The organism is Halomonas alkalisoli (genome assembly GCF_021412585.1).
GTDB classification, from domain to species: Bacteria; Pseudomonadota; Gammaproteobacteria; order Pseudomonadales; family Halomonadaceae; genus Halomonas; species Halomonas alkalisoli.
Window position 1 is genome coordinate 57,672 of record NZ_JAKCMI010000040.1, and the last position, 47,503, is coordinate 105,174.

Genomic DNA, 47,503 nt, shown 5'->3' on the forward strand with positions numbered 1-47,503 from the left:
CTTGATGGTGACTTCCCATATGCTTGCCGAACTGAACCAGAGTTCGTTGGATTCGTCGAGAAGCCGTGCACGTGCCGCTTCGGAGAGCTGTTCGGGTTGTGAGGCCGCCCACAGCAGCAGGTGGGTATCCAACAGCAGGATCATGTGGTGGGCTCGCCTCCGAACTCGTCGGCGATGGTGTCGCCTCCCATGGTGTCGAAGTCCTCGGGGATCTCGAAAGCGCCTTTCAGGAAGCCCAGGCGCTGACTCTGACCGCTTGCCGGGGCATCCATGGGCATCAGCTTGGCGATGGGATGGCCTGCCTTGGCGATCACCACTGTTTCTCCCTGGGCGGCGCGAGCCAGCAGACGTGAGAGATGGGTCTTGGCTTCGTGGATATTCACGATATCCATGTTTGGCTCCTGAGGCTCATAAACTAAACTAAGTTGGTCTAGTTTAGTTTGTCTGTCCAGAATCCGCCAACTTCCGTTCTGCCCCTTCCGCATGGTTGGTCGACATGTTGTGCGACGAGCAGACCGGTTATCCGAGGCACTTGGCCACGGCGAAGATCAGTCCCGAGGCCTTCTCGAGGCCAGGAAAGTCGCATAGACCGGTGTCTACGAATACAGGGTAAGATCAGCTCCCACCTAACGCCACTCCAGGTCCACCGCGATCGGGTCGTGGTCCGAGGAGCGGAAGGGATCGGGGCTGAAGTGGGGCGTTGCATTGTCCGGTCCGTCGTAGCCGAGGAAAGGCGGCTCGTCGGCATTGATGGGCCACGGGCGGACCTCCGCGGTTGCTGCGGCCAGTTCGTGGCTGGCCAGGGCATGATCCAGGTAGCCCGACTCACCGCGGAACACATAGCTATAGCGGCGCTCCGGCGGCAGCTTGCGGGCCATCAGGTTGACCAGTCCTGCGTGGGTCAGGGTGCGGATCGGGTCCTCGGCGCCGTAGGCGTTGAGGTCGCCGATCAGCAGCAGGCGCTCGTGTCCCTCGGCGGCAGCGAGGCGGTCCAGGAAGTCGTTCATGGCCTGTGCCTGTTCCACCCGGCGCTGGTTCCAGCAGCCCTGGCCGTGGTCGATATCGCCCCGGGGCGGGCAGCCGGTCTTGGACTTGAAGTGGGCGGTGACGACGCCGAAGGCGGGGCCGCCGTCCAGGCTGCGGAAGAAGGCCGCCAGCGGAGGGCGGTGATGGGTGGGGTCGTCGTCGGCATAGAGCTCGCTCACGGCTTCTACCCGGTCCGGCCGGTAGATCAGGGCGAGCTTGATGGCATCGCTGCCGCGGTTGGCATCCCCACCGACCGCACGATAGCGGACCCCGGTTCGCTCGCTCAGCTGCTCGACAAGGTCGGCCAGGGCGCGCGAGTCGTTCTCGACTTCCACCAGGGCCAGGATGTCGGCCTGCAGGCCCTCAACCGCAGCGGCGAGCTTGGCTCGCTGGCGTTCCAGCTCTTCGGCGTTGGCGGCGCCGCGCTGGCCGAGTGTGGTGAAGTAGTTCTCGACGTTGAAGGTCGCCACCCGCAGGCGCTCTTCAGGGGCCGGCAGCGGCCCCGGGCGCGGGTTGGCGTCTTCGAAGTATGGCTCCAGGGTCGGGTGTAGGCGGTAGGCGTCGAAGGCGTAGGTAAGTATCCCGGTCAGCCCCTCGACGCTGCTGCCGACGCGACGGCTGCCGTCCGCATCCAGGTAGGGAATGGGGGTCGGAAAGGCGCGGTAGCTGCCGTCGTCCAGCACGAGGATATCCCGCTGCTGGGTCTCGCCGGGGGTATTGGTGGGGCGGAACAGGCGTTCGGCGGCCAGCGCGAGGCTGCCATAGCGGGCGAGTTCGTAGTTGCCGGTGACGGTCAGGGCCTGCGGAAACGCCAGCAGCAGTCCCTCCTTCCGTGACAGCTGCTCCTCGCTGAGTGGCCAGTTCACCGTCAACGGTTCAGGCAGTTGGTCGCGGGCGCAGGGCTCGATCCGCTCGACCCGCTGCAACTGGATCTGGCCGCGGTACTCGCCGGTGCTGGCGTGGAGCTGCAGGTGTGTGCCGGGAGCGATAAGCGCCGCGTCGCTCGGCGTTGCGCTGGGCATATAGACGAACAGGCCGACAGGGCCATGCTCGGTCGCCTGTTGCAGATAGAAACCGCCCAGCCGTTCGCGGCCGAGGAACTCCCCGGTCACCACGCCGTCGGCGATCACCTCGTGGCCGGAAGGCAGGGCCGGACGTTCGCCATGGCCCTTGATGGCGGCCAGGTCGGTGCTGGACGGCTCGGGGCAGCTGGCCGCCACCGGTGCGGCCCCCAGCAGCAGGGCAAGCAGCAGAGGTAGTGGCCCTATGCACCGGGCCACGGCATGGCGGCGGCGCTTGTCGGTGGCAGGGGGCTGGTCGATGTCGGTCATGGTGCTCTCCATGGCGAAGGCGGACAGATGGCGCGCGACTCGGGCTCGTCCAACGGCCGGATACTCTCACGATCCCGCTAGGACGCCAGGCCCGCCAGCATCACCACCACACCATAGGCCGTTACCCCGGCTGCGACGATCCCGCTAGGACGCCAGGCCCGCCAGCATCACCACCACACCATAGGCCGTTACCCCGGCTGCGACCGGCCAGCCCAGTGTACGCTTGTGCCACCAGACAGCCAGGGTCGCCAAGACACCGATGACGGTGGCCAGCCAGGAGAGGGCGCCAGGCGCCACCGGCATCAGCGATACCCCGAAGACGGCGGCAATCATCAACGGGCCTAGCAGGCTTAGCCACTGGGGCATCGCTTCCAGGCTGTCGTCGTTGGCTTGCCGCTCCAGGCGACGCTGCATCCACACCAGAGGCAGTAGCCGCATCAGCAGGGTACCCAGCGCCGAAGCGAGGACGGCGACCCAGAGGGCGCTACTCATGGCGTTCTCCTTTCCCTGTGGTGACGAACTTCACGCTATAGAAGCACAGCGCGCCGCAGACGGCGGCAAGCGGAATCGCCACGTTGGTGAGCCCGCTCATCGTCAGCAGCAGGGCGATGCCGATGGTGATGGCCAGGGCCAGGGCCAGGCTCCAGCGCCGCGAGGTGAAGCGGGGCGCTATCAGCACCAGGAAGAGGGCGGGCAGGGCGAAGGGCAGGATCTCACCCATCAGGGCCCAGCGGGCGACCAGTTCGCCGCCGGCCACCGCGCCCAGCGCCGTGCCACCGATCCAGCTCAACCAGGCCAGCAGGGCGGCACCGGTGAACCAGCCGAGGCGCTGGGAGGCTGGCAGCTGGGGCAGGCGGGCGTGGGCCACGGCGAACACCTGGTCGGTAAGGCCGTGCATCAGCCACGGCCACCATCGGCTGGACGTCAGCCAGGGGGCCAGGTTGGGGGCGTAGACCACGTGGCGCACGTTGATCAGCAGGGTCATGGCCACCACCAGCCACAGCGGCGCCCCGGCGGCGACCATGCCGACGAACAGGAACTGGGAGGCGCCGGCATAGATCAGCGTCGAGATGAGCACGGCTTCCCAGGCACTGAAGCCGGCCTGGGTGGCGATCAGTCCGAAGGAGATGGCCACCGGCACATAGCCGCCGAGCAGCGGAATGGCCTCGCGCATGCCCGTCAACCAGGCGCGGGACGGCGAGGACGTGGCTTGCAGGCTCATGAGGTGGTCTCCTCGTGATAGACGACGCTGAGCAGCAGCGTGGCCCAGGTGTCCCGGGTGCGATAGAGGTGCGGGCAATCGGCGGCGAAGGTGAGGGTGTCGCCGGCCGAGAGGCGCTTGGTGGCGCCTTCCGGCCCGGCCTCCAGTGTGCCGCTGATAAGCGTGAGGGATTCCCGGGCACCCGGGGTATGGGGCTCGGCTCGGCGCGTGGTGTGGGGCGCGCAGCGCATCCAGTAGGCATCCACCTGGGGGTGATCCTTGCCCTGGTCGAGCAGGCGCACCTCCACGCCGTCCTCGCCAAGCGGCACGGCAATGGGGGCCACAAGAGTGCCGAAGGGTACCTTCAACTGCACCGCCAGGCGCCAGATGGTGTCCAGGGTGGGGTTGCCATTGCCCTGCTCGAGGCGTGACAGGTTCGACTTGGCGATGCCGGCGGCGGCGGCCAGCTGCGAGAGCGACCAGCCTTGCGCCAGGCGCAGGGTCTGCAGGTGCTGGCCCAGGGTGCCGAGTGAGAGCTTGTCCATGGTGGTAGTGGGTTCCGAACTGTTCCTTTTAACGAACGTTCTATTAAAGGAACAAATCTGTCAACCCTTACCGCTCAGCCTCATGTCGTGCTGGCAGGTGCCTCAAACGAACTCCGAATCATCGGTTCTGACCGTCACACCACCCTCCTCGCCCGGCACCATGACCATGAACTCGCCGTTGCCGAGGTAGGTCACGTCGTGGCCATCGTGAGTTCGGAAGGCGGAGGTGCCGCTAACCGCGCCCGTATGCTGCATTTCGCTGAGTTCGTGGGCGCTGGTGAACATGTCGATCATGTACTCGCGGCCTTGGTCGTCGAAGGCCATTATGGTCCTTTCATGCTGGGTCACTGTATTGCCCTCCCGATGATGTCTTCCCCCTGATGTATAGCAGCATACATAGCAACGCTGCGACGGCTGGCGAGCCGCAGCCTGCAATGGCACCCAGGTGGACTCCTTCCGCTGACGTGTCGCCGTCTGACCTCGGATCAACGACGCTCGACCTCCTTTTCGTTTGGGCATTCCGCTTAGGCATGGATAACCATCGCCCATCAGTCAAGCGGGATAGCGGTGCAGGGAGCGCGAGGCGATACATGGCAGGGCACGGCCAGACCCGGCTGCTCGCAGCTGCGTGCGATCAGGTCAGTCGGGCTTTTTCCTGATCACCGCCGGTGGCGGTCAAGCAGCCACGGACTGGGCGGTTCAACCGCTTTACGATTGACGTCTGCCTTAGCCAGCCTGGGGGCGTCGGCCGCGGCATCATCTTGGGCAATGCGCGAGTCTGAAACCACCAGGTCGATGGGCTCCTCGTGCATGAGCGCTAGCGCCTCATCCCCGTTACTGGCGGTGAGCAGGCGGTAGCCCTCTTGTCGCAGCACGCGACGGAGGGCACGAAGGATGTTTGGCTCATCATCGACCAGAAGAATGTTGGCGACAGGGGCATCGGTGATTAAGGTATCAGCAGTCATACCAACCTTCGTTACGTTCACAGTTCAGTGGGGTTGGATAATAGGCAGCCAGACACGAAAGCGGGTGCCGCGGCCCTCTTCGCTTTCCACTTCGATATGCCCGCCGTGCTTCTGCACAATGCTCGATGAGAGGGACAGGCCCAGTCCCGTGCCTTCTCCTACCGCCTTGGTGGAGAAGAAGGGTTCGAACAAACGATCGATGTGTTCGGCCTTGATGCCGCGTCCAGTATCATGCACTTCGAACCAGGCCATGCCGGCTTCACAGCCGGTGCTCAAGGTGATGACGCCACGCTCTTCGATGGCGTGGGCGGCATTGGTCAGCAGGTTGAGCGCGACCTGATTGAGCTGGGAAGGGAGGCATTCGATTTCCGGCAGGTCGCCGTAGGCTTTTATCACCTCAGCCTTGTACTTCAGTTCGTTGCTGACCAGGTTCAAGGTGGAATCGAGCCCACGATGCAAGTCGGAGGGGCGAAAGTCCTCCTCGTCGATATGCGAAAAATCCTTGAGGGCAGTAATGATTGTCTTTACCCGGCCGATCCCCTCTTCCGATTCGCTGATCAGGGCTTGGACGTCATCGCGTATATAGCTGTACTCGAGTGTTTCGATCAGACTCTTGAGCTCTTCTAAACTGCTTACCGTCTCGGTGGCATCGATGATCTTGACCAGATCGTCGACGTAGCCGGCGAGGGCCTTGAGATTGGAGAAGACATAACCGATGGGATTATTGATTTCATGGGCAACGCCTGCGGCGAGCTGGCCAATGGCGGCCATCTTCTCGGACTGGAGCAACTGGGCGTCGACCTCCGCGAGGTCTCGAAGCAGGTGTTTCTTGTGGATCATGGTGGGTTCCAGTATGGCTCGCCGCGACGCTCGACAGGATGAAAGAGAAGGCTCTACCTCTCTTATCGGCTTGCCGAAGGCGGCCTTTAGGCGCACCGAAGAAAAGTTGGACGAAAAGCCTGCATGTGCTGACCGCCGAGAGTATTCAGCCCTGGCTCTGCACGGCTTCGGGCTGGGGACCCAAGACGCGTAGCACTTCCTCCGTGGTGGTCAAGCCTTGCGACACCTTGGCGTGGGCATCGTCGAGCAGGGTGAGGTGTTGCCCGCTTCTGGCCAGGGCCTGGAGCTGCCAGGGGTCGTGTCCGCTGGCGATGGCACTGCGTAACGCATCCGTCAGCAGAATGACCTCATGGAGAGCAGTGCGTCCCCGGTATCCGCGATGACAATGGTTGCATCCCACGGCCTGCCAGGTGGATTTCGGCGCCTGGGTGAAGGAGCCGCCGAGAGTGTCGCTGGCTGCCGCATCCGTGTTTGACGGCCTGCGACACTGGGTACAAAGCCGTCTTACCAGGCGCTGCATCACCAAGGCTTCCAATCCAGAAGCGATCTCCAGGGCGTTGGCCTGGGAGACGAGTAGCCGCGTGAACACATCGGCAATGGAGGTGGCGCTCATCGCCGTGAGGACCTTTCCCTCGTAGACGGCAGTCCGCAGCGCCTTGGCAATGATCCGGGCATCTCGATGGTCATCGATCAGTACCACTTCGGGACTCTGAGCCAGCACCGCATCGAGCATGTCAGAGGTGCTGTCGTTGAGTTCGCGCAGCAGACGCGATTGACTCACTGCCTCGTTGACGTATTGCATGGGTTGTTCGAGTGCGATGTGATGACGGGAGACCCCGCCGCTCTTAAGCAGTGCGTGGAGCAGCATCGTCTTGCCGCTGTCGGCGGGGCCTGCGGCCAGGATCATGCCTCGGGGTTGGGCGAAGGCGTGTTCCAGTCGCTGCAGGTTAGCCTGTGACAGGCCGAGTTCGTGCAGTGGGATCACGCTTGAGTTGCGCGGGGCGAGCGTGATATAGACCTGCTCACCATGTGCTGTGGGGAGCGTGGAAACTGTCATTTCCACGATGTTCATGGGGGTCTTGACGATAATATGGCCTTCCTGAGGCGACTGCTGTTCGGCGACGTCCAGCTCGGCCATGACCTTGAGGCGTGACACCACGGCAACGAGCAGGGTGGTGGGTACCTGGATGGTGTCCTGCATCAGGCCGTTGAGGCGATATCTCACCGACACCGCATCGAGTCTCGGCTGGATGAGGATGCCTCGGGCGCCCAGCTTGACTGCCTCGAGCAGGATGCCATTGACCAGGCGTATGGCGGGGGGATCTACCGAACTGGTTAGGATCTCCTGAAGGCTCTCGGTGCTGCCCCAGTCGTCGAGTACGATCTCGATTTCCTCGTAGGGTGGCTCCTCCTCATCGGCAGCGGTATCGCACAGCCAGCCATATCGCTCGGCGGTCTCCTCCAGTTTGGCCGTCAGCTGGTCGATGCGGCACAGCAGCGGTCGAATCGTATAGCCGGTGATAACCGCCAGGGCATCAATCAGTCCGGTATCGAGAGGGTCGGCCATGGCCAAGTCCAGCCGGCCTCCCTCGAGGCGGGAAGGAAACACCCATTGTCGTTCACACGTGGAGAAAGGCAGGGCCGGGAGCAAGCTCGGATTCGGCTGCACCTCGCGCAAGTCGATCTCTTCGCACAACTGGTCGTCCCTCAGAAAGGCGTATAGCCTATTGGCATCCAGCCATTCGTTGCTCAGGATGCCCTGGATGGCGGTCAGTCGGGCATTTTGCATCTGGCCGTGGAGCCGCTGCAGTTGCCGGGCATTGATCATGCCTCGGGAATGCAGCAAGTGAGCAAGCTGGCTGCGCGTTGCCACCCCGATCTCATCCAGGTCGAATGTTGGCTGCGGGTCCGCAGCGGTTTTGCTGACGGCCCCCCTGCGCTTGCGCGTCTCATACTGCTCGAGTGCCAGGGCCACTGTCAGTCTGAGATCGTCATCGTTCCAGGGTTTGAGATTGAAATGGTAGACGGCTCCCTCTTTCATGGAACCCAGCACGACATCGGAATTGGCATAGCCTGTGAGCATGATTCTCAGGATGCGAGGCCAGCGCTTGCGGACGATCTGCAGCAGCGCATTGCCATCCATGCCGGGCATCTTGAAGTCGCTGATGACGACTTCCACTGCTTCGCCCTCCAGTATATCCAGTGCTGCTTCCGCACTCTCCGCGAAACGCAGCTCATAATTCTCGCGGTGAAACACACGGCGTAGCGCTGAGAGGATATGCGGATCGTCATCGACGAAGAGCAACCGGTATGGCCGGCCTGGTTCAGCGGGCTCCGGCAAGGCTGATGTGCTGCCCGTGAACAGGGCTCCGTAACGGTGGGTCATATGGAAGCCCTGGCTATGGGTAGCAGCAGGACCAGGCGGCTCCCTTGCCCCTCCTGGCTGGTAAGCAGCACTTGCCCTTGGTGGTCCATGGCGACATCGCGAACCACGGAGAGGCCAAGACCGGCGCCCACGCCGACGTCTCGCGTAGTAAAGAAGGGCTCGAAGGCACGACTGAGGATCTCTTCCCCCATGCCATGGCCGTTGTCGGAGATGGTGATCTCTACCATTTCATCGACCAGGCGTGTGGTCACTACTACTTCGCCGTCATCGCTCAGGGCGCGCAAGGCGTTGTTCACGGCATTGTAGATGGCCTGGCCAACCCTGGCTGGATGGCCGGGTAGCTTCGGCAGAGGCGCCAGTTCGAGGGTAATTGGCGAGCAGGGCTGCAGTTCTGATGTCACCAGCTGGACCGAGGTCCGGACCAGGTCGTTGAGATCGAAGACACGATAATCGGTTTGATCAATATTGGCGAAGGCGCGTATATCTTTGATGATATTGGTGATTCTGGCGGCGCCATCGAGACATTCCGTCAGCAGGCACTGAAAATCCTCGAGCACTTCATGAGGTGAGGGTTCACCCTTTATGGCCTCCTCGATCTCGGAAAGATACTCCTGCGCGGTTCTAAGGTTGCTCGCAATGAAGCCGACGGGAGTGTTGATCTCGTGAGCCATGCCAGCGGCCAGTTGCCCGACGGCCCTCAGCCTGGCGCTTTCATACAGCTTCTGCTGTGAGTCGCGTATAACCGCTATCTGGCTGTCGACCCGCTCCTGCAATGATTCCGAGAGTGCGCGATACCGGGCTTCCGAGGCTTGTAGTGCCGCATGCTGCTGTTTCAGCTGCTCGTAGTTCGCTTCAGTGGCATTGTGGTGGAGATTGGCCGCCAGACGATATTTCCCCGCGTGAAAGAGCAGCGTTTCCATCAGTTTGGCGGCCGCCATGCGCTGCTGTTCAGGAAGGTCGCCCCCTAACCAGGCCACTATTTCAAGATTGAACTCCACTGCAGTGGCTTTCGAATTCGGCTCGTGCAGCAGCTTCACATCGGTGCCGCACAGGCGGGAAAGCAGCGCTATGGCACTATCCACCTGGGACGGGAGTAGCAGCTCTTCCAGTGTCAGGTCATCTCTGGCATCGAACATGTCAGTAGTCACTGCTCTGGGTCAGGTGTTCCAGGAAGGTTTTCTGGGTGATGCCGTGCCGGCTCGACAGTGCATGCTCTCGGTCGACGGCGGGATACAGTCGTTGCAGCAGCTGCTCGAAGGTTTCGGCGGTACCTTGGCCCTTGAGAGCACTGGAAAGTGTCAAGGGCCACCAGGGCGTGTTGAGCCAGCGCCCCTCCAGTGTTTCCTCGCTGACGATCCTGCCGAGATCGCGCTTGTTGAACTGGATGGTCAGGGGGATTTTCTCGATATCTAGCCCCACCTTGAGCAGGTTGTCGGCCAGGTTCTCGAAGGAGATGGCGTTGTTCTCCTGTTGGCTCAGCTGCGAATCGGCAACAAAGATGATCCCATCGGCTCGAGACAGCACGGCTTTGCGCGTGCTGTCATGCTCTACCTGGCCGGGCACGGTATACAGCTTGATACGAAGGTCGATTTCCTGTTCCCGCTTGAAGCCGATGGGCAGCATGTCGAAGAAGAGCGTCCGATCATCACGGGTCTCCATGATCATCACTTCGCCCTTGCGTTGAGGGTTCAACTGGCCGTGGAGCTGCAGCAGATTGGTCGTCTTGCCGCTCATGGCAGGGCCGTAGTAAACGACTTTCAGGGAGATCTTGGACATGGAGACTGCCTGTGCCATGCGTTGCTGGATATCGCAATCGCTTCGTGTCGGCAATACCGATCAGTATTGATTCTTATTTGACCTATCGGCCGATTCTGGAGAATCTTTAACCGCTTGGATGCTTCCCGGTTAGCACCGCTCCCCACCAGCTTCCATAACTAGTAGCAGCAAGTACGCATTGTCCTGAATGTTGCCCTGACGAAGGGAGTCGTTATGGAGACGACATGGAAGCACTGGATTGCCAGTCTGAGGCCCGCTGGGCAGGCCGAAAGCTCCTGTCTGGCCCAGGCTTGAGCTGATCTGTACGCCGAGCGAATCTTCCACCAAGGCCTTGGTGTTACGAGCCGGTGTCGTTAAGCTGCACGCTGTTTCGATATCCGTTTCGACACCCAACGCAAAGGAAGCCCCGGCATGTTCGTGATGATTCTTGGCCTATTGCTCTTTCTTGGTGTGCACTCCGTGCGCATCTTTGCCGACGATTGGCGCAGTGCACAGGTCCAGCGTATGGGGGAACTGGGCTGGAAGGCGGGCTATGCCGTGGTGTCGGTCATCGGCCTGGCCATCGCCATCTGGGGTTACGGCCAGATGCGGCTCGATCCCATCTGGATCTGGTTTCCGCCCACGGGCTTGCGCCATGCCGTTGCGTTGCTGATGATCCCGGCCTTCATCCTGCTGGTGGCGGCCTATGTCCCCGGCAACCATATCAAGGCCAAGTTGGGCCATCCCATGGTGCTGGCGGTCAAGGTATGGGCCCTGGCTCACCTGCTGGCCAACGGCCGCCTGGGCGACATCGTCTTCTTCGGTGCCTTCCTGGCCTGGGCGGTGCTGGACTTCCGCTCCGCGCGTCGCCGCCAGCCGGCTCCGCCGACGACGCCCCGCATGGCCGGCACGGCCATTACCGTGGTCGGCGGCCTGATCGCCTATTACCTCTTCGCCTTCCATCTGCACGTCTGGGTGACCGGTGTGCCGGTGATGTGAAGTCGCCGAGGCCGAAAGCCAAGCCCGTGCCGCACCTCCCCCGTGCACGGCGGGGGAGGTGCCGTCTTCGACACACGCGCAGGGTCGAATCTCAGGGTTCGAGATCGAACAGCGCCTTGCCACTCTCCATCTCGAAGGGGACGGAGAAGTGCTCGTGCACCACCTTCCACTGGCCCTCGATGCGCCGGTAGCCGCTGGTCATGCGCATCCAGCTCACCTCTGTCTCGCCCTTGTCGTTGGTGCTGCCGCAGCGATGCAGGACATGGCAAAAGCCCACGTGGCCGTCGGCGTAGATCGCGATTTCGTGGAGCTCGAAGACCATTGGCCCCGGGCACATCTCCAGGCACGCCAGCCAGTGGTCACGGTAGGCCGCCACACCCTTGAACTGCAGCTTCGTCACCGCATCGAAGGCGACGATATCCTGGGCATAGTGGGCGACGATGGCATCGATGTCCTGGGCACGTACCGCGGCAGCCCAGCTTTCCAGCTGTTCCAGCACCGCGGCCTCGGCGGACAGGCCGGTATGGGTCGTCATGGGGCACCTCCTCGGTTTGAATCGTCGGGTCAATCGTCAGTCTGGCATCTTCCTGTCGTTCGGGCGGCGATGGAATCGACCTCCGGCTGCCAGGTGGCGGCAATCCGCCTACCTTGAGAGGTGGCGCCGTACGATCTGTCACTGCATGTCGGTTGTCTGGGCTATCTTGACTTGCATCAAGGTGATGTCTGCCATCCTTGGCGGATAGTGTAGTGGTGGCCATCGCACTTTTCTTCGCCAACGACCAGTCGACCACAGGGGAACCACCACCATGCCAGCCATGATGAAAGCCGCCATCTTCGTCGAGCCGGGACGCATCGAGATCGATGACAAGCCGATTCCGAAGATCGGGCCCAACGATGCTCTGCTTCGTGTTACCACGACCACCATCTGCGGCACCGATGTGCATATCCTCAAGGGCGAGTATCCGGTGGAGAAGGGATTGACCATTGGTCATGAGCCGGTGGGGGTGATCGAGAAACTGGGGGCCAACGTGCAGGGGTATATCGAAGGCCAGCGGGTCATTGCCGGTGCCATCTGCCCGAGCTTTACCTCCTACGCCTGCCAGGATGGCTGTAGTGCCCAGGATGGCGGCCACCACGCCCATGGCTACAAGCCCATGGGTGGCTGGCGCTTCGGCAATACCATCGATGGCGCCCAGGCGGAGTACCTGCTGGTGCCGGACGCCCAGGCCAATCTCTCGCCGGTGCCGGACGGCCTCACTGATGAGCAGGTGTTGATGTGCCCCGATATCATGTCGACCGGCTTCGCCGGGGCGGAATCGGCCGGCATCAAGATTGGCGACACGGTGGCGGTCTTTGCCCAGGGGCCCATCGGGTTGTGCGCCACCGCCGGGGCTCGGCTGCGCGGGGCAGGCTTGATCATTGCCGTGGATGGCGTCGACGAGCGGCTCGAGATGGCGCGGCAGATGGGGGCCGATATCACCCTCGACTTCCGCAAGGTCGACGTGGTGTCGGAAATCCTCAAGCTCACCGGCGGTCGTGGGGTCGACGCCTCCATCGAGGCGCTCGGTCTACAGTCCACCTTCGAATCGGCGCTGAAGGTGCTCAAGCCTGGCGGCACGCTCTCGAGCCTCGGCGTCTATTCCGGCGATCTGACCATCCCGCTGGGTGCCTTTTGTGCCGGGCTTGGCGACCACAAGATCGTCACCTCGCTCTGCCCGGGCGGCAAGGAGCGCATGCGTCGGCTGATGCAGGTGATCGAAACCGGCCGGCTGGACCTGGGTCCCATGGTCACGCATCGCTACCCACTGGAGCAGATCGTCGATGCCTACGATCTCTTTTCTCACCAGCGCGACGGCGTGCTGAAGGTGGCCATCCAGGCGAGTTGAGTGAGAGGGAAACTAGCGTTGAAACGATATACGTAGCTTTCTTCACAGGGTGCTAACCTAGATTAACGGTATTGAACGGTCATTCAATGATCATCCAGCCGTCATGAATTAGCGCGATAGTTTCGTTGGCGCATTGCGAGGCCGGTGGCAACGTTGCCCATCGGTCTCGATACCCCTGTGTCAGAGCCCTCATGGAGAGACCCGTCATGTCGTTCACTCGTCGCCGTTTCCTGCAAGGCACCCTGGCCGCTGGCGCGGTCGCTACCGTGCCGTCGTTCTACATCAACAAGGTGCTGGCCCAGGATCAGACCCTGCGTATCTACGCCTGGGCCGGCTATTTCACCGATGAAATGCTGGCCGACTTCACCGAGAAGACCGGCATACGCGCCACCTTCACGCCCTATGGCACCAACGACGAGCTGATGAACTCGCTGCGGGCCACCGATGGCAGCGGCTTCGACGTGATCATGCCCACGGTGGACCGGGTGCCGGGCTATCTCGACTATGACCTGGTGCAGCCGCTGGACGAGTCGCGGATCAACTGGGACGGTGCCCTGGACAGTGCCATCGAGGGCTCCGAGGTCGGCGGCGTGGTGGATGGCAAGCGCTTCTTCGCTCCCAGCGACTGGGGCACCGAGGCGATCACCTGGCATCGCCGATATGCCGACGTGGACCGCGCCAACCTCAGCTATGCCGACCTGTGGAACCCCGATCACGGGCAGGGCGTAACGGTTCGCGGCCACTCGGCGCTGGTGGGTATCGGGCTGTGGCTGGAGCGAGAGGGCCGGCTGCCGTTCCCGATGCTCGACTCCTACAAGTCCGAAGAGGCGATGCGCGCCAACTTCGACGTCATCGTCGAGGAGGCGGCCAAGCACAAGCACATGCTGGCCCAGTTCTGGGATACCGAGAACGAGGCCCAGGCCGCTTTCCGTACCAATGGCGCCATCATCGGCCAGACCTGGGACTCCACCGCCTTCCGCCTGCAGCAGGAGGGTGAGGACATCGCCTACGGCGCACCGAAGGAGGGGGCCCTGGCCTGGATGGAAGGCTTCGTGATTCCCAAGAACGCCCAGAACCCCGATGCCGTCTACGAGCTGATCAACTGGTACTACACCCCCGAAGCCGGCGCCATGTTCGTCAAGGCGACCGGTTACAACTCCACCTCCAAGGGCGCCACCGAGCTGCTGCCCGAGGAGACGCGTCAGTTCTTCACCGACTCCTACACCGAAGAGGATCTGGCCAACCTCTGGTGGTGGCCGATCCAGGAGCCCTGGTATGTGGCGCTGCGCAATGAGTATCAGGATCGCTATTTGAGCGCGTGAGTTGGGTCATAAGCATAGAGGCACGTAGCGCAATAAGCTGACATCGCAAAGGCGCTGGCACTGAATGCAGCGGCGCGCGGCGATCGACAGGGATGTCGATCGAGGATAGGCAACAGGGATGTTGTTCCTATCCGACGCGCAGGCCGCAAATGAAGTGCCAGGTCCACGCCTTTGTGGTCAGCGGTTGCGCTGACGTGCCGTTTTGCCGAGGGGAGAGTCAGCAGCTGTCACTTCGGCATTCAGTTCAAGAAGGCAACGATTGAATGGACGGTAGCGTTAGATTGGATGAGGTGGTGATGCGTTTCGGCGACTTCACCGCCATCGAGAAGACATCGCTTACGATCGGCTCGGGGGAGTTCTTCAGTTTTCTCGGCCCTTCGGGGTGTGGCAAGACGACCCTGCTCAATATTGTCAGTGGCTTCCTCGTGCCGAGCCAAGGGCAGGTCTTCATCGGCGAGGAGCCGGTCGCCGGGGTTCCGGTCAACCGTCGCCCCACGGCGATGATCTTCCAGAACCTGGCGCTCTTTCCGTTGATGACGGTATTCGAGAACATCGAGTTCGGCCTGGAGGTGCGTGGTGTCGGCAAGAAGCAGCGTCGTGAGACGTCCGAGCGATTGCTGGCGCTGGTCGCCCTCGAGGGCAGCGGCCCCAAGCAGGTGACCGAGCTCTCCGGCGGCCAGAAGCAGCGGGTGGCCATTGCACGGGCGCTGGCGGTGGAGCCCCGGGTGCTGCTGCTCGACGAACCCCTCTCGGCGCTGGACCTGAAGCTGCGCCAGCATATGCGGGCCGAGCTCAAGACGATTCAGCGCAAGACCGGCATCACCTTCATCTATATCACCCACGACCAGGGCGAGGCATTGACCATGTCCGACCGGGTCGCGGTGATGTCGGCGGGGCGGATCCAGCAGGTCGCCGACCCCATGACGCTCTATCGCAGCCCGGCAACCGGCTTCGTCGCGGCCTTCGTCGGCGAGAACAACCGCCTCGAGAGCAGGCTCGTGGACCGGGAAGGGCAGCGGGTTCGCCTGGACGGCGGTGCGCTGGGCGAACTCGTCGGCAGCGCGGGGGAGGGCGTTAGCCTGGGGAACGGCGACCGGGTGGCGCTCTACGTTCGACCCGAGCATCTCAAGCCGGTGGCCGCCGATGCCGCCGGGCCGCGGCTCGAGGGGGAAATCGAAGCGGTGCATTTCGAGGGCGCCTCGGTGATGCTGGAGACGCGACTGACGGCCTCCGGGGAGAAGCTGCGGGTACAGCTTGGCCATGAGGTGTCACGCCAGTATGCGGACTCGCTCAGCGTGGGCCAGCGAATGACATTCGGCTATGACCCGGCGGATGCGGTGGTGCTGCCCGATGACGGTAGCGCCGTGGTCGACGAAACCACCGGCGAGATGGTGGAAAGCCGTACCGCGGCGGGAGGCGCTCATGTTTCGTCAGCTTAGTGCCCGTTTCGGCGGACCGCTGGCGGTTGCGATCCTCACGCTGCTCGGCATCTGGTTGATCGTGATGGTGACCCTGCCGCAGCTGCAGATGATCGAGTACTCGCTCAAGCCCAACCTGCTGCCGGCCCAGGTCGGGGGGCCGGAGGATCGGTTGACCATCGCCAACTACGCGACGCTGTTCAACAACGACATCCATCGCTCCATCTTCTTCAAGACCCTCTGGTCGAGCGTGCTGGTCACGGTGTTGACCTTGATCGTGAGCTATCCGCTGGCCTGGTACCTGGCCAAGGTCGCCACCCCGCGCCAGGCGGCGCTTTGCATCCTGTTGCTGATCATTCCCTTCTGGATCAACGAGATCCTGCGCACCTACTCCTGGTTCATCATCCTGGCGTTTCGCGGGCCGCTCAACGAGGTCTTGATGATGCTGGGCCTGATCGACCGCCCGATCCGCTTCCTCAGCGGCGATGCCGGAGTGATGGTGGGGATGGTCTACGCCTACATCCTGTTCATGGTCTTTCCGGTCTACAACGCCATCGAGAGCCTCGACGACAACCAGGTGCGCGCGGCGCGGGACCTGGGGGCCGGCACCGTGCGCACCCACCGGCGCATCGTGATTCCCCATGCCAAGCCGGGCATCGCCACCGGCTGCATCATGACCTTCATGCTCGCCGCCGGCAGCTACGCGGTGCCGGCGCTGCTGGGCTCGCCCGGCAGCCGCTGGTTTACCCAGATCATCTACAACTGGTTCTTCGAAGGCGGCAACTGGAACCAGGGGGCGGCCTACGCCTTCCTGCTGCTGGTGCTGTGTATCGGCTTCATGTCGCTGGTCATGAAGATCTTCAAGGTAGGTTTGGGGGACATTGCCAAATGAGTTCGCAGCGATTGATGGCCTTCGGCCTGCGCTTCTACGTGGTGGTCTTCTTCGTCTACCTGTTCCTGCCACTGCTGATCATGGCGGCGGCCACCTTCAACGACAGCCGCTTCCCCACGGTGACCCCCTGGGATGGCACCACCCTGCGCTGGTTCGGTGAGCTGGCGGCCGATGGCGGCATGTGGCAGGCGCTGGGCAACAGCGCGATCGTGGCCGTCGGGGTACTCTGCCTGGCCGTGCCCATCGGCATCGCCACGGCGCTGTTCCTCAATACGGTCTCGAGCCGCGCCAAGCCGTTCCTCTATGCCCTGATCCTCTCGCCCCTGCTCACGCCCGGCGTGATCATCGGCATCTCGACGCTGATCTTCTGGCGCCAGTTCGGGGTGAGCGGCGGCATCTTCCTCACCGTGCTGGGTCAGGCCACCTTCATCGCCGCCTATGTGATGCTGATGGTCACCGCCCGGCTGCAGCGTTTCGACCGCACCATGGAGCGGGCCGCGCTGGACCTGGGGGCGAGCCAGTGGCAGATGTTCCGGCGAATCCTGCTGCCGTACCTCAAGCCGGCGATCTACTCGGCTGGGGTGATCGCCTTCCTGCAATCCTTCGAGAACTACAACACCACCCTGTTCGTGGTCGGCTACGACACGACCCTTACCGTCTATATCGCCTCCAAGGTACGCACCGGCCTCACCCCCGCAGTCAACGCCCTGGGGCTGATACTGATCCTCGTCACCGTGCTACTGGCCATCGCCTACGAGGTGAAGCGCCGGCGCGAGGAAGCGGTTCGGATTCGGGCGCAAGCCGGTGTCTAGGTTGGCCATACCTCCTCTAGCACTTCCCGCGCCGCGGCGATGGCGGGCTCATCGCCGCGCTGGCGCTGCCAGACGAAGTTCAGCGAGCAGGGCAGGCGCACCCCTTCGACGACCACCAGGCCCCGCTCCTGGCGCTCGGCCATGGCCAGGGCGTCACGGGCGAGACTGAGCCCCACCCCGGCTCGCACCAGGTCCAGCATGCAGGCCTCCTGATCCACCTGGGCCACGCCATTGGGGGCAAGTCCCTGGGGTTCCATCACGCCCTGCAGCAGGCGGTGATGGACGGATTCCTGCGGGGTCACGATCCACGGCAGGGCGGCCAGGTTCGGCCAGTCGGTGCGGGTAAGTCGCCCGCTCCAGCCGGCGGGGGCGATCACGTGGTAGTGAAACTGGGTCAGCTCCCGGTGCGCCACATCCTGCGAATCGTCTCCCGGCCCCTCGCCCGGTGGCGCCAGATAGAACCCCACATCCAGCTCGCCGCGTCGGATCCAGTTCAGCACGCTGCCACTCATGCCGTGCTGCAGGGCGGTCTCCAGCTGTGGCGCCCGGCCCACCAGGCGATGCAGGAAGGCGCCCAGGCGGATGAACTCCGGGTCGACGATGGTGCCGATCTTCAGTCGCCCGCGCAGGGTGCTGTGCAGTGCATGGGCGCTCTGTTCGAAGGCGGCCATGGCCGCCAGGGTTCTTTCGGCGGCGGGCAGCAGGGCGTAGCCATCGGCGGTCAGCTTCAAGCCCTGGGGGCGGCGGTGGAACAGGGCCAGCCCGAGGCCTTCCTGCAGCTGCTTGAGCTTGAGGCTGACCGCCGGCTGGGTCAGGTGGAGCTTTTCGGCGGCGCGGGACACGCTGCCTTCCCGTGCCACGGTGATGAAGGCGCGAAGGGTCTGCAGGTCCTGCATGGCGCGCTCCAGGAAGAAGAAGGAAGAGAGGGGAGATGGGCTTTCCAGCATTATAAGTAAAGCTTATATCCTGGTTAGGAATTACTCAATTGATTGAGGTGAATAGCGCGCTACCCTAGTAGCCAGCACAGATTTCCTGGCAGAACGCATCGAACTGAGGCAACCATTATGACAACGACCAATATCGATCACTATATCGACGGCCAGCGTGTCGCGGCCGAGGCCACCCAGCGCCAGGCGGTGACCAACCCCGCCAGCGGCCAGGTGACCGGTCAAGTGGCCCTGGCCGGTCCGGGCGACGTCGACCGCGCCGTGGCAGCGGCGAAGGCCGCCTTCCCGAGCTGGGCCGATACCCCGCCGATTCGCCGCGCCCGGGTGATGTTTCGTTTCCTGGAGCTGCTCAACGCCCACAAGGATGAGCTGGCCCAGGCCATTACCGCCGAGCACGGCAAGGTATTCACCGACGCCCAGGGCGAGGTGGCCCGCGGCATCGATATCGTCGAATTCGCCTGCGGCATCCCGCAGCTGCTCAAGGGTGATTACACCGAGCAGGTCAGCACCGGCATCGACAACTGGACGATGCGCCAGCCGCTGGGCGTGGTGGCGGGCATTACCCCGTTCAACTTCCCGGTGATGGTGCCGATGTGGATGTTCCCGCTGGCCATCGCCGCCGGCAACACCTTCATCCTCAAGCCGAGCCCGCTCGATCCCAGCCCCTCGCTGTTGATCGCCGACCTTCTCAAGCAGGCGGGGCTCCCCGATGGCGTGTTCAACGTGGTCCAGGGCGATAAGGCCTCCGTCGAGGCGCTGATCGAACACCCGGACGTCAAGGCGCTCTCCTTCGTCGGTTCCACCCCCATCGCCAACCTGATCTATGAGCGCGGTGCGCATCACGGCAAGCGCGTCCAGGCCCTGGGCGGCGCCAAGAACCACATGGTGGTGATGCCCGACGCCGACCTGGACAAGGCCGTCGACGCCTTGATCGGTGCCGCCTACGGCAGCGCCGGCGAGCGCTGCATGGCGATCAGTGTGGCGGTGCTGGTGGGCGACGTGGCCGACCAGATCGTGCCGCGGCTGGCCGAGCGGGCGAAGTCGCTCAAGGTCAAGAACGGCCTCGAGCTCGACGCCGAGATGGGCCCCATCGTCACCGCGGCGGCCCACCAGCGCATCACCGGCTATATCGACAAGGGCGTGGAAGAGGGCGCCGAGCTGGTGGTCGACGGCCGCGACATCGACGCCGCCGCCACCGGCGAGGGCTGCGCCGAGGGCTTCTGGATGGGCGGCTCGCTGTTCGACCACGTCACCCCGGAGATGACCATCTACCGCGAGGAGATCTTCGGCCCGGTGCTGGCCTGCGTGCGGGTGCCCGATATCGCCACGGCGATCCAGTTGATCAACGACCACGAGTTCGGCAACGGCGTGAGCTGCTTCACCGAAAGCGGCAGCGTGGCGCGCGAATTCGGTCGCCGCATCCAGGTGGGCATGGTGGGGATCAACGTGCCGATCCCGGTACCCATGGCCTGGCACGGCTTCGGCGGCTGGAAGCGCTCCATGTTCGGCGATACCCACGCCTACGGCGAAGAGGGCGTGCGCTTCTACACCAAGCAGAAGTCGATCATGCAGCGCTGGTCGGACTCGATCAACGCCGGCGCCGAGTTCGCCATGCCGACCCATAAGTAGTCCCTGCCGACTAGGCTTCAGCATGGGCAAAGACGCTAGTGAGAGGCGCCGAGGGGAGACCGAAGAGGAGGTCATTTGCCAGGGATGGCAAATGTAGCGCCCAGGGATGGGTTTACAGCGCCTCCTCGCAGGTCTGCCCCTCGGAGCAGCCTCGAACGGGCATCAACTGCCGTACTACAAGAGACGCTTTGCTGTTGGCTCAGATTGCCGGCGGCATGTCGAGAGAGAGCACGTCATGGCAGAGCAGGAATTCGACTATATCGTGGTGGGCGCCGGTACCGCCGGCTGCCTGCTGGCCAACCGCCTGAGTGCAGACCCGAATAACCGGGTGCTGCTGATCGAGGCCGGGGGGCGCGACAACTACCACTGGATCCACGTGCCGGTGGGCTACCTCTACTGCATCAACAACCCGCGTACCGACTGGTGCTTTCGCACCGAGCCGGACAAGGGGCTGAACGGACGCTCGCTGATCTACCCCCGGGGCAAGACCCTGGGCGGCTGTTCCAGCATCAACGGCATGCTCTACATCCGCGGCCAGGCCCGTGACTACGACGGCTGGGCCGAAGCCACCGGCGACGACGCCTGGCGCTGGGAGAACTGCCTGCCGGACTTCATGAAGCACGAGCATCACCATCGCCTCGACGAGGGCGGCGATGCGGACGCCGCACACCGCGACTACCACGGCCATGGCGGCGAATGGCGGGTGGAGAAGCAGCGGCTCAAGTGGGAGGTGCTGGACGACTTCGCCGAGGCGGCGGTGCAGGCCGGCATCCCCCGTACCCGCGACTTCAACCGCGGCGACAACGAGGGGGTCGACTACTTCGAGGTCAATCAGCGTAGCGGCTGGCGCTGGAACGCGGCCAAGGCCTTTCTGCGACCGACGTGCGCGAAGCGCGATAACTTCTTCCTCTGGCACTCCACCCAGGTGCACCGGCTGTTGTTCGAGAGCGGCAGCGAGGGCAAGCCTCGTGCTACCGGCGTCGAGCTCGAGCGCGACGGTGTCATCAGCCAGGTGAAGGCTACCCGTGAAGTGATCCTGGCCGCCGGCGCCATCGGCTCGCCGCAGCTGCTGCAGCTCTCGGGTATCGGGCCGGCCTCGCTGCTGGCCGAGCACGATATTCCCCTGGTGCACGAGCTGCCCGGCGTGGGAGAGAACCTGCAGGACCACCTGCAGATCCGCTCTGTTTACAAGGTCACGGGAGCCAAGACGCTCAATACCCTGGCCGCCTCCTGGCTGGGCAAGGCCAAGATCGGCATGGAGTACCTGCTCAAGCGTACCGGCCCCATGAGCATGGCGCCTTCCCAGCTCTGCGCCTTCACCCGCAGCAGCGAAGCGTACGAGCACCCCAATATCGAATACCACGTCCAGCCGCTGAGCCTGGAGGCCTTCGGCCAGCCGCTGCACGACTATCCGGCGATTACCGCCAGCGTGTGCAACCTCAATCCCACCAGCCGTGGCAGCGTGCGCATCAAGAGCCGCGACCCACGTCAGCCCCCGGCCATCGCGCCCAACTACCTGAGCACCGAGGAGGATCGCAAGGTGGCCGCGGACTCGCTGCGGGTCACCCGGCGCATCGCCGAGCAGCCGGCCTTCGCCAAGTACCATCCCGAGGAGGTAAAGCCGGGGCTGGAATACCAGACCGACGAGGAGCTGGCGAAGCTGGCCGGGGACATCGGCACCACCATCTTCCATCCGGTGGGCACGGCGAAGATGGGGCGGGCGGACGATGCCACGGCGGTGGTGGACCCGCGCTTGCGCGTTCACGGCGTCGAGGGCCTGCGGGTGGTGGATGCCAGCATCATGCCGACCATCACCAGCGGCAACACCAATTCACCGACACTGATGATTGCCGAGAAGGCGGCGGGCTGGATCCTGGCGGAGCGGCCGTAAGGCCGCCACCCTGCGGCCTGCCCATGAGGCGTCGCCTTGCGCCTCTTTTCAGGCTTGCGATGAAATAGTATTTGACGCGGGGCTGCCAAAGGCGCATTCTTGCTGCCAGTTGGTTAGCAAGTGGAACATCGCAAGTGGTCATCGAAGGCTCATAGCATCGATCTCCCGGTGAAAGTTTCTTGTTTTACCCAGCATAACTCGGGTATTTCCCGGTAAAAATCTAACGCTATTCGAGGAATTCGATAATGGCTACTGGCACAGTTAAGTGGTTCAACGACACTAAAGGTTTTGGCTTCATTTCTCCGGACGAAGGCGGTGACGACCTGTTCGCTCACTTCTCCGAGATCCAGGTTGACGGCTTCAAGACCCTGCAAGACGGCCAGAAGGTTTCCTTCGACGTCACCCAGGGCAAGAAAGGCCTTCAGGCTTCCAACATCAAGTCCGTCGACTAATCGACAGATCTGATGTCGCTACCGTCAGGTAGCACAGGTCAGGGCTCGCTTCGGCGGGCCCTTTCTGCGTTCGGCATTTGCAAAATTAGCATTTGACGTCTGCTTGTGTAAGAGCCAAGCTAGGCCCAGTTGGTAGCAAGACGAACATCGCAAGTGGTCATCGAAGGCTCATGGCATCGATTTCCCGGTGAAAAGTTTCTTGTCTTACCCACTGCAACTCGGGTATTTCCCGGTAAATCAAAACGCTATTCGAGGAATTCGACAATGGCTACTGGTACTGTCAAGTGGTTCAACGACACCAAGGGCTTCGGCTTCATCTCTCCGGACGACAGCGGTGACGACCTGTTCGCCCACTTCTCCGAGATTCAGGCTGACGGCTTCAAGACCCTGCAAGACGGCCAGAAGGTCTCCTTCGACGTCACCCAGGGCAAGAAAGGCCTCCAGGCTTCCAACATCAAGGTCGTCGACTGAGTCTTCACCGACCCGGTTTGATCTGATGTGCGCTGCCGCAGGCAGCGCTGAGCAGGGTCCGCGAAAGCGGACCCTGTTTTTTGATAGAACGTAACAATCGTCATATTCCTTTATCGAATAGACAAATCTCCACAAATATCTTTATGGAATAAGCGTCGTTAGGCACAATGGGGTCTTTATTTTCGACGGAATCACCCAATGCCCTTCGACGCCTGGATCGCACTCAGTGTTGTCATCGCGGTCTTCCCGCTGATGGCCTTCACGCGTCTCGGGCCTGACATGGTGCTGCTCGGCGCCCTGATTCTGCTGCTGACGCTGGGTGTCATCGATAGCGGCGAGGCGCTGGCCGGTTTTTCCAACAGCGGCCTGTTCACCGTGGCCTTTCTCTATGTGCTGGTGGCGAGCATTCGCGATACCGGCGGCATCGACCTGATCATTCGCTTCGTGCTGGGGCGTCCACGCACCCAGGCTGGTGCCCGGGCAAGGCTGCTGCTGCCGGTCGCCGCCCTCAGCGGCTTCCTCAACAACACCCCGGTGGTCGCCACCTATATCCCCGCCGTACTCAGCTGGAGCCGACGGCTTCAGATCCCCTCGCACCGGCTGCTGATGCCGCTCAGCTTTGCGTCGATCCTGGGCGGTACCATCACCCTGTTCGGTACCAGTACCAATCTGGTGGTGCACGGCCTGCTGGTAGAGCGCTACCCGACTCTCGCCATGGGCGTGTTCGATATCGCCCTGGTGGGCGTGCCGGTCGCCGTGGTCGGCCTGGCCTATCTGCTCTTCATCGGACACCGCCTGTTGCCCCATCGGCGCGACGCGGCCCAGGCCTTCGAGAACCCCCGGGAATACACCATCGAGATGGAGGTGGACCCCGGCGGCCCTCTGGTGGACAAGACGGTGGAGGAGGCTGGGCTGCGTCACCTGCAGGAGCTTTTCCTGGTGGAGATCGAACGCGAAGGCAATATCGTCAGCGTGGTGGGGCCAGGCGAACGGCTCAAGGCCGGCGACCGGCTGGTCTTCGCCGGCACTTCGGCGGCGGCGGTGGAGCTACAGCAGATTCGCGGGCTGGTGCCGTCGCACCACGGCGGGTCGAGCCTGGAGAAGGACTTCAAGGAGCGCCGGCTGGTGGAGGCGGTGGTCTCCGACCAGTGCCAGTTCGTGGGCCAGCGCATTCGCGACGGGCATTTCCGCACGCTCTATGGGGCCGCGGTGCTGGCCGTATGCCGCGGCGGCGAGCGGGTCGCCGGCAACCTGGGGCAGGTGCGGCTGCAGCCCTCCGACGTCCTGCTGCTGGAGGCGCGCCCCCCCTTCATCGAACGCCACCGGCAGTCCCGCGACTTCCTGTTGATCAGCCAGCTCAATGGTGCGGCGCGGCCGATACACGAGAAGGCCTGGCTGGCCTGGAGCATCCTGCTGGGGGTGGTGGGGCTTGCCACCTTCGGCGTGATGAGCATGATGAACGCCGCCATGCTGGGTGCCCTGCTGGTGCTGGTCACCGGTTGCTGCACGGTGGGAGCGGCCAAGCGGGGCCTGGACACTCAGGTACTGCTGACCATCGCCGCCTCCTTCGGCCTGGGGGCGGCGCTGGAGAGCTCCGGTGCCGCCGGCACGCTGGCAGGAATGGCACTGGAGCTTGCCGGCGGCAATCCCTGGCTGCTGCTGCTCGGCACCTACGTGCTGGTGGCGCTGCTTACCGAACTGGTGACCAACAACGCGGCGGCGGTCATCGTCTTTCCCGTGGTCATGGCCAGTGCCGAAAGCCTGGGGGTGAGCCCCATGCCCTACGTGGTGGCGGTCATGTTCGCCGCCTCGGCGAGCTTCCTCACCCCCATCGGCTACCAGACCAACCTGATGGTCTACGGACCCGGTGGCTACCGTTTCGGCGATTACCTGCGCGTGGGCGGGCTGCTCAACCTGCTGGTGGCGGCCACGGCGCTGACGCTGATCCCCCTGTTCTGGGCCTTTTGATCGGGCCCTTTTGAGCAGTGCTTGCTCGCGGTAACCCCGGCTTTACGTTAGGGTGTCGCTTTTCGCCCATTCCTTAGATTGGAACCAAGCTCATGAGTAGCCACGATGAACTGATCATCGAGCCGAAGAGCGGCAAGCCCGCCGATGCCTGCGTCTTCATCCTTCACGGCCTGGGCGCCGACGGCCGCGACTTCGAGCCGCTGGTCCCGGCCTTGCCGCTGCCGGCCGATGCCAACGTCCGCTTCATCCTGCCCCATGCGCCGCGTCTTCCGGTGACCATCAACGGTGGCATGGTGATGCCCGCCTGGTACGACATCCTGGAGATGAGCCTCGATCGGCGCGTCGACGAAAAACAGCTGGTGGCCTCCGCCGAGCGTATCCAGGCATTGATCAGGGAGCAGATCGCCCACGGTATCGAGAGCCGGCGGATCATCCTGGCCGGCTTCTCCCAGGGTGGCGCGGTGGCCTATCACGCGGCGCTCTCGTTCCCCGAGCCACTGGGCGGCCTGCTGGCACTCTCCACCTATTTCGCCACCGCCGACAGCGTCCCCCTGGCCGAGGCCAACCGTGACCTGCCGGCCGAAGTACACCACGGCTCCTTCGATCCGGTGGTACCCGAGCAGCTGGGCAAGGCGGGCTACGAGAAGCTGCTGTCGCTGGGCCACCCGGCGAACTATCGCAGCTATCCCATGGCCCATGCGGTCTGCCCCCAGCAGATCGGCGATATCGGCAAGTGGCTGAGCCAGCGGCTGGCCCGCTAGGCATGCGCAGGGTAGGAGCCCCATGAAAGCGCTGGCGCCGGGCTCCGCCCTGTTCGCCTGTTTCCGCAGCAGTCGGCCCAACTTCCTGGTGCTGGCGCCGCTGTGCGCCGGCCTGGCGGTAACCGCCGCCTGGCACGACGGCCATTCGCCGGCGGGGCTCGATATCCTGCTGGTCATGATCGCGGCGCTGCTGGCCCATGCTGCGGTCAACCTGTTCAACGAGCATCACGACTACCATAGCGGGCTGGACGGCCTCACCACCCGAACGCCGTTCTCGGGGGGAAGCGGCTCGCTGCCGGAGAATCCCGCGGCCGCCGGTGCCGTGCGGGTGGCGGCCTGGACCTGCCTGGCCGGCGTAGTGGCGATCGGCGCCGGCTTCCTGTGGCAGGTGGGGGCGGTGATGCTGGCCTATGGGCTGCTGGGCCTGCTGCTGGTCGTCGCCTATACCGGCTGGCTGACCCGGCGGCCCTGGCTCTGCCTGCTGGCGCCCGGAGTGGGCTTCGGCATCCTGATGGTGGCAGGGGCCTACCAGGCGCTCACCGGCACGCTCTCGCACACGGCCCTGGCTTCCTCACTGGTACCGACGCTGCTGGTCAGTGCGCTGCTGCTGGTCAACCAGCTCCCCGATATCGAGCCGGACCGTCGTGTGGGGCGCGACCATCTGGCCATCCGGCTGGGGGTTCGTCGTGGGGCCCGGCTGGCAGCGGCCTTGGTGCTTGCCGGCTTCGGCGTGATTCCGCTCGCCTGGCTCTTCGGGGCGCTGCCCACCGGCGCCTGGCTGATGTGGCTGGCGGCACCGGTCGCCGCCTGGCTGGCCCGTGGGCTCTGGTGTCTGCCGGCCGATGTGGAGCGGGGAGAGCTCGCTCCACTGCTGCCGCTGATGGGTCTCAATGTGGCGGTATTGCTGGGAAGCTTGACCCTGCTCAATGCGGGACTATTGCTGGCCGGCTGAGGGCCGTTTCATCCAAGGTCTGCCTCGACAGCCATGGCCGGGCTGGGCAAGATGAGCGGATACTTCGGATGCCGTCAGGATTACGCCATGAGCACTTCCCCCTTCGCCAATCTTCCCGACTCCCGGGGCTTTTTCGGCCGCTTCGGCGGCCAGTTCATTCCGCCCGAACTGAAGCGGGTCATGGACGAGATCGATGCCGCCTATGAAGAGATCCGCGTGCGCGAGGATTTCCAGCAGGAGCTCGCCGAGCTCTTCTCCGACTATGTCGGCCGGCCCAGCCCGATCTTCCATGCCCGTCGGCTCTCCGAGAAGCTCGGTGGGGCGCAGATCCACCTCAAGCGCGAAGACCTCAACCATACCGGCGCCCACAAGATCAATCACTGCCTGGGCGAGGCCCTGCTGGCCAAGTTCATGGGCAAGACCAAGGTGATCGCCGAGACCGGTGCCGGCCAGCACGGTGTGGCGCTGGCCACGGCCTGCGCCCTGGTGGGCATCCCCTGCGAGATCCACATGGGGCAGGTGGATATCGAGAAGGAGCACCCCAACGTCACCAAGATGAAGATCCTGGGCTGCAGGCTGGTGCCGGTGACCCGCGGCACGGCGACGCTGAAGGATGCCGTCGACAGTGCCTTCGAGGAGTACCTCAAGGACCCGCAGAACTATATCTATGCCATCGGCTCGGTGGTGGGGCCGCACCCTTTTCCCAAGATGGTCCGCGACTTCCAGTCGGTGATCGGAAGAGAGGCGCGCGAGCAGTTCCTGGCGCGCCACGGCCGCCTTCCCGACCACGTCACCGCCTGCGTCGGTGGCGGTTCCAACGCCATTGGCATGTTCACCGCCTTTCTTGAAGACGAGTCGGTGCATCTGGTGGGCGTGGAGCCCGCCGGCGAGGGACTCGACACCCAGCGCCACTCCGCCACCCTGACCCTGGGCAAGCCCGGCGAGATCCACGGCATGGCCTGCTACGTACTGGAGGACGAGGCGGGCAACCCGATGCCGGTCCACTCCATCGCCTCCGGCCTCGATTATCCCGGTGTCGGGCCGCAGCACAGCCACCTGAAGGAGCTGGGTCGGGTCGACTACGAGACGGCCAGTGACGATGAGTGCCTGGAAGCCTTCCTGACACTGTCTCGTGTCGAAGGGATCATCCCTGCCCTGGAGAGCGCCCATGCGGTGGCCTGGGCGCTGCGTGTCGCCCCCACGCTGCCGAGGGACCAGCATATCCTGATCAATCTCTCCGGCCGTGGCGACAAGGACGCCGACTACGTGGCGGAAAAGCTCGGCCTGTAGGCGACAGGCGGGGCGGAATTGGCCCTTCGGGGTTGTGTCAGGCAGGATGAACCCCAAGGTGTCACTATTGATACCCTCGTAATCAAGCACAAGGAGACTGTGACGATGCCCGATCTATCCGAGGATTTACGCCTGCCCGAGGCCTGCCCCAATTGCGGCAGCCACCACTACCGCGTGTCGGAAGCTCATAATCCCGACGACAAGGTGGTCTGTGCTTCCTGCAACCACCACCTCTGTTCCTATGAGGAAGCTGCCAAAATGCTCAAGGAGGGCTCAAGCAGCGAGAGCGAAGCCTTGATCGAGAAGGTCGTCAACCGCAACGGTAAATAAGGCGTCGCGCTGCCTATGCCGCCACTTGACGATGTGCTGTTGGTAACGCTGCCTGTATTGCTGGCGGCCTTTGTCCTTCTCGATCGCCACCTGGTTCGCGCCTGTTCGCTATTCGTGCTGTTTGCCCTCGCCGTGGCGCTGACCTGGTGGAAGCTGGGTTTCCTCTGGCTGGCGATGCTGGAAACCCTGTTGGGAGCCGCCTTGACCGGCGGCTTCCTGTTCCACGCCCTTGGCGTTGGCCTCGCCGGTCGAGCGCCGACGGCTCGGCTGGCCCATGCCAGGGACCCTGTCCCGCTGATCTGGCGGCGGGGGCTCGTCCACCTGTTACCCGTTCTGGCCCTACTGGGCATGCTCGCGGCCGCCCTGGGCAGCTTGCCGGCCAGCGATGGCAGCCTGGCGGCGCGCTGGAGCGGGCTGGTGCTGATCGGCCTGGGGCTATGGGCCTTCGCCCTGCATACCCATCTCCTGCGCCGGCTGCTGGCATTCAATATCACCGGTACCGGTATCTTCCTGCTGTTGATGTCGCTGGTGGGCAAGACGGCGCCCGCCGCGGGCCAGGGGCTGGTGATTACCGGCCTGGTCGTGGCCTTGCTCGGCACGGCGCTAGGCGCGCTGCTGGTTCGCCGCCTGGGTGCCCTGGTGCCGAGCCGGGAGCCGGCTTCGGCCAGCGACGGGCAGGCGTCATGATCGAGCGCCTGGGGCTGGTGACGACCCAGCTACCCACGACGGGTAGCAGCGTGATGGCGCTGCTGGTCGTCGTTCTGCCATTGCTGCTGGGTGTGCTGGGCGCTGCCTGTCGGCCCAAGCGCGGCTGGCCTGCGGTTCTGGCGTCGCTGCTTGCCCTGCTGCCCCTCTTGACCTTGACGCCGCTGGTCGTGTCCCAGGGCACCCAGGCCTGGGTGCTTGAGCTCGACGGCCTGACGCTGCATTGGCGTGCCAATGGCCTGACGCTGCTGTTGCTGCTGCTCACCCAACTGCTGGTGCTGGCAAGCGCCGCCTATGCCCCGGCCTATCTGCGTGTTGCGGTGCAGGCCCAGGGCAGGGGGCCGGCCTGGCTCTGGCCGCTGATGGGGCTGCTGGCGGCTAGCCTGTCGCTGATCTGGCTGGCCGCCGACCTGTTGACGCTCTACATCGGCCTGGAGCTGATGGGGCTGAGCGCGGTGGGCCTGATGCTGCTGCCGGGGCGGGAGGATGCGCTGGCGGCGGGCATGCGCTATCTGCTGCTCGCCCTGATCGGCTCGCTCGCCTTCCTGCTGGGCTTGGCGCTGCTGCTGGGGGCCTGGGGGCGCCTGGACCTGGCGGGGCTGGCCGAGGCGGTCGAGGCGGGTCCGGTGCTGTGGGTGGCCATGGCGCTGCTGAGCGCCGGGCTGCTGCTGAAGGCGGCGGCCTTTCCCCTGCATGCCTGGCTGGCGCCGGTGCATGGCTCGGCCTGGACGCCGGTCAGCGCACTGCATGCCGCCCTGGTGATCAAGGCCTCGTTCTTCATCGCCCTGCAGCTGTGGCTGGTATTCGCACCCCAGGCGGCTGTGGCGGCCTGGGTGGTGGGTGGCATGGGGGCGGCGGCCGTGGTGTGGGGCGGCCTGCTGGCCTGGCGGGCCGACAAGCTCAAGGACGTGGTGGCCTGGTCCACGGTGTCGCAGCTAGGCTACCTGCTGATCGGCTTCCCGCTGCTCATCGGCACGGCGCCGGCGGTGGCCAGCATCGCCTGGGACGGCGTCTGGCTGCAGCTGCTGGCCCATAGCCTGGCCAAGGCCGCCATGTTCCTGGCCGTCGGCAACCTGATGCTGGCCACTGGCGAGTCGCGGGTGTCGGGCCTGGCCGGTGCCAGCCGGCGCTTCCCGCTGGCGTTGCTAAGCTTCGGGATCGCCGCCATCAGCCTGGTGGGCCTGCCGCCCAGCGCCGGCTTCACCGCCAAGTGGCTGTTGCTCCACGCGGCACTGGCCGCCGGGCAGTGGCCCTGGCTCCTGGTGCTGGCGGTGGGCACCCTGCTCAGCGCCGCCTATGTGTTCCGCGTGTTCCGCTACTCCTTCGTCGAGGATGTGGAGCTTGAGGACTACCGGCCGGTTCCCCTGAGGATGGACCTGATCGCCCTGATCCTGGCCCTTGCCTCGCTGCTGCTGGGCCTGGCGGCGACGTGGCCGCTGGCGCTGCTGGAGATCGCGGGAGGTGGGCCATGAGCCAGGCATGGCTGCCGCTGATCACCCTTGCCACCTCGCTGCTGGTGGCGCCGCTGATCCTGCTGCTGCCGGAACGGGCCTGGCGGGCACGGGCGGCGCTCAACCTCTCGGCGGCACTGCTCAAGCTGCTGCTGGTGGGGCTGATGGTGGTGGGGCTCTATCAGGGACGAGAGTTCGCGTTCGGCTTCACCGTGGTGCCGGGGGTCGAGTTCCTGCTCAGGGTCGATGCCTTGGGGATGATGTTTGCCGGTCTATCGTCGCTGCTGTGGTTGGCCACGACGGTGTACGCCATCGGCTACCTGGAGGACTCCCCCAACCGCAAGCGCTTCTTCGCCTTCTTCAGCCTCTGTGTGGCCAGCACCATTGGCATCTCCCTGGCCGGTAATCTATTCACCTTCCTGCTGTTCTATGAACTGCTGACGCTCTCCACCTACCCGCTGGTGGTGCATCGGGGGCATCCGGCGGGGCTGGCTGCCGGCACCGTCTATCTGCGCTACACACTGTCCGGCGGCCTGGTGTTGCTGCTTGGGGTCGTGGGGCTGCATGCGCTGGTGGGGGACGTCACCTTCGGTGAGCGCGAGATGCTGCGCGACCTGGACCCGTCGTATCATCCGCTGCTGATCGGGCTGTTCCTGGTAATGCTGCTGGGGCTGGGGGTGAAGGCCGCCCTGGTGCCGCTGCACGGCTGGCTGCCGCGGGCCATGGTGGCACCGGCACCGGTCAGCGCCTTGTTGCATGCGGTGGCGGTGGTCAAGGCGGGCGCCTTCGGCATCGTACGCCTGGTGTACGACGTCTACGGCATCCAGCTGACCTTCGAGCTGGGGCTGCTCACGGTGCTGACGGTGCTGTCTGTCTTCACCATACTCTACGGCTCGATACGTGCCCTGGCCCAGCAGGAGCTGAAGCCGCGGCTGGCCTACTCCACCATCAGCCAGGTCTCCTACATTGTGCTCGGCATCAGCCTGTTCGGCCCCTTCGGCACCATTGCCGGGCTGGCTCACCTCATGCACCAGGGCCTGATGAAGGTGACGCTGTTCTACTGCGCCGGGAACTACGCCGAGGAGCTCGGCATTCACCGCATCGACGAACTCGACGGGGCAGGCCGGCGAATGCCGTTGACCAGCCTGGCCTTCACCGTCGGCGCGCTGGGGATGATCGGCCTGCCGCCGGTGGCCGGCTTCATCAGCAAGTGGTATCTGGGCCTGGGAGCCGTGCAGGCCGGCATGCCCTGGGTCATTGGCGTGCTGGTGGCCAGCAGCCTGCTCAATGCCGCCTACTTCCTGCCGATCCTGCACCGGCTATGGTTTCGTGCCGGGCCAGCACACGGCAAGGGGCAGTGGCCCGAAGAGCGCTGCCTGGGGCGCTTCGAGACCAGCGGCTGGCTGCTGTGGCCGTCCCTGGCCACGGCGCTGTTCAGTCTGCTGGCGGGGCTGCTGGCCGGGCTGCCCTTCAGCCCGCTGGACCTGGCAACGCTCGTGGCCACGGAGGAGTACCTGCCATGACCGCGACGCTGCTGCTGATACTGGCCATTCTCTGGCCCCTGGTGCTGATGCTGCGAAGCCCGCTGCGGCTGATGATGGAGCAGGAAGCGCTGTGGCGACCGGGCCCCCGGCCGAAGCTGCTGGATGCCTGGTGGGCCTCGGCCCCGCTGCCGGCCCTGGCGCTGGCGCTTTGGCCCGGTGAAACGACCCTGCTGCTGGAGGGGTGGTTGCTTGGCGGCGTGTGGCAGCTCGACGAGGCCCGCCGCCCCTGGCTGCTGTTCAGCACCCTGCTGTGGGGGCTGGCCGGTGTCTATGCCCGGGGGTACCTGATTGCCGAGCAGCAGGCCGGCGAAGCGGGAGATGGCGAGACCTTTCGCCGCCTGACGGGCCTGGCCCTGCTCTGGCCGCTGACGCTTGCCGGCAATCTGCTGCTGTTGCTGGCCGAGGACATTCCCAGCTTCTACCTGGGCTTCGCGGTGATGACCTTCGCCGCCTATGGCCTGGTGGTCCACGCCGATAACCGCGACGCCCACCTTGGGGGGCGGGCCTACCTGATCATGGCCCTGTTCGGCGAGGCGCTGATCCTCGGCGGCTTGCTCTGGGCGGCGGGCAGTGCGGAAACGCTGACCCTTACCGGCCTGCGTGAGAGCATCGTCGACGCCGAACAGGGGGCCTGGATGGCGGCCATCTTGTGGCTGGGATTCGGCGTCAAGGCCGGGGTGGTGGGGCTGCACGTCTGGTTGCCGCTGGCCCATCCGGTGGCCCCGACGCCGGCCAGTGCGGTACTCAGTGGGGTCATGATCAAGGCCGGCCTGGTGGGCTGGCTCAGCGTGCTGCCGCTGGGCGACCCGGCTGCCGGGCTCGAGCCCCTGGGGCGGCTGGTTGTCGTGCTGGGCCTGGTGGGGGCACTGGGCGCGGCACTGTTCGGCATCACCCAGCGCCATCCCAAGGCGGTGCTGGCCTACTCCAGCGTCAGCCAGATGGGCATGCTCACCGCCCTGGTGGGCATCGGCCTGACCGACCCGGCGCTATGGCCGGCGCTGTCGGTGGCGGTGGTGCTGTTCGCCGCTCACCACGGCATGACCAAGGGAGCGCTGTTCCTTGGCATCGGCATCAGCGAACACCCGCCGAGGCTGCCGGCCTGGCTGCTGTGGCCGCTGCTGGTGCTGCCGGCGCTCTCGCTGGCGGGGGCGCTGGCGTCCGGCCTGGCCAGCAAGTGGGCGTTCAAGGGCGTGCTCTACGAGGGTGGCCATGGCGCTCTGGTCATCTGGTTGAGCCTGGCCGCCGTGGGCACCACGCTGTTGATGGCCCGGGCACTGTGGCGACAGTGGCGCGAGCGGGGACACCATGCCATACCCTTGCTCGGAACCATGCCGCTGGCCTGGCTGTTCGCGATCGTGGCCGCCACCAGTTTGCCACTCTGGCTACCCGTTGCCGGGGGCGTCGTCGACTCCCCGTGGCCACCGCCCGACGAGCTGCCTGGCCTGCTGTGGCCGGTGGGGGCTGGCCTGGCGCTGGCTGGCCTGGGTTTCTACGGGCTGGCGGATATCACCCGGCGGCGGCGTGTCGTCTGGCGGCTGATGCCGGGGGACCTCTGGTGGCCCTATGCGTCGCTGGCGCGACACCTGGGCGCCGGACTGAAGGCGTTCGGTGATGGCCTCGAAACACGCGGCTCACGCCTGCGAGCCTGGCTGGTGGCGCAGGAAAAAGGGGCGATGGCGTGGATCGATGGACTGACACGCTACGAGCGGCGCTTCCGGCAGCTGGCCGTGCCGCTGATGATCGGGGTGGCGGTGTTGCTGTTGCTGGGTTTCTGGCTGGAGTAGGGCGGCATGCCCGCTCCAGCCAGAGTGTCATGGTGTCAGAGCAGCTCTTCGCCGGCGAGTGCCAGGCGTGAGCGCTCCACGCTTCTCAGGGTGACATGGCTGGCATGGGCCCAGTTGCTGAAGCGCTGGACCACCGCCGCCATGCCGCAGGTATTGGCGGTGAGGTAGGGCGTGTCGATCTGGCCGACGTTGCCCAGGCAGACGATCTTGGTGTTGCGCCCGGCGCGGGTCACCAGGGCCTTGAGCTGCTTGGGGGTGAAGTTCTGGGCCTCGTCGATGATCAGGAAGGTATCGTTGAGCGTGCGGCCGCGCATGAAGCCCGGCGCGCGAATCTGCACGCGGGAGCCGATCAGCGTGCGGGTGGCATCCTGGCTCCAGCTGGTGCTGCCGTCATGCTCGTCGCGCAGCAGGTTGTCCATGTTGTCGTGGAAGGCGCCCATCCAGGGCGACATCTTCTCCTCCTCGGTGCCGGGCAGAAAGCCGATGTCCTCGCTCATCGTGATGGGTGCCCGGGTGAAGACGATGCGCTCGAAGCGCTTGGCGTCCAGGGTCTGCTGGAACGCCGCCGCCAGGGTCATGAAGGTCTTGCCGGTACCGGCGCTGCCGGCGATGGTCACCAGGTCGATGTCGTCGTCCATCAGCAGGTTGAGGGCGAAGTTCTGGCGGCTGTCGTGGGCATGGACCCCCCAGACACCGGCCTTGTGGCGATAGTTGGTGAGCAACTGCAGCCGGGCGTGGTTGGGGCCCAGTTCGCGAACGATGGCCTCGAAGCCGGCGCCGTTCTCACTGTCCGATACCAGCATGCCCAGGTGCCAGTCGGCGGGCATGCTCCCCTCCAGGCGGTAGAAGGTGTGGTGGTCGACCCGCTCGACGGTGACGTCCACTTCGAGCTGGTCCCAGGGACCGTTGTCGCCTTCCGAGTCGGGATAGATGCGTACGCCTTCGAGCATGGCGTCGCTGTCGCTGAAGGCGCGGTCGGTCAGGTAGTCCTCGACCGGTACCCGCAGGGCGGCGGCCTTGACCCGGAGGTTGATATCCTTGGAAACCAGGATGACCGAGGCGTCGGGACGTTCGTCGCGCAGCCGGCAGGTCTCCGCCAGCAGCCGGTTGTCGGGGCTCTCTTCCAGGTGCTCGAGGGACTTCAGTTCGGGGTAGCAGAGAAACCGCAGCCGCCCCATCGGGGTGCCACCGGCGCGGGGAATGGGAATGCCTTGCTGGATTTCGTCGAAGGAGACCTGGTTGGTCAGGTCGGAGAGGGTGCGACTGACCTGGCGGGCGGTGCGAGCGATCTCGCGCAGGCCGTTCTTGTGCTTGTCGAGCTCCTCGAGCACGGTCATGGGGATGACCACCTCGTGTTCCTCGAACTGATACAGGGCAGCGGGGTCGTGGATCAGGACATTGGTGTCCAGCACATAGAGCCGCTTGGCTTTCTTGTCGAGTCGAACCATCGGGCAACGCTCCTGAGTAGAGGGCACCTCCGACACTGACCCGCTTGCCTTTCCATCGTCTGACAGTCCGGCATCCTCACTGGCCAGTGCCACTACGAAAGGCTGGTTCCTCCTCTTCAACCGTCTTTCAGACGTTTGACTCTAGCATGACGCCTTCGTCACCGGCCTGCCATCGAAAGGCTTCAACGATCAGCGCCGTTCCACCAGAGCCAACCCTGTCGGCGTGAGCCGCTAGCGTTGATAGCCGGCATGGTTCGATGTGCCATATCGGCATATTATTGAATGATCGTTGAACCGGCCCGAGCCCACGGCACATAACGCTTTCAGGCTAACCGGGGAGCCGGCACACGCCGACGGGAATAGAGCGACTGTGCCGATAGCGGCGTCTGTCCTCCCGGCGATTGGCGAAAGGATCGGCTTGATACGCAGAAGCAGGGCGCACCCTGCCGAAAACATGACATGACAACGTAGGGAGAAGTGAATGGATCCGGCTATCGTGGTGTTGCTATTGGCCGGCGCGGCGCTGTTGCTGGCCATGGTCTGCATGGTGATGTTTTTCTCGGGCCGCGCCCGGCGCAGCGCCACTCCACCAGTCGCCCCAACGGAAGCGCCGCCGGCCAAGCCGGCTGCCCCTGTCGAGCCCGAAAGCCCGGCTCGGGAAGCCGTCGCTGAGCCCGCGGAACCGCCACCCACCCATCGCTTTCAGGCGGTATCGGGCAACGATATCAAGCAGTGCCTCTTCGTGGTGCTCGACTGGCCGGGTCTCGACACCAATCGGCGCCTGGCCAAGCTGTTCCGGGAGGTGAATGCCCACTACGACACCAAGCTCGGCGTCTACGTGCTCCGCGACCCCCAGGCCGGCTACAAGCTCACCATCGCCAACTCCTCGCCCCCCGGCACACTGCCGCCCATTCACGAGGGTGACGACCAGCCCATCGTCAACGGCGTATCGATCCTGATTCACTTCGTCAACAAACGCAGCGTGGCGCGCAACCCCGAGACGCTGATTCGCATCACCCAATCCATCGTCGCCATCGGCGGCCATATCCTCGATGCCGATCGCAACGAAGTCAGCAAGGAAGAGTTCGAGCGACTGAGGCAGCAGGCAATATAAGGCTGGTGGCGGTATTCCCTGATGGTCAGCCCTTGCGACGCAGTGGATTGAGCAGCTCACCCAGGCCGTTGTGGTCGATCTCGTGCATCAGGTGCAACAGCCGGCCGATCTCGCCCGGCGGGAAACCCTCACGGGCAAACCAGTTCAGGTAGGGGCCGGGCAGGTCGGCGATCAGCCAGCCTTCATACTTGCCGAACGGCATCCTCAATGTAACCAGCGTCTCCAGATCCTCGGGATTCACGCCTGTCGCTCCTTTGCCGTTTGCAGTGGACACTCTGACAGCACGACACTCTACGGCGTCGCGCCGTCGCCCGCCAGCCGTCTCCTTGACGGAAAATACCGCTGTTGGAGCGCCCGGTTCGGCGTTCCGACTCCGCGTCGCGACTGGCACCGATAGGCGCCCTGGCTTAGGCCGCTGCATTCAGCGGGTCGTGGGCACCCGATCCCACACGCGGCGGGCGTTGAATTCACCCTGCACACGGAATTCGCGGGTGTCGCTCAAATTGTTCAGCGGGGTGACGTGGCCTTCCACATCGAGCTCGCCATACATGATTTCCTCCCCGATGCTTTTCAGGCGGACTTCGCCGCTTACTCCACGGCCGACGGCCACGTGCATGATCTCGCCCGGTTCGCTGACATCCCCGACCAGGTAATAGGCTATGAGGCTGCCTTCGACGGCTGCGTTTCCAGCGCCCACCTGCAGGGTCCCGGGCTCAGGTATGCCTGCGCCGACTCGCAGCAGGATCAGACAAGCGGCGCGGTCCAGCGAGGGCAGATAGGTTTCTGCTGTCAGGGCGAAACCATGGCCGAAAAAGTCATCCTCCTGACTACCGAACGAGGCTTCGCCCAGCACGCTCCCTTGCGGAAAGCCCTCCACACGGCCGCGAAACGAGGCGTGTTCTTGCATGGTTTCCGACAGGGCCTCTCGCGCGATTCCCTCAGGCAGCGGTGGGCAGGCGCCAAGCATTCTGGCCATCATCGGTGGGCTTTCGAGATATTCCAGAGTGGCGGCATCCACTCGATGTGGATTCCCCAGCACCGCGTAGTCCAGCGGCTCTGCACCATCAGTGAACTCGGTCATTGTCAGGCGGAAGCTGGAGCCCTGGGCTTGACCGACGGGCTCACCCTCCTCCAGCTCCCAGCCCTGAGCTTCGAGCGACGCCAGTTGCTCCGGGTCGATGCTGAAGGACTGGAACTGAAGCTCGGCGATCATGCCCTTGGGTTCGAGGGCGTCGACCAGGCGATCCAGGTAATAGCCTTCCAGGCCGTCCGGAGCCGCCGGGGCGATAGCCATCCGGAACAGGCCCGGACTCGGCTGAAGGGCGGCAGGGGAGAAGGGGAGGTCCTCGAAGAACCAGGCCATGCCATAATTCATCATGGCATAGGGCTCGTTGGCATCGTCCTCCAAGTACGTGTGTTCAGTGACCGTGGCGACGCGGTAGCCATGTGCCTCGCGTCCGGCGATCTCCCGCGTATCGCCGGTTTCTGCTACATGCACATGCACTTCATCCACCCGGCGCTGTTTGCCAAGGACGTCCTTGTACGTCAGCGGCGGTTCGGTTTGCTCGGCGTCGAAAACCGGCACCAGCAGATCGTTCTGCGGGTCAATACGGTAGCTGCGATTATCCAGGGATGAACCGACGTAGAGGTCTTCCGAGCCACCTAACCCCGTTTCTTCTTCGGGATGGATACGGGTGAGTTCCGGTCCTTGGGTCAACGTCCAGTACAATTCCTCGCCCTGGATCTCCATGAAAAAGCGATAGCGATAGTGTTCGCCTTCCGCCTCGATGCTCACCGGCAGGGTGTGTACCGGAAGCTCGCCGGCATGGAGTGCTGCCACGGGTGTCAGCAGTAGAGGAATTCCAAACGCCAGCGGCTGCAGGCCGTTTCTTAGTGGTGTGCCAGAGCGCATCTTGCACCTCCTTCTCGAAGCAGAATCCTTTTGCACGGTGTAGTTACAAGATGACGCAATTCGTGACAGTCCGCCTCCTTTAAAATAAGGGGTGTCTTGCTGTGCTGCACGCAGCCCTGACACTGCCGTTTGACGCCCCGAACGAGCCTGTCGATGACAGTTGCAGGAACGAGGTGGAGCTGGAGCCCTGGGTGATCGAGCCGCCGCAATAGCGGGGCCGACTGCTTTGCGGACAGCGACTGCCGGTCTGGAGCCAATGCCAGGCCGGCGGGCGCTATCTGGCGGCCGTGTTTGATAGAAGAAGCCAGCAACACTCAAGGGTAGCGGGTAAGTAAGCACTCGCGGGGGGCGTCGGGAAGGGTATCGAAGACCGCGTCGAAATCCCCGAGGATGGCGCTACGATCAGCTTCTAACTAGCTTGAAGGCTGCCTGTCGCCACAGGCAGCTATTAATTCAGGTCCTCTGAATAGACGGTTACTCCGAAACGATTTTACGAGTAACTTAGAAACCCAATACCCTCAATACCGGTTGATTGATTGGGATAGCCATCATGGACCTGACGACGCTATTGCTGTTCATACCGGCCTGCTTCGCGCTCAACCTGGCGCCGGGCCCCAACAACCTGCTCTCCATGAGCAACGCCAAGCGCTACGGCGTCAACGTTGCCTGCCTGGCGGGGATCGGCCGCCTGGTCGCGTTCGTGGCGATGATTGCACTGGCGGCCTCCGGGCTTGCCACGCTGCTGTATGCCTCGGAAAAGCTGTTCCTTGCCATCAAGCTGCTGGGGGCGGCCTACCTGTTCTGGCTGGCCTACCAGCTGTGGTTCGCCGAACCTGGTGAGGAGCGGGAGTTGGAAGGGCGGCAGCGCAGCCTGTTGGGGTTGGCTCGCCAGGAGTTCCTGCTGGCGGCGGGCAACCCCAAGGCGATCCTGATCTTCACCGCCTTCCTACCGCAGTTCGTCGACCCTGCCGGCCCCGTTGCGCTGCAGTTCACGGTCCTCGGTGCGCTCTTCCTGCTGCTCGAGTGGGTGGCCATCGCCGGCTATGCCTATGTCGGGGCTTTCCTGCGCCAGTGGTTCTCCCGCCCCGCCATGCGGCGGCTGTTCAATCGTGGCTGTGCGGCGCTGCTTGGCAGTGCCGGGGTAGGTTTGCTGGTGGCTCGTCGGTAATGCCTGCGATGGCAGGAAAAATCAGCTGTTGGAGCGCCCGGTTCGGCGTTCCGACTCCGCGTCGCGACTGGCGCCGTCAGGCGTCTTGGCGGAGGCTGAAAGGTTGCTTGTCGTCGCGAATGCCGGCAACACCGCCGGGAGGCCTGCGGCCTCCAGTCGTGATCTGAAGATACTCCAACAACGACGTGGCACCGTCGGTGGAGAAGGCAGCTGTTGGAGCGCTGGTTCCCATCGCGACTGGCGCCGTCAGGCGCCTCGGCAGCAGCATCCCATCTCCTTGATAGAAAATACCGCTGTTGGAGCGCCGCTCCGCGTCGCGACTGGTGCCGATAGGCGCGAATGGAATGTGCTGCTGAGTATCTGGAGGCGGAAGAGCCGAGGAGTGAGCATGACGGAAAAGGAAAAAATGCTGGCCGGCGAGCTCTACGATCCTCGCGATGCCCAACTTCAACGCGAGCGCCGCCGTGCCCGCCTGTTGATAAAGGCCTTCAACGACTCGAGCGACGATCAGGGCCAGGAGCGCAAGCGGCTGCTGCTCGAACTGTTCGGCGCCATGGGCAAGGGTACTTTTATCGAGCCGCCGTTCTACTGCGACTACGGCGGCAATATCAGCCTGGGCGAGCGGGTCTTCTTCAACTTCAACTGCGTGATCCTCGATGTGGCGGTCGTTACCATCGGCAATCACGTGATGTTCGGCCCCAACGTGCAGGTCTACACAGCCACCCATCCGCTCGATGCCGAGCAGCGCCGCAGCGGACTGGAAGCCGCCAAGCCCATCACCATCGGCGACGACGTCTGGATCGGCGGCGGGGCGATACTCTGCCCCGGCGTCACCATCGGTGCCCGCTCGGTCATCGGAGCCGGCAGCGTGGTGACGAAGGATATCCCAGAGGATGTGTTTGCCGGGGGCAATCCCTGCCGGATGATACGTTCTCTCGTGAATGAAACATCCCGCTGAAAGGAGCGAGGCATGGTCACCGGCATCAACCATCTGACGCTTGCGGTGCGTGATCTCGAACGCTCATTCGACTTCTACACTCGCGTAGTGGGCTTTGAGCCGATCGCCTCTACTTCCTCGATCCGGATGGCCACAAGCTCGAAATCCACTCGGGCAATCTCGAAAGCCGGCTGGCGGAACTGCGCAAAAGCCCCTATGAAGGATTGGAGTGGTACGTTTGAGAGGGTTAGAGGGTAAGTAAGCGCTGACTGGTGGGCTATCATTCCTTTTTCGCGGGCAAGGGACTGAACGACCGCTGAGGTAGCCGGAAGAGCGCCTGATCAATCGGAGCCGAATACCATGAAGACGCAGTACTACACGGCCACGAGCCTCGACGGCTTCATCGCCACCGAAGACGATTCCCTGGACTGGCTCTTTCCGCTGGCAGACATCAACGATACGAGCTACTCCGCCTTCTTCGCGGAGGTCGGGGCGCTGGCCATGGGCTCTACGACCTATGAGTGGATACTGCGTCATTCGGAAAAAGTCGCCGAGGAAACCGGCTCGTCATGGCCCTATGCGCAGCCAACCTGGGTCTTCTCGAGCCGCAAGCTACCGAGCATCGAAGGTGCGGATATTCGCTTCGTGCAGGGTAGCGTCTCGCCCATTCATGCCGAGATGGTACAAGCGGCAGGCGGAAAGAACCTCTGGATCGTGGGCGGTGGCGATCTGGCCGGCCAATTCCATGATGCCGGCTTGCTGGACGAAATCCTCGTGCAGGTGGGCTCGGTCACCCTGGGCAACGGCAAGCCGCTGTTTCCACGCCGCATCACGAACCCGCCGCTGGAACTGGTCTCCGTCCGTCAGGTGGGCACGGGTTTCGCGGAGCTGTGCTATAGGGTGCCGTGAGCCAGAGGAAACGCTGATTCTCAGGTCATCGAATCCGGCTGTGCTCCAACTGTCGCTGGGCTTCGGCCAGCGTGTGGGTTTTGCCACTCCAGGGCAGACGCTCGCCTGCGTAGTGGAGGTGGTACTCGATCTGGCATCGGCCCTCGTCGTCCAGAATCTCGTAGCGGTGGATCTGGTCGCCGAACTCGTTGCACCACCAGTTGTCAGGGAGTTTGGTCCAGTTCATGGCGTCACCTCCACTGGCGCATCAGCGCCAGGATTCACCAGTTCACCACAGAGCGCTTGCGCTCGGCTTCGATCTCGTCGGCTCGGCGGGCCTCTTGCGATGCCACAGCGCCTTGCTGACGAGGGGCGGCGCCGCCTTGAGCCTGTCGATCATGCTGATACCCCTGTTGGCAACCGCCCGACAGTACCGGCTGGCTCTGCTTCTGCCTCTTTAGCTATGAGACACTGTCGATGTCGCCATTCGGATACATAGAGATTCTGTTTAGTGACATTAGATTACATTTAGTCTAGTAAAAGCCTATTGGCTTGCCCACACCAATCTTGAGCTTTTTTTACGAGGCCTTGGAAGCGCGCAGCGGCGCTGGTGTGGGGCCACGACCGTAGCCTTTGCCTGTTATGTGGTCGGCATCCTGCCGGTGTTGTTGGGGCACAATGGGCTAGCCGAGCGGGTGGAGTGCAAGTCCTTGATAAATATTGGCACTCGGCTTTCTTCAGCGCAGCTATATCTTTCGCTACAGAACACTCACGCAGCGTATGCTGACTGGAGGGGGTGGTCTCGCTTCGCTATGCTGAGGCGAAATCGGCGCCAGGGAATCGGCCATGCTCTTCGAGATAATAAGAAACACACCGCGCTGGGTATTCCTGCTCTTCATCGTGCTGCTCGTCACCGGCTATCGGCAAAGCCGAGAACGCACCGCCAGCCGACGCAGTACCACCATCCTGCCGGCGGTCTTCCTCGTCCTGGCGTTATACGGCGTCGTTTCCGCATTCGGCACCGACCCCGTCGGTCTTGCCCTATGGGCGCTTGGCGTCACGCTCTCCGTGGCGCTTCACCTCAAGCTCGCCATCCCCAGGGCAGTACGCTTCTCTCCCGAACGCCAAGCCTTCCACCTGCCGGGTAGCTGGCAACCGCTGATCATCATGCTGGCGATCTTCTTCGCCAAGTACACGGTGGAAGTGATACGCGCACGACAGCTCCCCATCGCCGACACGGCGGTGTTCACAGCCACCGTCAGCCTGCTCTATGGCCTGTTCAGCGGCGTGTTCCTGGGGCGGGCGATGGTAATGTGGCGGGCTGCGCAGGTTAGTCAGGTTCGGACCTGAAGTGAGTGATACTGACATTGGGGATGCATTGGCCCGCGGGTTAACTTCAGCGTTAAAGGGTAAAGTATGACCACGAAAGAAATCACGGCAATAGCACTACGGTTATTCTCACTATGGCTTTTGGTCCAAGTGATCCTCAATGTACCCAGCTTGGTCATGTATCTCACAAGCATGGAACAGTACCAAGAGCAGATCATTCCAGGGTACGTCTACATTGTAATGATAGGCAGTTTTATCGTTGTTGGGCTGATGGCTGTATATTTGATATGGCTCGCGGCAAAATCCGTTTTGGCTTACGAAGCTGGCGGAAGCGGTTCTGCTACGGATGACCAAAGCCAGAAGTTCCTGCTGCAGCTAGGAGGAGTGTATTTCATTGTGACTTCGTTGGCCTATTTGCCTCGATCACTTGGCTTCTTTCTGTCCTCGATGGAAGTGTCGTATGTGCATGTCTTGTCGCCGCTGGGTCTTCTGTTTCAGCTTTTTATTGGGTTGGCGCTGGTATTTAACGCCTCGTGGTGGGTGCATTTTCTTGCAAGGCTGAGGGGCCGCCCGTAATGGCTTTAACAAAGCCATTAAATCGCAGCCCTGCGGTCGCTGAAAGCGACGGCCGAGTTTCGTCGTCAGCAGGCGTGTGATTCGCAGATCTGGAGGTTGTGAGGGCTATGGCGTACGAGCGAGCGATGGCAGCCATGTTCTGGATGAACGAGCAGACGTGGGCACGACACGCCAACCCCTGGAGCGTCTGGACGCGTAACACAGCCCTCCCTCTTCTCGTGGTCGCGATCTGGAGTCGCGTGTGGCTGGGCTGGTGGGCACTGGTACCGCTCCTTCTTGCGCTGCTCTGGACGTGGCTCAACCCGCGTCTCTTTCCCGTTCCCGCATCTACGAAGAACTGGGCTTCGAAAGCCGTTCTCGGCGAGCGTGTATGGCTGAACCGCGGGCAGGTTCCCATACCGGCGCATCACAGCCGTGCTTTACACTTGTTGAGCGCCATCGCAGTCGTTGGCCTGCCCTTCCTCGTGTGGGGGCTGTACAACCTCCAGCTTTGGCCTACGCTGGTGGGCTCGGTACTGATTTATGCGGGCAAGCTCTGGTTCCTGGATCGGATGGTCTGGCTCTATCAGGATATGCGTGAACTCCACCCCGAGTACCGACGTTGGCTCTACTGAGTCGCTTATCAACCGTCAAACAACAACCAAGGCGCCTGGCGGCAACGCAGCCGGGGTTTCTGGGTATAGAGTCCGCCAGGGAGAACCTGGGCATTACCGTGTCCTACTGGGAAAGCCTGGAAGCCATACGGCAGTGGAAGAGCAATGCTGAGCACCAGGAGGCGCAACGGCTGGGGCGCGAGCAATGGTACTCCAGCTTTCGGGTGCGAGTCGCCAGGGTGGAGCGCGAGTACGGCGTTTGATCGGTACCGGCGGCTGTTCAACCGAAACTCACGCCTCGATTCATATCCCATCGCCCTTGAAGCCCACCTTCCAGGTACGCCGGGGATGCAGTGGGTGATGACCTGAAGGCGCTGACCTAGAGCGAAATCGATGAAAAACGCCAGAGCGTTCCGGAACAGAAGTGCTGCCCGCTGCGCCTGGTGATTCCACCCATGCAGATACTGGGGGTTCGCTCCCTATGTGAATCGCTTCGGCAAGCAGACGCTGGCTAACAAGCTGATCGATGCCGAGCTCTCCATCGAGCGGGAGTGGCAGCCCGGAAAAGGGACGGTTTTCATCGTTGCCAGGAAGGGTGAGTAGACGAGTCAGCCGGCTTAGCGATCTGAAGGGCCCCGCCGCGGGCAGCGGCTGTTGAACGCTTATCCTGCTAATCCGGCCTTGTATAGCCCATGGCGGCTTCTTTCCGGCTGGCCTATCTTTTCCTGACCGAGGAAAGCATCAACCAGGCAGCGATGAGCCATGCCGCTAGGGGACCATCATGACGAAGATCTCAAAGAACACAGTTTGCCTTTGGTACGAACACGATGCTGAGGAAGCGGCATTGTTCTACGCCAAGACCTTTCCCGATTCGTCCGTCGGCGCGGTGCATCGCGCACCGGGCGACTCTCCTTCGGGCAAGCAAGGGGACGTATTGACCGTCGAGTTCACCGTGATGGGTATTCCCTGCTTGGGGCTGAACGGTGGGCCGGCGTTTAAGCACAATGAAGCGTTCTCTTTCCAGGTTGCCACGGAAGACCAGGCCGAGACTGATCGGTATTGGAATGCAATCGTCGGCAACGGTGGCCAGGAGAGCGAGTGCGGTTGGTGCAAAGACAAGTGGGGCATCTCTTGGCAAATCATTCCAATCGCGCTCACCAAGGCGTATACCGGCTCCGACCGCTCCGCCGCCAAGCGGGCGTTTGATGCAATGATGACGATGAAAAAAATAGACGTCGCCGCGATCGAAGCGGCAGTTCGTGGTTAGAAGCCGGGGGCTAGCAACAGCATGCAGCGACGGCGCTGCGTCTGCCTTCATTCCGCCTCTGGCCTGGCATAAGACGGTCAATCCCGGGCCCACGGCGCTGCGCTTTCTGTTTACCCTTGCTGAAAACCGGCCCATGTAAGAGATGGCTTACATGGCGTAAGCATTTACCCTCATCGTCACGACCAAGGTCAAAAATCAGGCGCGTTACGTAGATTTACATGTATGAAAACGTTAGCTTGGGGCTAAGCGGGCTGAAGCAAAGGCCTGATGCCGTTCCCCACAGCTGAGATGACATCTTGGATTACGCGATCATATTTGAAGCCGCAAGGCCGCTGTGGTGGGTGCTTCCCATCGTGGTGCTTCTCGGCATCATCAAGTCTCGCTGGTTCAAGGGCATCTTCGGCGAAGCCTTCGTCAAGCTGATCGCCAGGCTACGGCTGCCGGCGGAGGAGTACCGGGGAGTTCACAACGTCACGCTTCCCACGCCCGATGGCACCACCCAGATCGACCACGCACTCGTCTCCCGCTACGGCATTTTCGTCATCGAAACCAAGCACATGACGGGCTGGATATTCGGCAGCGAAAGACAGGCCCAATGGACCCAGAAGATCTACCGCAAGACCTTCAAGTTCCAGAACCCGCTGCGTCAGAACTACAAGCATGTGAAGGCGCTGGAAGCCCTGCTCGACGTGCCGGCGGACACCATTTACTCGTTGGTGGTTTTCTCCGGTAGCGCCGTCTTCAAGACCAGGATGCCGGACAACGTCACTATCGGCGGCGGCTATGTGCGCTACATCAAGTCGTTCCAGGAGCCTGTGCTGTCGGACGCTCAGGTTCAGGAAGTATTGGAAAGCATCACAACCGGCCGGTTGGCGCCTAATCGCGAAACGCACCGTCAGCACGTGAAACACCTCAAGGCACGTTTCGAATCCATCGCTGAACGGACATGCCCGAAGTGTGGCAGCGGCATGGTGCTGCGCACATCCAAGCGAGGCGCAAACGCCGGCAACCGGTTCTGGGGCTGCTCGGCCTATCCCAAGTGCCGGGAGATGCAGGATGTGGCGTAGGGCTGGGTATCAGGCGAGGGAGAATCAATACGGGCCTGCATCGTAGGACTCTTTTCCTCAAGATGCGGCTACGCATGGCGATGCGTTCATTTAGTTAGCTGCATGTAATCACATGCTTCGAAGCGGGGTCTCATCCCGATGGAGGCATGCCGGCGGCCAATAACCGCCAGGGAGGGGGCTGGTAGCAGCATCCCCTGGCGGTAGCGTGCCTGAATGTTTCGATCATCTCTTATCCCAGAGGGCTACGTACGCCGGCAAAGCCCTTTCCCAGCACATGCGTATATGCTGCAAGAAGGGAATGCAGATCGCAGGGAGCAGGGTGGTTCTGTCCTTGTCGCCCTTGCCAGCTCTCACCGTAATAACCTGACGTTCAAAATCGATATCCCGGACACGTAGGCGGCATGTTTCGATGAGCCGCAGCCCTGAGCCGTACATCAATGTCCCCATCAGATACATGGAGCCAGATAGGTGGCTCAGCACGCCCATCACTTCCTCGTGGGATAGCACCACTGGCAGCCGGCGTGGGCGCCTGGCGCGCGAGAATTCACCGATGTCTCCCAAGGGCTGCTCAAGGACATGGCGATAGAGGAACACGATGGCATTCAGCGCCTGGTTCTGTGTGGAGGCTGCCACATGGCGTTCCACCGCAAGGTGCTCTAGGAAGGTGCGTACCTCGGAGCTTCCCATGCTGGAAGGATGGCGCACGCCATGGAAGCGGATGAAGTAGCGTATCCAGTAGCAGTAGGTTTTCTCGGTACGTGGGCTGTAGCGCTTCACCCGCATGGTAGCCTTCACCCGGTCCATCAGCTTCGGCGGTCTGTTGTGCGTATCCATAGAGCAGCTCCCTCATGATATGGATATACATACAGTATTATTGGTCCCGGCAAAACGCGCAAGCGCGTGAATTCTGCATAGGTGGCCGAGCTATACTTAGGTTCGAGAAAAATCAACGCGTTGGGATAAATGAGGCGCGTCAGATAATATTGATGAATGCGCAAGATGTTCATTCAATATCAGGACGTGCGGTCCAATCACTGTTAGGCCCGAAAGGAAGGTGATATGAGCGAGCTAGATCTAGCCTTGGCGGATATTGCGGCAGGACGTTTTGTCACGCTCGAATACAAGTGGGAGCTTGATTGCGAGCTAAATGAAATCTGGGGTCCAGGGAATGACGAAAATGCAATCCTCAAGTCCAGCGCCTCCTACAGTGTAAGAGAGCCGGATGTTCCGTTTTCGCTTTCCGAACCAAAACCAATGGCTTGGTTTCTTGCATTCACCGACACATTCAGAAAGGCAATCTCAGCTGTAGATAGGAAGTTGCAGGGGAGGGTCATGTCAGCTATTTCGGAATTGTCTGAAAACCCAGTCACGCCCCAAGGAAACACACGCAAGCCACTCTCCGGGAATATGAAGGGGCGCTGGCGTTATCGCCTCGGTGACTACCGTCTTGTATACGAGCCCGAAAAGACCAAGCGAATCATTTTTCTGCTCGATTTCGCTTCGAGGGGTGGTGTTTATGACTAGCGTTTGGCCTAACAATCGGTTTCACCCCGACGTGGACTTCCCCCACCCCAGTGGACACGCATCGATAACTCCCCAGCAGGAGAGAACCGATGCCCGAGATGATCACGGGGAAGAAAACGCAACGCTA

Annotated in this window: 48 protein-coding genes and 3 pseudogenes (1 of these 51 running past the window's edge); 32 read left to right on the top strand and 19 right to left on the bottom strand. The window is 63.1% G+C overall.

Annotated features, from left to right (window positions below):
* From LY622_RS17750 to LY622_RS17805, 12 genes are all read right to left on the bottom strand, one after another.
* Positions 1 to 144: the 5' portion of a type II toxin-antitoxin system VapC family toxin gene (locus LY622_RS17750; protein WP_223136375.1), read on the bottom strand. Its footprint begins 243 nt before the window's first position; only the first 144 of its 387 coding nucleotides appear in the window; it begins with the start codon at positions 142 to 144; the stop codon falls past the left edge of the window.
* Complete coding sequence (locus LY622_RS17755) at positions 141 to 392, bottom strand: type II toxin-antitoxin system Phd/YefM family antitoxin (RefSeq protein WP_234292106.1); 252 nt, start codon at positions 390 to 392, stop codon at positions 141 to 143. Before LY622_RS17755 ends, LY622_RS17750 begins: the two co-directional genes overlap by 4 nt.
* A 234-nt stretch (positions 393 to 626) precedes the next feature.
* A complete protein-coding gene (locus tag LY622_RS17760; RefSeq protein ID WP_234292107.1) occupies positions 627 to 2,357 on the bottom strand; it encodes an ExeM/NucH family extracellular endonuclease in 1,731 nt (576 codons plus the stop codon).
* Positions 2,358 to 2,501: 144 nt separating this feature from the next.
* Positions 2,502 to 2,849 carry an AzlD domain-containing protein gene (locus LY622_RS17765; protein WP_234292108.1) on the bottom strand — a complete coding sequence of 116 codons (348 nt, stop codon included), beginning with the start codon at positions 2,847 to 2,849 and terminating at the stop codon, positions 2,502 to 2,504.
* On the bottom strand, positions 2,842 to 3,579 hold the full coding sequence (locus LY622_RS17770; protein ID WP_234292109.1) for an AzlC family ABC transporter permease: 738 nt from the start codon (positions 3,577 to 3,579) through the stop codon (positions 2,842 to 2,844). The genes LY622_RS17765 and LY622_RS17770 overlap by 8 nt, the downstream gene beginning before the upstream one ends.
* On the bottom strand, positions 3,576 to 4,103 hold the full coding sequence (locus LY622_RS17775; RefSeq protein ID WP_234292110.1) for a helix-turn-helix domain-containing protein: 528 nt from the start codon (positions 4,101 to 4,103) through the stop codon (positions 3,576 to 3,578). The genes LY622_RS17770 and LY622_RS17775 overlap by 4 nt, the downstream gene beginning before the upstream one ends.
* 102 nt (positions 4,104 to 4,205) lie before the next feature.
* Complete coding sequence (locus LY622_RS17780) at positions 4,206 to 4,427, bottom strand: hypothetical protein (protein ID WP_234292111.1); 222 nt, start codon at positions 4,425 to 4,427, stop codon at positions 4,206 to 4,208.
* A gap of 335 nt (positions 4,428 to 4,762) precedes the next feature.
* A complete protein-coding gene (locus tag LY622_RS17785) occupies positions 4,763 to 5,068 on the bottom strand; it encodes a response regulator (protein ID WP_234292112.1) in 306 nt (101 codons plus the stop codon).
* Between the two features lie 24 nt (positions 5,069 to 5,092).
* Positions 5,093 to 5,908 carry an ATP-binding protein gene (locus LY622_RS17790; protein WP_234292113.1) on the bottom strand — a complete coding sequence of 272 codons (816 nt, stop codon included), beginning with the start codon at positions 5,906 to 5,908 and terminating at the stop codon, positions 5,093 to 5,095.
* A 145-nt stretch (positions 5,909 to 6,053) separates the two neighbouring features.
* Positions 6,054 to 8,294, bottom strand: coding sequence for an ATPase, T2SS/T4P/T4SS family (locus tag LY622_RS17795; protein WP_234292114.1), 2,241 nt, complete (start codon positions 8,292 to 8,294; stop codon positions 6,054 to 6,056).
* Entirely contained in the window at positions 8,291 to 9,430 is a 1,140-nt protein-coding gene (locus LY622_RS17800) for a sensor histidine kinase (RefSeq protein WP_234292115.1), read from the bottom strand. Before LY622_RS17800 ends, LY622_RS17795 begins: the two co-directional genes overlap by 4 nt.
* Position 9,431: 1 nt before the next feature.
* Positions 9,432 to 10,070: a GTP-binding protein gene (locus LY622_RS17805; protein ID WP_234292116.1), complete on the bottom strand. Its 639-nt coding sequence runs from the start codon at positions 10,068 to 10,070 to the stop codon at positions 9,432 to 9,434.
* Positions 10,071 to 10,481: 411 nt separating this feature from the next.
* Here LY622_RS17805 and LY622_RS17810 point away from each other — a divergent pair, with 411 nt between their 5' ends.
* Positions 10,482 to 11,048: an NnrU family protein gene (locus LY622_RS17810; protein WP_234292117.1), complete on the top strand. Its 567-nt coding sequence runs from the start codon at positions 10,482 to 10,484 to the stop codon at positions 11,046 to 11,048.
* Between the two features lie 91 nt (positions 11,049 to 11,139).
* Here the strand turns inward: LY622_RS17810 and LY622_RS17815 are convergent, their stop codons facing one another.
* Complete coding sequence (locus LY622_RS17815) at positions 11,140 to 11,583, bottom strand: YybH family protein (RefSeq protein ID WP_234292118.1); 444 nt, start codon at positions 11,581 to 11,583, stop codon at positions 11,140 to 11,142.
* A gap of 271 nt (positions 11,584 to 11,854) precedes the next feature.
* Between LY622_RS17815 and LY622_RS17820 the strand changes: the two genes are divergently transcribed.
* The 5 genes from LY622_RS17820 (at position 11,855) to LY622_RS17840 (ending at position 17,378) form a co-directional block, all read left to right on the top strand.
* The gene (locus LY622_RS17820) at positions 11,855 to 12,934 is read left to right on the top strand and encodes an NAD(P)-dependent alcohol dehydrogenase (protein WP_234292119.1); all 1,080 of its coding nucleotides are present in this window, start codon (positions 11,855 to 11,857) and stop codon (positions 12,932 to 12,934) included.
* 206 nt (positions 12,935 to 13,140) lie between these two features.
* A complete protein-coding gene (locus LY622_RS17825) occupies positions 13,141 to 14,256 on the top strand; it encodes an extracellular solute-binding protein (protein ID WP_234281916.1) in 1,116 nt (371 codons plus the stop codon).
* A gap of 263 nt (positions 14,257 to 14,519) precedes the next feature.
* Complete coding sequence (locus tag LY622_RS17830) at positions 14,520 to 15,695, top strand: ABC transporter ATP-binding protein (RefSeq protein WP_234292120.1); 1,176 nt, start codon at positions 14,520 to 14,522, stop codon at positions 15,693 to 15,695.
* Entirely contained in the window at positions 15,679 to 16,566 is an 888-nt protein-coding gene (locus tag LY622_RS17835; protein WP_234292121.1) for an ABC transporter permease, read from the top strand. Before LY622_RS17830 ends, LY622_RS17835 begins: the two co-directional genes overlap by 17 nt.
* A complete protein-coding gene (locus tag LY622_RS17840) occupies positions 16,563 to 17,378 on the top strand; it encodes an ABC transporter permease (RefSeq protein WP_234292122.1) in 816 nt (271 codons plus the stop codon). The genes LY622_RS17835 and LY622_RS17840 overlap by 4 nt, the downstream gene beginning before the upstream one ends.
* Here the strand turns inward: LY622_RS17840 and LY622_RS17845 are convergent.
* Positions 17,375 to 18,274: a LysR family transcriptional regulator gene (locus LY622_RS17845; protein WP_234292123.1), complete on the bottom strand. Its 900-nt coding sequence runs from the start codon at positions 18,272 to 18,274 to the stop codon at positions 17,375 to 17,377. The genes LY622_RS17840 and LY622_RS17845 overlap by 4 nt on opposite strands.
* Before the next feature lie 168 nt (positions 18,275 to 18,442).
* Between LY622_RS17845 and LY622_RS17850 the strand changes: the two genes are divergently transcribed.
* From LY622_RS17850 to LY622_RS17910, 13 genes are all read left to right on the top strand, one after another.
* Positions 18,443 to 19,954 (top strand): CoA-acylating methylmalonate-semialdehyde dehydrogenase, encoded by a 1,512-nt coding sequence (locus LY622_RS17850; protein ID WP_234292124.1) that lies wholly within the window; start codon positions 18,443 to 18,445, stop codon positions 19,952 to 19,954.
* A gap of 235 nt (positions 19,955 to 20,189) precedes the next feature.
* The gene (locus LY622_RS17855) at positions 20,190 to 21,845 is read left to right on the top strand and encodes a GMC family oxidoreductase (protein ID WP_234292125.1); all 1,656 of its coding nucleotides are present in this window, start codon (positions 20,190 to 20,192) and stop codon (positions 21,843 to 21,845) included.
* Positions 21,846 to 22,090: 245 nt separating this feature from the next.
* Positions 22,091 to 22,297 (top strand): cold-shock protein, encoded by a 207-nt coding sequence (locus LY622_RS17860; RefSeq protein WP_043517745.1) that lies wholly within the window; start codon positions 22,091 to 22,093, stop codon positions 22,295 to 22,297.
* A 264-nt stretch (positions 22,298 to 22,561) separates the two neighbouring features.
* Entirely contained in the window at positions 22,562 to 22,768 is a 207-nt protein-coding gene (locus tag LY622_RS17865; protein WP_043517747.1) for a cold-shock protein, read from the top strand.
* A 198-nt stretch (positions 22,769 to 22,966) separates the two neighbouring features.
* Entirely contained in the window at positions 22,967 to 24,736 is a 1,770-nt protein-coding gene (locus tag LY622_RS17870; protein ID WP_234292126.1) for an SLC13 family permease, read from the top strand.
* Positions 24,737 to 24,828: 92 nt separating this feature from the next.
* Entirely contained in the window at positions 24,829 to 25,497 is a 669-nt protein-coding gene (locus tag LY622_RS17875) for an alpha/beta hydrolase (protein WP_234292127.1), read from the top strand.
* Between the two features lie 22 nt (positions 25,498 to 25,519).
* A complete protein-coding gene (locus LY622_RS17880) occupies positions 25,520 to 26,449 on the top strand; it encodes a prenyltransferase (protein ID WP_234292128.1) in 930 nt (309 codons plus the stop codon).
* Positions 26,450 to 26,536: 87 nt separating this feature from the next.
* Complete coding sequence (trpB, locus tag LY622_RS17885) at positions 26,537 to 27,739, top strand: tryptophan synthase subunit beta (RefSeq protein WP_234292129.1); 1,203 nt, start codon at positions 26,537 to 26,539, stop codon at positions 27,737 to 27,739.
* 105 nt (positions 27,740 to 27,844) lie between these two features.
* The gene (locus LY622_RS17890; protein WP_234292130.1) at positions 27,845 to 28,069 is read left to right on the top strand and encodes a hypothetical protein; all 225 of its coding nucleotides are present in this window, start codon (positions 27,845 to 27,847) and stop codon (positions 28,067 to 28,069) included.
* A 15-nt stretch (positions 28,070 to 28,084) separates the two neighbouring features.
* On the top strand, positions 28,085 to 28,756 hold the full coding sequence (locus tag LY622_RS17895) for an NADH-quinone oxidoreductase subunit K (RefSeq protein ID WP_234292131.1): 672 nt from the start codon (positions 28,085 to 28,087) through the stop codon (positions 28,754 to 28,756).
* Positions 28,753 to 30,246 carry a complex I subunit 5 family protein gene (locus tag LY622_RS17900; RefSeq protein ID WP_234292132.1) on the top strand — a complete coding sequence of 498 codons (1,494 nt, stop codon included), beginning with the start codon at positions 28,753 to 28,755 and terminating at the stop codon, positions 30,244 to 30,246. The genes LY622_RS17895 and LY622_RS17900 overlap by 4 nt, the downstream gene beginning before the upstream one ends.
* The gene (locus LY622_RS17905; protein ID WP_234292133.1) at positions 30,243 to 31,748 is read left to right on the top strand and encodes a complex I subunit 5 family protein; all 1,506 of its coding nucleotides are present in this window, start codon (positions 30,243 to 30,245) and stop codon (positions 31,746 to 31,748) included. Before LY622_RS17900 ends, LY622_RS17905 begins: the two co-directional genes overlap by 4 nt.
* Positions 31,745 to 33,553 carry a complex I subunit 5 family protein gene (locus LY622_RS17910; protein WP_234292134.1) on the top strand — a complete coding sequence of 603 codons (1,809 nt, stop codon included), beginning with the start codon at positions 31,745 to 31,747 and terminating at the stop codon, positions 33,551 to 33,553. The genes LY622_RS17905 and LY622_RS17910 overlap by 4 nt, the downstream gene beginning before the upstream one ends.
* Positions 33,554 to 33,588: 35 nt before the next feature.
* Here the strand turns inward: LY622_RS17910 and LY622_RS17915 are convergent, their stop codons facing one another.
* The gene (locus tag LY622_RS17915) at positions 33,589 to 35,001 is read right to left on the bottom strand and encodes a PhoH family protein (protein ID WP_234292135.1); all 1,413 of its coding nucleotides are present in this window, start codon (positions 34,999 to 35,001) and stop codon (positions 33,589 to 33,591) included.
* Between the two features lie 481 nt (positions 35,002 to 35,482).
* On the opposite strand from LY622_RS17915, the gene LY622_RS17920 reads away from it, so the two are divergent.
* The gene (locus LY622_RS17920; RefSeq protein ID WP_234292136.1) at positions 35,483 to 36,115 is read left to right on the top strand and encodes a cell division protein ZipA C-terminal FtsZ-binding domain-containing protein; all 633 of its coding nucleotides are present in this window, start codon (positions 35,483 to 35,485) and stop codon (positions 36,113 to 36,115) included.
* 25 nt (positions 36,116 to 36,140) lie between these two features.
* On the opposite strand, the gene LY622_RS17925 is transcribed toward LY622_RS17920, so the two are convergent.
* Entirely contained in the window at positions 36,141 to 36,356 is a 216-nt protein-coding gene (locus tag LY622_RS17925) for a DUF3820 family protein (protein WP_234292137.1), read from the bottom strand.
* 180 nt (positions 36,357 to 36,536) lie between these two features.
* Positions 36,537 to 38,027 carry a hypothetical protein gene (locus tag LY622_RS17930; protein WP_234292138.1) on the bottom strand — a complete coding sequence of 497 codons (1,491 nt, stop codon included), beginning with the start codon at positions 38,025 to 38,027 and terminating at the stop codon, positions 36,537 to 36,539.
* Between the two features lie 550 nt (positions 38,028 to 38,577).
* Between LY622_RS17930 and LY622_RS17935 the strand changes: the two genes are divergently transcribed.
* The 5 genes and pseudogenes from LY622_RS17935 (at position 38,578) to LY622_RS17955 (ending at position 41,041) form a co-directional block, all read left to right on the top strand.
* Positions 38,578 to 39,195 carry a LysE family translocator gene (locus LY622_RS17935; protein WP_234292139.1) on the top strand — a complete coding sequence of 206 codons (618 nt, stop codon included), beginning with the start codon at positions 38,578 to 38,580 and terminating at the stop codon, positions 39,193 to 39,195.
* A 388-nt stretch (positions 39,196 to 39,583) separates the two neighbouring features.
* The gene (locus LY622_RS17940; RefSeq protein ID WP_234292140.1) at positions 39,584 to 40,153 is read left to right on the top strand and encodes a sugar O-acetyltransferase; all 570 of its coding nucleotides are present in this window, start codon (positions 39,584 to 39,586) and stop codon (positions 40,151 to 40,153) included.
* A gap of 12 nt (positions 40,154 to 40,165) precedes the next feature.
* A pseudogene (locus LY622_RS22740) lies at positions 40,166 to 40,246 on the top strand (VOC family protein); the annotation flags it as partial.
* 14 nt (positions 40,247 to 40,260) lie between these two features.
* Positions 40,261 to 40,374: pseudogene (locus LY622_RS22745) on the top strand (glutathione transferase); the annotation flags it as partial.
* A 118-nt stretch (positions 40,375 to 40,492) separates the two neighbouring features.
* A complete protein-coding gene (locus tag LY622_RS17955) occupies positions 40,493 to 41,041 on the top strand; it encodes a dihydrofolate reductase family protein (protein ID WP_234292141.1) in 549 nt (182 codons plus the stop codon).
* Positions 41,042 to 41,066: 25 nt separating this feature from the next.
* Here the strand turns inward: LY622_RS17955 and LY622_RS17960 are convergent, their stop codons facing one another.
* Entirely contained in the window at positions 41,067 to 41,267 is a 201-nt protein-coding gene (locus tag LY622_RS17960; RefSeq protein WP_234292142.1) for a hypothetical protein, read from the bottom strand.
* Positions 41,268 to 41,866: 599 nt separating this feature from the next.
* Between LY622_RS17960 and LY622_RS17965 the strand changes: the two genes are divergently transcribed.
* The 6 genes and pseudogenes from LY622_RS17965 to LY622_RS17990 all read left to right on the top strand — a co-directional run bounded on the left by LY622_RS17965 (position 41,867) and on the right by LY622_RS17990 (position 45,852).
* The gene (locus tag LY622_RS17965; RefSeq protein ID WP_234292143.1) at positions 41,867 to 42,370 is read left to right on the top strand and encodes a DUF6622 family protein; all 504 of its coding nucleotides are present in this window, start codon (positions 41,867 to 41,869) and stop codon (positions 42,368 to 42,370) included.
* A gap of 66 nt (positions 42,371 to 42,436) precedes the next feature.
* Entirely contained in the window at positions 42,437 to 42,925 is a 489-nt protein-coding gene (locus LY622_RS17970) for a hypothetical protein (protein WP_234292144.1), read from the top strand.
* 125 nt (positions 42,926 to 43,050) lie between these two features.
* Positions 43,051 to 43,539, top strand: coding sequence for a DUF6653 family protein (locus tag LY622_RS17975; RefSeq protein WP_234292145.1), 489 nt, complete (start codon positions 43,051 to 43,053; stop codon positions 43,537 to 43,539).
* A 35-nt stretch (positions 43,540 to 43,574) separates the two neighbouring features.
* Positions 43,575 to 43,781 (top strand): annotated as a pseudogene (locus LY622_RS17980) (antibiotic biosynthesis monooxygenase family protein); the annotation flags it as partial.
* Positions 43,782 to 44,299: 518 nt separating this feature from the next.
* Positions 44,300 to 44,785: a VOC family protein gene (locus LY622_RS17985; RefSeq protein WP_234292146.1), complete on the top strand. Its 486-nt coding sequence runs from the start codon at positions 44,300 to 44,302 to the stop codon at positions 44,783 to 44,785.
* A 353-nt stretch (positions 44,786 to 45,138) separates the two neighbouring features.
* The gene (locus tag LY622_RS17990; protein ID WP_234292147.1) at positions 45,139 to 45,852 is read left to right on the top strand and encodes an NERD domain-containing protein; all 714 of its coding nucleotides are present in this window, start codon (positions 45,139 to 45,141) and stop codon (positions 45,850 to 45,852) included.
* Between the two features lie 222 nt (positions 45,853 to 46,074).
* Here LY622_RS17990 and LY622_RS17995 read toward each other — a convergent pair whose 3' ends face one another.
* Positions 46,075 to 46,686: a phage integrase N-terminal SAM-like domain-containing protein gene (locus LY622_RS17995; RefSeq protein ID WP_234292148.1), complete on the bottom strand. Its 612-nt coding sequence runs from the start codon at positions 46,684 to 46,686 to the stop codon at positions 46,075 to 46,077.
* A 225-nt stretch (positions 46,687 to 46,911) separates the two neighbouring features.
* On the opposite strand from LY622_RS17995, the gene LY622_RS18000 reads away from it, so the two are divergent.
* Positions 46,912 to 47,376 carry a type II toxin-antitoxin system RelE family toxin gene (locus tag LY622_RS18000; RefSeq protein WP_234292149.1) on the top strand — a complete coding sequence of 155 codons (465 nt, stop codon included), beginning with the start codon at positions 46,912 to 46,914 and terminating at the stop codon, positions 47,374 to 47,376.
* The last annotated feature ends 127 nt before the right edge of the window (positions 47,377 to 47,503 follow it).

Excerpts from the sequence above, each read along its gene's own strand:
- LY622_RS17900 (WP_234292132.1), top strand. The coding sequence starts at position 28,753 with ATGATCGAGCGCCTGGGGCTGGTGACGACCCAGCTACCCACGACGGGT.
- LY622_RS17775 (WP_234292110.1), bottom strand. The coding sequence starts at position 4,103 with ATGGACAAGCTCTCACTCGGCACCCTGGGCCAGCACCTGCAGACCCTG.
- LY622_RS17760 (WP_234292107.1), bottom strand. The coding sequence starts at position 2,357 with ATGACCGACATCGACCAGCCCCCTGCCACCGACAAGCGCCGCCGCCAT.
- LY622_RS17905 (WP_234292133.1), top strand. The coding sequence starts at position 30,243 with ATGAGCCAGGCATGGCTGCCGCTGATCACCCTTGCCACCTCGCTGCTG.
- LY622_RS17800 (WP_234292115.1), bottom strand. The coding sequence starts at position 9,430 with ATGTTCGATGCCAGAGATGACCTGACACTGGAAGAGCTGCTACTCCCG.
- LY622_RS17765 (WP_234292108.1), bottom strand. The coding sequence starts at position 2,849 with ATGAGTAGCGCCCTCTGGGTCGCCGTCCTCGCTTCGGCGCTGGGTACC.
- LY622_RS17860 (WP_043517745.1), top strand. The coding sequence starts at position 22,091 with ATGGCTACTGGCACAGTTAAGTGGTTCAACGACACTAAAGGTTTTGGC.
- LY622_RS17865 (WP_043517747.1), top strand. The coding sequence starts at position 22,562 with ATGGCTACTGGTACTGTCAAGTGGTTCAACGACACCAAGGGCTTCGGC.
- LY622_RS17820 (WP_234292119.1), top strand. The coding sequence starts at position 11,855 with ATGCCAGCCATGATGAAAGCCGCCATCTTCGTCGAGCCGGGACGCATC.
- LY622_RS17910 (WP_234292134.1), top strand. The coding sequence starts at position 31,745 with ATGACCGCGACGCTGCTGCTGATACTGGCCATTCTCTGGCCCCTGGTG.
- LY622_RS17815 (WP_234292118.1), bottom strand. The coding sequence starts at position 11,583 with ATGACGACCCATACCGGCCTGTCCGCCGAGGCCGCGGTGCTGGAACAG.
- LY622_RS17810 (WP_234292117.1), top strand. The coding sequence starts at position 10,482 with ATGTTCGTGATGATTCTTGGCCTATTGCTCTTTCTTGGTGTGCACTCC.
- LY622_RS17915 (WP_234292135.1), bottom strand. The coding sequence starts at position 35,001 with ATGGTTCGACTCGACAAGAAAGCCAAGCGGCTCTATGTGCTGGACACC.
- LY622_RS17935 (WP_234292139.1), top strand. The coding sequence starts at position 38,578 with ATGGACCTGACGACGCTATTGCTGTTCATACCGGCCTGCTTCGCGCTC.
- LY622_RS17985 (WP_234292146.1), top strand. The coding sequence starts at position 44,300 with ATGACGAAGATCTCAAAGAACACAGTTTGCCTTTGGTACGAACACGAT.
- LY622_RS17970 (WP_234292144.1), top strand. The coding sequence starts at position 42,437 with ATGACCACGAAAGAAATCACGGCAATAGCACTACGGTTATTCTCACTA.
- LY622_RS17955 (WP_234292141.1), top strand. The coding sequence starts at position 40,493 with ATGAAGACGCAGTACTACACGGCCACGAGCCTCGACGGCTTCATCGCC.
- LY622_RS17975 (WP_234292145.1), top strand. The coding sequence starts at position 43,051 with ATGGCAGCCATGTTCTGGATGAACGAGCAGACGTGGGCACGACACGCC.
- LY622_RS17805 (WP_234292116.1), bottom strand. The coding sequence starts at position 10,070 with ATGTCCAAGATCTCCCTGAAAGTCGTTTACTACGGCCCTGCCATGAGC.
- LY622_RS17825 (WP_234281916.1), top strand. The coding sequence starts at position 13,141 with ATGTCGTTCACTCGTCGCCGTTTCCTGCAAGGCACCCTGGCCGCTGGC.
- LY622_RS17780 (WP_234292111.1), bottom strand. The coding sequence starts at position 4,427 with ATGGCCTTCGACGACCAAGGCCGCGAGTACATGATCGACATGTTCACC.
- LY622_RS17895 (WP_234292131.1), top strand. The coding sequence starts at position 28,085 with ATGCCGCCACTTGACGATGTGCTGTTGGTAACGCTGCCTGTATTGCTG.
- LY622_RS17870 (WP_234292126.1), top strand. The coding sequence starts at position 22,967 with ATGCCCTTCGACGCCTGGATCGCACTCAGTGTTGTCATCGCGGTCTTC.
- LY622_RS17890 (WP_234292130.1), top strand. The coding sequence starts at position 27,845 with ATGCCCGATCTATCCGAGGATTTACGCCTGCCCGAGGCCTGCCCCAAT.
- LY622_RS17755 (WP_234292106.1), bottom strand. The coding sequence starts at position 392 with ATGGATATCGTGAATATCCACGAAGCCAAGACCCATCTCTCACGTCTG.
- trpB (WP_234292129.1), top strand. The coding sequence starts at position 26,537 with ATGAGCACTTCCCCCTTCGCCAATCTTCCCGACTCCCGGGGCTTTTTC.
- LY622_RS17830 (WP_234292120.1), top strand. The coding sequence starts at position 14,520 with ATGGACGGTAGCGTTAGATTGGATGAGGTGGTGATGCGTTTCGGCGAC.
- LY622_RS17850 (WP_234292124.1), top strand. The coding sequence starts at position 18,443 with ATGACAACGACCAATATCGATCACTATATCGACGGCCAGCGTGTCGCG.
- LY622_RS18000 (WP_234292149.1), top strand. The coding sequence starts at position 46,912 with ATGAGCGAGCTAGATCTAGCCTTGGCGGATATTGCGGCAGGACGTTTT.
- LY622_RS17875 (WP_234292127.1), top strand. The coding sequence starts at position 24,829 with ATGAGTAGCCACGATGAACTGATCATCGAGCCGAAGAGCGGCAAGCCC.
- LY622_RS17845 (WP_234292123.1), bottom strand. The coding sequence starts at position 18,274 with ATGCAGGACCTGCAGACCCTTCGCGCCTTCATCACCGTGGCACGGGAA.
- LY622_RS17920 (WP_234292136.1), top strand. The coding sequence starts at position 35,483 with ATGGATCCGGCTATCGTGGTGTTGCTATTGGCCGGCGCGGCGCTGTTG.
- LY622_RS17785 (WP_234292112.1), bottom strand. The coding sequence starts at position 5,068 with ATGACTGCTGATACCTTAATCACCGATGCCCCTGTCGCCAACATTCTT.
- LY622_RS17965 (WP_234292143.1), top strand. The coding sequence starts at position 41,867 with ATGCTCTTCGAGATAATAAGAAACACACCGCGCTGGGTATTCCTGCTC.
- LY622_RS17795 (WP_234292114.1), bottom strand. The coding sequence starts at position 8,294 with ATGACCCACCGTTACGGAGCCCTGTTCACGGGCAGCACATCAGCCTTG.
- LY622_RS17790 (WP_234292113.1), bottom strand. The coding sequence starts at position 5,908 with ATGATCCACAAGAAACACCTGCTTCGAGACCTCGCGGAGGTCGACGCC.
- LY622_RS17930 (WP_234292138.1), bottom strand. The coding sequence starts at position 38,027 with ATGCGCTCTGGCACACCACTAAGAAACGGCCTGCAGCCGCTGGCGTTT.
- LY622_RS17880 (WP_234292128.1), top strand. The coding sequence starts at position 25,520 with ATGAAAGCGCTGGCGCCGGGCTCCGCCCTGTTCGCCTGTTTCCGCAGC.
- LY622_RS17835 (WP_234292121.1), top strand. The coding sequence starts at position 15,679 with ATGTTTCGTCAGCTTAGTGCCCGTTTCGGCGGACCGCTGGCGGTTGCG.
- LY622_RS17840 (WP_234292122.1), top strand. The coding sequence starts at position 16,563 with ATGAGTTCGCAGCGATTGATGGCCTTCGGCCTGCGCTTCTACGTGGTG.
- LY622_RS17960 (WP_234292142.1), bottom strand. The coding sequence starts at position 41,267 with ATGAACTGGACCAAACTCCCTGACAACTGGTGGTGCAACGAGTTCGGC.
- LY622_RS17995 (WP_234292148.1), bottom strand. The coding sequence starts at position 46,686 with ATGGATACGCACAACAGACCGCCGAAGCTGATGGACCGGGTGAAGGCT.
- LY622_RS17770 (WP_234292109.1), bottom strand. The coding sequence starts at position 3,579 with ATGAGCCTGCAAGCCACGTCCTCGCCGTCCCGCGCCTGGTTGACGGGC.
- LY622_RS17940 (WP_234292140.1), top strand. The coding sequence starts at position 39,584 with ATGACGGAAAAGGAAAAAATGCTGGCCGGCGAGCTCTACGATCCTCGC.
- LY622_RS17855 (WP_234292125.1), top strand. The coding sequence starts at position 20,190 with ATGGCAGAGCAGGAATTCGACTATATCGTGGTGGGCGCCGGTACCGCC.